The sequence below is a fragment of the Nocardiopsis synnemataformans genome (genome assembly GCF_965343085.1).
GTDB lineage: Bacteria > Actinomycetota > Actinomycetes > Streptosporangiales > Streptosporangiaceae > Nocardiopsis > Nocardiopsis alborubida.
The window spans coordinates 56,642-113,953 of record NZ_CBDRFA010000017.1 but is presented as its reverse complement, the minus strand read 5'-3'; the positions used below and the strand labels follow the sequence as shown (position 1 = coordinate 113,953).

Below are 57,312 nucleotides of genomic sequence, written 5' to 3'. Positions count from 1 at the left end.
CCCGCAGCTGCTCGGCGAGCCCGCCGGGGGTGTCCAGGGCCAGGGCGAGCTGTTCGCCGCGCCGGGTGATGAAGTCCAGGGCGACGAGCTTGTGCAGGGTCTCCTTGCCTCCGGGGAAGTGGTGGTACAGGGACGGCTTGCGCACGCCGACCTCGCGGGCGACGGCCTCCAGGGAGGCGCCGCGGTAGCCGTGCGCGGCGAAGTGCGCGGCGTAGACGTTCATGGCGCGGACTCGGGTGTCGGTGGACACAGGATGCGACCTCTCGTGTGGTGGGGTGGGTGCGGGCGGGGGTCCCGCCCACGCACATCACCCTACCTACCGTTAGGTAGGGAAGCAAACCACGCCTGTCCCCCGCTCAACGGGCACCGGTTCGCCCGGTGCCGAGAGTCCGCGAGGGCCCGCACCGGACCCAGAGGGCTCGCTCGGAGGGCTCACGTCGGCCGGGGCGGGGCCGCGTCCGTCCCCTGCCTCGCTGGATCTCCCCGTCGGCTGCGTCAGCGCACGGGCTGACCGGGCCGGGCGCTCCTCCGCTCTCGGGGATGCCCGCGAAGGGGCGGCCCGGTGGCGGTGCGACCGGCGCTCTCCGCCGGTCACACCGCCGCCGTGGTCAGTTCCTGCCGCGCATGGAGCGGTAGCGCCGCACCAGGGAGGTGGTGGAGGCGTCCAGGCCGGGCACGTCGGCGCCCTCGGTGAGGGCGGGCTCGACCCGCTTGGCCAGCACCTTGCCCAGCTGCACGCCCCACTGGTCGAAGGAGTTGATGTTCCACACCGCGCCCTGGACGAACACCTTGTGCTCGTAGAGGGCGACCAGCTGCCCGAGCACCGACGGGCTGAGCCGGTCGGCGAGGATGGTCGTCGTGGGCCGGTTGCCCTCGAAGGTCCGGTGCGGGACCAGGTCGGCGGCCACGCCCTCGGCGGCGACCTCCTCCGCGCTCCGGCCGAAGGCCAGTGCCTGCCCCTGGGCGAACAGGTTGGCCATGAGCAGGTCGTGCTGGGGTACCAGGTGCTCGGGCAGGTCGGGGGCCGGGTTGGCGAAGCCGACGAGGTCGGCGGGCACGAACCGGGTGCCCTGGTGCAGCAGCTGGAAGTAGGCGTGCTGGCCGTTGGTGCCCGGTGTGCCCCACACCACCGGGCCGGTCTGCCAGTGGACGGGACGCCCGTCACGCTGCACTGACTTGCCGTTGGACTCCATGTCGAGCTGCTGGAGGTAGGCGGTGAACTTGGACATGTGGTGGCTGTAGGGCAGCACCGCGTGGGTCTGGGCGTCGTGGAAGTTGCCGTACCACACGCCGAGCAGGCCCAGCAGGAAGGGCAGGTTGCGCTCGACGGGGGCGGTCGCGAAGTGGGTGTCCATCAGGTGGAACCCGGCGAGCATCTCCCGGAACCGCTCGGGGCCCACCGCCACCATCAGGGACAGGCCGATGGCGGAGTCGTAGGAGTAGCGGCCGCCCACCCAGTCCCAGAAGCCGAACATGTTGCGGGTGTCGATGCCGAACTTCGCCACCTCCTCGCCGTTGGTGGAGACGGCGGCGAAGTGCCTGGCGATGGCACCGTCGTCGCTGTCACTCCTGAGACCCAGCCCGTCCAGCAGCCAGGTGCGGGCCTCGGTGGCGTTGGTGATGGTCTCGATCGTGGTGAAGGTCTTGGAGGCGACCACGAACAGCGTCGTGGCCGGATCGGCGTCCACGAGCGCCTCGTGCAGGTCGGTGCCGTCCACGTTGGAGACGAACCGGAACTCCAGCCCGCGGTCGGTGTAGGGGCGCAGGGCCTCGTAGGCCATGGCGGGTCCCAGGTCGGAGCCGCCGATGCCGATGTTGACGATCCGGCGCACCGGCTGGCCGGTGTGGCCGAGCCACTCCCGGGCGCGGACCCGGTCGGCGAACTCCGCCATCCGGTCCAGGACCTCCTGGACCTCGGGGACGACGTCGCGGCCGTCGGTGCTGACCACCTGCCCGCGCGGCGCGCGCAGGGCGGTGTGCAGGACGGCCCGGTCCTCGGTGAGGTTGACGTGCTCACCGCCCAACATGGCGTCGCGCAGGTCGGCGACCCGGGTGGCCCCGGCCAGGTCGGCGAGCAGGCGCAGGGTCTCGTCGGTGACGAGGTTCCTGGAGTAGTCGACGTGCAGGTCGCCGACGTCGAGCGTGTACCGTTCGGCCCGGCCGGGGTCGTCGGCGAACAGCTCGCGAAGGTCGGTGGAGCCCCACCGCCCGTGGTGCTCGCGCAGTGCGGTCCACTCGTCCCGCTGGTCCAGGGGAACGCCCGGGCGGGCACGTTCTCCGGTGCCCTCAGCGCGCGGGAGAGGTGTACTGGCAGACATCCGGCGGCTCCTCGTCGGTCGGTGCTCCGGCGGCACGGCGCGGGCGCTCGGCCCGCGCGCCGCCCGCGGTGCGCGGCTGTGCTTGCGACCACAAGCCTCCCACGAAAAACCGGCTCCGCGGAGGTTGTCCACAGGCCCTGTCCGGACTTTCGCGCGCGGCGCGGCACCGGTTCCGGCACGCCCCTCAGCGCAGGCCGCTGCCCTCCTCCTCGCGCTCCCGCCGCAGCACGGCCACCTCCGCGCGCAGCGCCCGCAGCTCGGCCAGGATCACGGCCTGTCCCCCGTCGGGGCCCCCGTCGCCGGGGCCCCCGTCCGTCCGGCCCGCGGAGCCGCCCCCGCCACCGCCGCCGCTCTGCTCGTCGTCCTTCTCCAGTGCCTCCACGGCAACGGCGATGAACAGGTTGAGGGCCACCAGCGTGGACACCAGCACGAAGACCACGAAGAACACCCACGCCATCGGCTTGTGCTCCATCACGTCCTTGGCGATGGTGCCCCAGCCGTCCGCGGTGGCGATCTGGAACAGGGTGAACAGCGACGAGGGCAGGTCGCCGAAGTACTGCGGCGAGACTCCGGCGAAGAGCTCGGTGGCCATGACCCCCGACACGTACAGCAGCAGCATCACCAGGAACAGGATGGACATCATGCCGGGCAGGGCCCGGAACAGGCCCGTGACGACGTGGCGCAGGGTCGGTATCACCGACAGCAGGCGCAGGACCCGCAGCACGCGCAGGACCCGCAGCACGGAGAAGGGGCCGGAGGCCGGAAGCAGCGCGATTCCGACGATCACCATGTCGAACCAGCTCCAGGGGTCGCGGAAGAACGCCCGCCGGTGGGCGTACATCCGCATCCCCAGTTCCAGGACGAACAGGGCGAGGATGGTCAGGTCGACGGCGCGGAGGAGGCCGCCGTAGGAGTCCGTCACCCGGGGTGAGGTCTCCGCGCCGAGGATGACGGCGTTGACGAGGATGAGGGTGATGACGCAGGCCTGGAACCAGGGGGCGTCGACGATGGCTCGAACGCGCTCGCGCACGACAGAGGGGGCTCCGTTCACATATCGGACAGCGCGGCAGAAGCCTACCGTGGGTTACCTTGTCCGGTTCCGCACCCGCCGCTCCCCGCCGCTCCCCGTGGTAGCCCCTGGCGCCCTCCGGTCAGAGCGGGCATGATCGAGGTGAGGGACCGAGCGTGAGGGGGACGCCGGTGACAGAGTCAACCGAGGGCTTCGACGAGGTCGAGGCGCGATCCTGGGATCCCGGATACGACGACGACGTGGACGCGGACATGGACGTGGGGGCCGCGGACCAGGACTCCGCGGTGGCCGACTTCCTGCGGTACTTCCCGGAGGGCCACCGGATCGAGGAGATCGAGGACCACGACGTCCTGGGCATCGACGCGGAGCTGGGCCAGGAACTTCCCGAGCAGGCGCCCGAGACCGGCGGGGAGCGCCCGCCGACCGCCCGGCGCGAGGAGCTGGCGCGGCTGCTGCGGGCCGAGGAGTTCGCCGACAGGGTCCGCGACCGCGGCCGGTGACCCGGCGAAGCGGTGACGCGGTGACGCGGTGACGCTCAGTCGGCCAGGTCCGCGCTGAGCCAGCGCTCCACGCGCAGGACGTGCACGGTCGCGGCGGCCCGGGCGGCGTCGGGGTCGCGCGCCACGAGGGCCTCGTGGATGCGCAGGTGGTCCTCGCGCAGCTTGGCGGTGAGCCCGGCCTCCCGGTGCCCCGCCCACACGCGGGCGTGGAAGGTGCGCGAGGACAGGCCGTCGTTGACCGCGGCCAGGGTGGCGTTGCCGGTGCTGGCCACGATGGCCTGGTGGAAGCCCAGGTCGGCGGTGACGGTGTCGGCGCGGAAGGTGTCGTCCCCGCCCTCGATCCTCTCCAGCAGGGTGCCGATGCGGTCGAGGTCCTCGGCGCTGGCGCGCGCGGCGGCCAGGGCGGTGGCGGCGGGTTCGAGCATGCGCCGCACCTGGAGGACCTCCAGGAGGGTGCGCCCCTGGGAGACCTCGGCCAGGACGGAGAAGGTCTCCAGCAGGTCGGCGGGGCGCAGCGCGGTGACGTAGACGCCCGCGCCGTGGCGGGACTCAAGGACGCCGAGCGTGGTCAGGGAGCGGATGGCCTCGCGCATGGAACTGCGGGACACCCCGAGCTGCGCGGACAGGTCGCGTTCGGTGGGCAGGCGCTCCCCTGGCCCGACCTGCCCGTCGGCGATCATCGCCTTGATCCGGTCGGCGGCGCGCCGGGTGACGGTGGTGCGCCCGACGTCGGGGTCGCTCACGGAATTCCTCCAGTCTGCGCGGTGGTCCTCTTGTCCGGCTCGTCTGTCGGCCTGACGGAGCGGGGACGGGGCGCTCACGTGACTCACGCCACCGTCACCCCACCAAGAGATCATACCAATTCACCATCGCCTCACCCCACATCGCCCTTTTTGCTCTCCTTCTTGCCCAGATGCTTCCCGTCGTGCAAAAGTGGTCCGACCACCCCAGGTTCGTGGCGAGCAGTTCCGCCATGGCAGCGCACCGCGTAAGCCGCCCCGGCGGGTCCGCACGCGCGCCGGTCGGCGGGGCACGAAGGAGGCACATGCGGATCGCGCTGTTCATCACCTGCGTCAACGACACACTCTTCCCCGACACCGGGCGGGCGGTCGTGCGCCTCCTGGAACGGCTGGGGCACGAGGTGGTCTTCCCCGAGGGCCAGACCTGCTGCGGGCAGATGCACTACAACACCGGCTACCGGCGCTCGGCGAGCCGTCTGGCCGTGCGCTTCGTGCGCACCTTCGAGGGCGCCGACGCCGTCGTGGTCCCCTCCGCCTCCTGCGCGGCCATGGTCCGCGACAACTACCCGCGGCTGGGTGCCAGCGAAAGCCGCCTGTCACGCAAGGTGGCCGACCTCGCCCCGCGCGTGTACGACCTCACCGAGTTCCTGGTGGACGTGCTCGGCGTGACGGACGTGGGCGCCTACTACCCGCACAAGGTGGCCTACCACCCCACCTGCCACGGGCTGCGCATGCTCGGCCTGGGCGACCGCCCCTACCGGCTGCTGCGCGCCGTGCGCGGCCTGGAGCTGGTGGAGTTGGCCGGGGCCACCGAGTGCTGCGGTTTCGGCGGCACGTTCGCGGTCAAGAACGGCGACGTGTCCTCGGCCATGGGCGCGGACAAGGCCCGCCACGCCGTGGAGACCGGCGCCGAGGTGCTGTGCGCGGTCGACAACTCCTGCCTGATGCACATCGGCGGCACCCTGTCCCGGCAGCGGTCGGGGATGAGGGTGGCGCACCTGGCCGAGATCCTGGCCAGTACCGAGAAGGAGGGCGCTTCCCGATGAGCGCGACGTTCCTGGGCATCCCGCCCTTTCCCGAGGCCGCCGCGGGCGCGGTCAACGACGCCCGGCTGCGGCACAACCTGCGCAGGGCCACCCACACCATCCGTGACAAGCGCGCCGCCGTCGTCGACGAACTGCACGAGGACTGGCAGCGCCTGCGCGCGGAGGGCGCCGCGGTCAAGGAGCACACCCTGCGCCACCTGGACCGCTACCTGGAACAGCTGGAGGAGTCCGTCCAACGGGCGGGCGGACGGGTGCACTGGGCCTCCGACGCCGCCGAGGCCAACGAGATCGTCACCCGGCTGGTCCGGGCCACCGGCGAGACCGACGTGGTCAAGGTCAAGTCGATGGCCACCCAGGAGATCGAGCTCAACGACGCCCTCGCCGCCGCCGGGATCACCGCCTACGAGACCGATCTGGCCGAGCTGATCGTGCAGCTGGGCGAGGACCTGCCCTCGCACATCCTGGTGCCCGCCATCCACCTGGGCCGCGCCCAGATCCGCGAGATCTTCCTGGAGCAGATGGCCGAGTGGGGCGTGCCCGCGCCACGGGGCCTGACCGACGACCCCCGGGCGCTGGCCGAGGCGGCCCGCGTGCACCTGCGCGAACGCTTCCTGCGCACCCGCACGGCGATCTCGGGGGCCAACTTCGCGGTGGCCGACAGCGGCACGCTCGTGGTGCTGGAGTCGGAGGGCAACGGACGCATGTGCCTGACCCTGCCCCAGACGCTGATCTCCGTGGTCGGCATCGAGAAGATCGTGCCGACCTGGTCGGACCTGGAGGTGTTCCTCCAGCTGCTGCCGCGCTCCTCCACCGGCGAGCGGATGAACCCCTACACCTCCACCTGGACCGGGGTGACGCCGGGCGACGGCCCCCAGGAGTTCCACCTGGTGCTGCTGGACAACGGCCGCACCGACGTGCTGGCCGACACCGTGGGCCGCCAGGCGCTGCGCTGCATCCGCTGTTCGGCGTGCCTGAACACCTGCCCGGTCTACGAGCGCACCGGCGGGCACTCCTACGGTTCGGTCTACCCGGGACCGATCGGCGCGATCCTCACCCCGCAGCTGCGCGGGATGTCCTCGCCGGTGGACGAGGCGCTGCCCTACGCGTCGTCGCTGTGCGGGGCCTGCTACGAGGTGTGCCCGGTGGCCATCGACATCCCCGAGGTGCTGGTGCACCTGCGCGAGGAGGTCACGGAGCGCTCCGGGCACGCGGGAGAGAGGGCCCTCATGGCGGGCGCCGAGGCGGTGCTGTCCTCCCCGCGGACGCTGCGCGCGGTCCAGCGCGCGGCGGGGCTGGGACGCCGCGCGGTCCCGCGCCACCTGCCGGGCCTGGCGGGGGCCTGGACCGACACCCGGGACGTGCCCGACGTTCCGGCCGAGTCCTTCCGCCAGTGGTGGGACAGGCGCGGAGGGGAGGGCCGATGAGCAGCCGCGAGCGGATCCTGGCCAGGGTCAGGAGGGCACTGGCCGACGTGCCCGCCGATGAGTCGCCGGTGCGGGAGGCCGGGCGCGGCTACGCCGACAGCCACGGCGTGGGGCCCGCGCTGGAGGTGCTGGAGGACCGGCTGCTGGACTACCGCGCGATGGTGCGCCGGGTGAGCTCAAATCGCGTGGCCGCCGAGGTGGCCGCCGCGCTGGAGCGCCGCGGGGCGCGGCGGGTGGTCGTCCCGGCGGACGCCCCGCCGGAGTGGTTCGCGCACGCCTCCGCCGAGCGGCTGCCCGACTCCCGTGAGGAGCCGCTGGCGGTCGCCGACCTCACCGGTGTGGACGGCGTGGTCACCGGCTGCTCGGTGGCCATCGCCGAGACCGGCACGATCGTCCTGGACGGCGGGCCGGGCCAGGGGCGCCGGGCCGTCACCCTGGTGCCGGACTACCACCTGTGCGTGGTGCGCGCCGACCAGGTGGTGGACGGGGTGCCGCAGGCGGTCCGGCTCCTGGACCCGTCGCGCCCGCTCACCTGGATCAGCGGTCCTTCGGCGACCAGCGACATCGAACTGAACCGGGTGGAGGGGGTGCACGGCCCGCGCACCCTGGAGGTGCTGCTGGTGGAACCGGCGGTTTGAACCCGTTGACGGTGGCCGCCCCGTGGGCGGAGGCGTGGTCCGGCGGAAGCGGTCCCCGAACCCGCTGGTGGAGGCCTTCGGGGTAGGGCTGTCCCCACCCCCTTCCTCCGGGAGACCCCCGGGGAAAGGGGGTGGACGCCCCGATGGCGCCGCACGGGCCGCCCTTCCTAGCGTGGGCGGTGACCACGACGGCACCGAACGACGGGACACCATGCCCCCTTCACCGCACCCATCCCCCGCCCCTTCCGTCCGCGCGCTCCGGACCGGTACCGCCCTCGCCGCGGCCGCCGCGCTGGCGCTGCCGATCTCCCTGGCCGCCGCCGGAACGGCCGCGGCCGACACCGGGCCCTCCGGCACCGCGCCCGCCGACGCCCCCCGAGCCGCCCTGCCCGAGCCCACCGGGGACCATCCGGTGGGCAGGACGACCCTGCACCTGGTGGACGGGGAGCGCGAGGACGTGTGGGTGGGCGGGCCCCGCCAGCTGATGGTCACCCTGTGGTACCCGGCGCGGGTGGACGCGGGCCGACCCGCGCCCTACATGACCGAGGCCGAGTCCGCGGCCATGGTCGCGGAGCTGGGACTGGATCTGCCCGCCGACTTCATGCACAGCGGGGTGCGCACCTCCTCCCGCCTGGACGTGCCGCCCGCGCGCACCCGCGACGGGTTCCCGCTGGTGGTGCTGTCCCCCGGCGCGGGCATGAACCGGACCGAGCTGTCCTCGCTGGCCGAGGAGCTGGCCAGCCACGGCTTCGTGGTGGCCGGGGTGGACCACGCCCACGAGGCCGCGCCCGTGGAGTTCCCCGACGGGTTGATCACCGAGTGCACCGGGTGCCAGAGCGGCGAGTGGGCCCTGGGGGCGGTCAACCGGGCCGAGGACGTCTCCTTCCTCCTGGACCGGCTCACCGGATCCGACCCCGCGTGGCGGTGGTCGCGGGTGATCGACGCCTCCCGGATCGGGATGGCGGGGCACTCCTGGGGCGGCACGGCCACCGCCGAGACGCTGCGCTCCGAGGAGCGGGTGGACGCCGGGATCAACCTGGACGGCCCCTACTATCCGCCCGTGGTGGAGGAGGGGCTGGACAAGCCGCTGGCGCTGATCGAGAACGACCAGGGCAACTCCTGGGACGGTGTCGAGCAGATGTGGCCGCGCCTGGAGGGGTGGCGGCAGTGGATCCGGCTCGACGGTTCGGGGCACTCCAACAGCATCGACCGGGGTGTGCTGATGGAGCAGCTCGGCCTGACCGGCCTCCTCACGCCAGAGCAGTGGCGGGCCCAGTTCGGTGACCTGCCGGTCGAGCGCGGCCTGGAGCTGGTGCGCACCTACAGTCTGGCGTTCTTCGACCACCACCTGCGCGGCGGGGAACAGCCCCTGCTGGAGGACCCCGAGGCCTTCCACCCCGAACTGGTCGTGGTCGACCCCGACGAGGGGTAGCCGCCGCGGGCCCGGCCGCCGGTCCCGTCCGGGTCCGCGCGGTCGGGGATCGGCGCGTCACGGGCTCCGGTGCGCTGGAAACCGGCGTGTCGGAGGACGCGACACCCCAGGTCGGCCGCCGCGTCCCCTGCGACGAGGGGGAACACCGGGTGTCGGCCCCAAGGGCCGGGGTAGTCGCCTCCCATGGCTCTCGTGTCGGTTCTCGGTCTGCTGCTCGCCGTGCTGATCGTCTGCGACGCCGCCGTCACCGTCCTGCACCCGGACTCGGAGGGAGTGCTGGCCGGGTGGATCCGCAAGGCGGTGTGGCGTTCGGCGGTGCTGGCGAGCGCGCGCCTGCCGCGCTCCGGGGGATGGCTGCTCAGCCTGGCCGGGCCGGTGATCCTGCTGGCGACCTTCGCCGCCTGGGTCGTGGCACTCACCCTCGGCCTGGCGCTGGCCGTGTGGCCGATGCTGGAGGAGGAGTTCCGGGTCCGGCCGGGGCTGCACCCCGTCGGCTTCCTCGACGCCCTGTACTTCGCCGGCGGCACCGTCCCGGTCCTGGGCTACGGCGACATCACCCCTCTGTCGACCGGGGCCCAGCTGGTCTCGCTGTTCGGCGCGGCGGTCGGCTTCGCCCTGTTCACGGGTATGGCCACCTACGCCATCCAGGTCACCAGCGGTGTGTCCACACGCAACCGCTTCACGCTGTCGCTCCATGACGACGCACGCGGCCGGGGCGGCGTCACCATGTTCGCCGAGTCCCTGACCCTGGACGGCGTGGACGAGGCCCGTACGCGCTGCCGGAGTTGGACGGAGAGTCTGCGCGAGGTCGCCGAGACGGTGCACCGGTACCCGTTGGTGGCGTTCACCTACCGGTCGCGCCACGACGAGTACGATCCCGAACCCGCTCTGCACCGTGTCGCCGAGGCGACGGTGGCCGCCCTGGTGGCGAGCGGGCGCGAGCCCTCGCTACGCGTGTCGGCCGAGTCGCTGCGCCTGGCGCTGACCCGCCTCCAGCAAACGATCGCCGCCACCTACCTGGACGACGACGTCACCCGGCGGCTGGAGGATCCCAGGCCGACCGAGCACGATCGGCAGGCCGTGCACACGGTCGAGTGCCTCCTGCGGGCCCGTCTCCACGGCCGCGGACCCGGCGCCGAACCCGACCCGGACCCCGGGGAGGGCCGCCGCGCCGTGGCCGAGACGGTCTACCGCTGCCGGGTCTTCCTCGACGGCCTGCACGAGTGGGCGCGCGTCGAGACTCCCCCGCGCGAGTGGGACGCCCGCTGACCGCGGGCCGTGCGGCCGGTCAGTCCCGCGGCCGCCAGTCGGCCAGCAACCGCTCCAGGGCGTCGGGCTCGGGCTCGGCGCGCTCCCGCGCGAACGGCGCCTGGTAGCGGGCCCCGGCGCCGCGCGGAACCCGGCGGGGCCGCGGGGCGGGAGCGGTCACAGGCCGCTCCTCCCGTGCCCGCTCGCCGTCCTCCCCCGCCAGGGGCGCCTGGTAGCGGGCCCCGCGCGGGGCGGGACCGCGCTTCCTGCGCAGACGCCGGAGCACCGGGACCGGGGCGCGCTCGCGCACCGGCTCTTCGGGCCCGACGCGCTCCCCGGTGACGGTGAACCACACCGGCAGCTCCTCCAGGCCGTGCACGGCCAGGGACGCGCGCCAGCGCAGCTCCTCGGGCTCGACGGCCAGGACCATACCGCGCAGCCGGTCCACGGCGGTGTCGATGGCGGTGCGCGCCAGCTCGCGGGTGAGGCCGGTGGCGGGACAGCGGTGGGCGCCCGCGCCCCACGCCAGGTGGGAGCGGTCGCCCGCCAGGGCCATCGCGTCGTCGCCGCGGGAGACCGACGGGTCGGTGTGCGCGGAGGCGAGCCCCAGCAGCAGCGGCTCGCCCCTGCGGACACGGACCCCGGAGAAGCGCAGGTCGGCGACCGGGTAGCGCCCGGAGAGCATCCGGATCGGGGAGTCGGTCCACATCACGTAGTCAACGAAGTCCTCGGGGGTGAGGGTGCCGCCCAGGTAGGCGGTCCACACGCCCGGGTCCTCCAGCAGCCGGAGCAGGGCGTTGCCGATGAGGTGGGTGGTGGGCTCGTGCCCGGACTCCCACAGCAGCGTGAGCGCCCCGACCGCCTCGTCGTCGGTGAGCCCGGAGGGGTGGGCGAGCAGCCAGCTGGCCATGTCCTGCCCCGGGGCGGCGCGCTTGCGCGCGACCAGGCCCGCGAAGTAGGAGCGAACCGCGGTGGCGGCGGGACCGGCCCGGCCGGGCTCTCCGCTCCACAGCCGCGGGGCCAGGTCGGCCAGCAGGCGGCCGTAGGCGTCGGGCAGGCCGAAGAGCTCGTTGAGGACCAGGGCGGGCAGCGGGGCGGCGAACCCGCCGATGAGGTCGGCGGCGCCGTCGGCCGCGACCCGGCCGAGCAGGTGCACTGCGGCGCGTTCGACGACGGGAACCAGCCGGGGTGTGCCCACCCTGGCCAGGGTGTCGACGGCGGCCGCGCGCAGCCGCCGGTGCTCCTCGCCGTCGCGGGCCAGGGCGGCGCTGCGGGCGGGCGCGGCGCCCTCGGCGCCCCATGGGCGCGGGTCGGCGGAGAAGAGGGTCTGGTCGCGCAGCGCCTGGAGGTTCTCCCGGTAGCCGAGCAGGAGCCATCCGGGCACGCCCGGGCCCACCTCGACCGGGACCAGGCCGCCGTGGCGGTCGCGCAGCGCCTCCCAGGACGTGTCGGCGCCCGTGCTCCCGTGCAGGGGGAGGGCGACCGGGCAGCGGGCACCGCCGGCCCCGGTTGACGGGGGGTCGTCGCGGCCGTCGGTCCCGGTTCCCTGGCGCATGGAGACTCCTCAGTGGCTGCGGATGCGAGGCGACGGTACGCGCCCCGTGTTTCCGCCGTGCTTCGGACAGGAAAGCTCCGCCTTTCCGGACAGGGCACCCGGTGCCACGGAGGGCCAAGACGGGATTACCCGTCACGGAGCCCAGAGGAGCCGGTGTCGCCGCACCGGTGACGTTCGTGCTCCTTCCTCCCTCCGGCCGGGGGTGTCCCCCGCCACCGCCCTCCGGGACTCACGCCCGCCCGCCGCGGACCCGCCGGTCGGTAGGATGGCCTGCTGGTCTCGCACCACCACCGAACGGAGGACCACGTGGGGAAGAAGGGTCGCGGCCGACAGCGCGGCGGCGGTCGCCAGGCGGCTGGCCGGGGCGCCGAGCCCTGGGCCGGTCCCGCGCCCGGGGACTCCCCCGAACGGGTGGTCTCGGAGGCGGTCGACGCGCTGGTGCTCGGCCGGGAGGGCGGCGGCGTGGACCTGGCCGCCGCGCGGCTGGCCGACTCCGAGGACCCGGCGTGGGCCGGGGCGGCGGATCGCGCCGTCCGCGACGCCCTGCTGGCGGGGGTGGCCTCGGCGTGGGCGCGCGGGTGGCAGCCCGCCGAGACGGTCCGCCAGGCGGGCCGCGCGCTGGACCCGGTGGCGGCGGCGGTGTGCGCCGACGCGGTGGCGGCCGACCTGGACCGCCACTCCCCCGCCGCGGTGGACCCGCGCTGGACCGCGCAGGTGCGCGAGCTGGGGGCTTCCCCGTCCTGGGACGGAGCCGGGGCCTACCTGGCGCACGTGGGCGCCGAGCACGGACTGCTGCGCTTCGAGGCGGTGGAGACGGCGCTGCGGCTGCTGGCCGCGCTGCGCGTGCTGCCGCCGGTGCACCGGCTGTGCCCGCCGCCGGGGACGTTCCGTCCGCGGCCGGAGGGGGCCGCGCGGACCGCGGAGGCGGTGGACCAGGGCAAGCTCGCCCGCGTGCGCGCGCTGCTGGCCAAGGCCGAGTCCACGGAGTTCCCCAGCGAGGCGGAGGCGCTGAGCGCCCGCGCGCAGGAGCTGATGGCCCGGCACAGCATCGATCGCGCCCTGCTGGCCGAGGAGCCCGGGCAGGCGTCGGAGGCGGCCTCGGGGCGGCGGCTCCCGGTGGACGCCCCCTACGACGAGCACAAGGCGGTGCTGCTGCACGAGGTCGCCGAGGCCAACCACTGCCGGGCCGTGTGGGACCGGGAGCTGGGGCTGTGCACGGTGATGGGCTTCCCCGGGGACGTGGAGGCGGTGGACCTGATGTTCACGTCGCTGCTGGTGCAGGCCGAGACGGCGATGCGGGCCAGCGGTTCGGTGCGCGACCGGTCCGGCAGGGCGGCGGGCAAGGCCTTTCGCGCCTCGTTCATGTCCGCGTTCGCGGTGCGGGTGGGCGAGCGGCTGGTGGAGTCGGCGCGCGCCGCCGAGGAGGCCGCCGCGGCCGAGACGGGGACGGACCTGGTTCCGGTGTTCGCCGCGCGCGAGCGCGAGGTGGAGGCGGCCGTGGCCGAGGCCTTCGGCGAACTGACCTACTCGCGGGTGCGCGGACCCGCCAGTGAGGACGGCTGGTACGAGGGTCTGGCGGCGGCCGACGCCGCGTCGCTGGGCGCGCACCGCCGCGTCGCGGACCGGTCAGCTTCTCGGCCCTGAAGGACCGAGCGTGCGGTTGAACCACCCCGCTGGGTGCGAGGGAGCCCACCGCGTCTGACCCGACAACCTAGGGGTGGTCGGGTGGGACGTGTGACTTCCGCCCCGCATTCCACACCACACGACCGCGAGCGGCGATGTTGGCGGAAGCATTGCGGTCCGCGTGCGCAACGACACCGCAGCTCCGACAGATGAAGGTGGCCTGTGCGACCCGGTTCCTGTGGTCCATGTGGCCACACCCAGCGCACGTCTGCGACGTGTACGCCGGGTCCACGAACACCACCGGCACCCCCTTCAGGCGGGCCTTGTAGGCGATGAAGGCGCCCAGTTGGTGGAAGGACCAGGAGTGCAGCGTGACCCGTTGGGGCCTGCGTTGCCGTACCCGGGTGCGGATTCCCTTGAGGTCTTCCAGGGAGATACCGCGCCCGGTGCGTTCGGCCTCGGCCACGATGCGTTTGGAGATGCGGTGGTTGGTGTCCTTGGCATGCCGCGCTTCTTTACGGCGGCGCTTGTTGAGCAGGCGCTTGGCGGAGCGGGTGCCCTTGGCCTGCAACTTCTGGCGCAGCCTGAGCTGGCGGCGGCGGTACCGGTTGATCTGGCGCCCGGCCATGACTTGACCGTCGGAGGTGGTGGCGATGTTGACGATGCCCAGATCCACCCCGAGAAAGGAGTCGGGCTCGATCTCGGGAGTGTCGGGCACCTCGACGGTCACCGCGAGGAACCAGGCACCGTCGCGGCAGAGCAGGTCGGCCTCACCGCGCTTGTGCTCGGCCAGCGTCTTGATCTGGTCGGGGGAGCCGGTGAACGGTATGTCCTTCAACCGGCCCTGGAAGGTCCACAGCGAGATCGTGCGGGTGTCCAGGGCGAAGGACAGGTTGCGTGCGTCGTAGGGGTGCGCCGAGTCGGTGCGGAAGGTGAGGGGTGTGGACTCGATCCGCTTCCGGCGGGCCGATCCCTTCGGTCCGTAGTTGCCGTTGTTCAGGTTGGACCGGCGGGTGCGGTAGGCATCGCACACCTTCTTGATGGTGTGCTGGGCCGTCTGCGATCCCACCCCGGCCTCGCGCAACTGCTGGTAGGTGTGTTTGCGCAGTTCGTAGTTGCGCGTCACCCCGCGTTCGTGGGCTATCTTCGCCACCCAGGTGGCGTGGTCGTTGAGCGCGCACAGGGTCGCTTCCAACACCGCCGCCTGCTCGGGAGACGGCGTGAGCTTGAGCTGCACGACGATCTTCGACACGCTCACCATCGTGCACCCGTTCAGTGACGCAGCGCAGCCAAAGCGGTCCGTTGTGACCCCCATCACCAGTGGGTTGGTGGGGGCTGCGCGGCGATTTCTCCCGGGGCTGGAGCTCCGGGGTTCCTCGCCAAAGCAAAGCTGAGCCCTGCCCCTTGGGGGGCTGACGGAAGGCCGGTGCCGTCGGAGCAGACCGAGCGGCCGAGGCGGCTGAGGCGACTGGTGCGACCGACACGGGAAGACCGGCCCCTCAGGGCGGCCGAGGCGGCGAAAACCGGTGGCCGCGCGACCGGACGAACCGGTACAACCGTGGCCATGCGCAAGTACCCGCGGACCCGGCACATCCGGGGCTCCCGCCTCCAGACGGGCGACCACGACCTGACGGCCGTGCCCTTCTCCGCGCTGGCCGGGCGGCACCTGGTGGTGGAGGAGAAGCTGGACGGCGCCAACGCCGGGATCAGCTTCGGCCCCGGCGGCGAGCCGCGCCTCCAGAGCCGGGGCCACTACCTCACCGGCGGGCCCCGCGAGCGGCACTTCGCCCCGTTCAAGGCCTGGGCGGCGACCGTGGCACCGCTGCTGCGGCCGCGCCTGGGCGAGCGGTACGTGCTGTACGGGGAGTGGCTGTACGCCAAGCACACCGTGTTCTACGACGCGCTGCCGCACCTGTTCTGCGAGTTCGACGTCCTCGACACCCGCGAGGACGCGTTCCTGTCCACGCCGCGCCGCCGGGAGCTGCTGGAGGGCGCCCCTGTGGTGTCGGTGCCCGTGCTCCACACCGGCCCTCTGGAGCGGTTGGCGGACCTGACCCGCCTGGTGGGCCCCTCCACCTGCCGCACCCCCGGCTGGCGCGGGGCCCTGGCCGAGGCGGCGGGAGCGGCGGGCGCCGACCCCGGCCGCGCCCTGGCCGAGAGCGACGGCTCCAACCTCATGGAGGGGCTCTACGTCAAGGTCGAGGAGGGCGACCGGACGGTGGACCGGTACAAGTGGGTGCGCCCGGGGTTCACCTCCGCCGTCCTGGACTCGGGCACGCACTGGCTGGACCGGCCGCTGATCGCGAACGGGCTGGCCGATCCGGAGGTGCTCTATGCGGGTGTTCGCTGAGCTGTGCCCGGCGCCGCCGCGCTGGGAGCTGGACTGGGCGCGGGTGCGGGAGGCCCTCCCGTGGGTGCGCGACCTGGCCGGGGTGGAGCAGGACCCGGTGCACCACGCCGAGGGGGACGTGGAGACGCACACCCGGATGGCGTGCGAGGCACTGGCCGGGCTGCCCGCGTGGCGGTCCCGCTCCGCCGCGGACCGCACGCGGCTGTTCGCCGCCGTGCTGCTGCACGACGTCGCCAAACCGCTGTGCACCCGCCGTGAGGAGGACGGCCGGGTCACCGCGCACGGCCACTCGCGGCGCGGGGACCTCCTGGCGCGGCGGCTGCTGTGGGAGGCCGCGGCCGAGCCCGGGGCCGCCGCCTCGCCGCTGGAGGCGGTGCGGTGGCGCGAGCACGTGGCGGCCCTGGTGCGCCACCACCAGGTGCCGTTCTGGGCGCTGGAGCGCCCGGACCTGCGCCGTATCGCGTTCCGGGTGAGCCTGGTGGCGCGCAACGACGACCTGGTGCTCCTGGCCACCGCCGACATCCTGGGCCGCCGCTGCGGCGACACCGCGGAGGTCCTGGAGAACGTCGGGCTGTACGGCGAGTACTGCCAGGAGCAGCGGTGCCTGGACCGGCCGAGGGAGTTCCCCTCCGACCACGCCCGGTTCTGGTTCTTCCGCAGGCCCGACCGCGACCCGGACTACGCCGCCCACGACGACACCCGGATGACGGTGACCGTCATGTCGGGGCTGCCGGGTGCGGGCAAGGACACCTGGATCGCGCGCGAGCGGCCGGGCGTGCCGGTGGTGAGCCTGGACGCGCTGCGCGCCGAGCTGGGCGTGCGCCCGACCGCCGACCAGCGCCCGGTGGCGGCGGCCGCGTACGCGCGCGCACGCGAGCACCTGCGCGCGGGGCGGTCGTTCGTGTGGAACGCCACCAACGTCTCGCGGTCGCTGCGCGACCAGTGCGTGGATCTGGCGGCCGCCTACCGGGCGCGCGTGGAGATCGTCTCCGTCGAGGCCCCGCCCCGGGTGCTGCGGGACCGTCTGGACCGCAGGCGGGCGCCGGTCCCGGCCGCCGCCGTGGAGCGCCTGGTGCGGCGCTGGGAGTGCCCTGACCCGACCGAGGCGCACCGGCTCGTCCGGTGGACCAACGCCTGAGCACCCGGCTACGCCTCCGCCGGGCCGGATGTCGGGGCCCCGCGGGTCCGAGAGGCCTCGGGCCCGTGCTTCGGCACGCGGAGGCGGTCTCCTCCCCCGCTTCGGGCGGTCTCCACCTGGGATGGGAGCGATTTCGGCGTTTTCCCTCGCGGGCCCGCACGCCGCGGCTAGCCTGATGCCGTTTCAGCGACTCGCGGCACTTTGGGTGGTATGGCAATGACCGAGCGCGTCTACTCCGCCGTGCACGCGTGTCTGGACTGGGCCGGGACGGTCGAACCACGTCCCGTCCTGGACACCGACAGCCTGCTCTTCCTGCTGACCGCCCACCTGGACGCCGGCGCGCCCGACCCCGGGGACTGGTCCACCGCCGACGTCCACGACATCGCCCGTACCGTCCGCGACTGGGACCGGGTGCCCAACAGTCTCAGGGACACCTGGCTGACCTGGTGCGACTTCCTGGTCGACCAGGGTCGGCTGCTGTCCGCGGAGAGCCCGCGCCGCCTGCGCGCCGCCATCGCCACGGTCGACCTCGCCCCCGGCGGTCCGCCGCCGCCCGAGGACCGGACCGAGGGGGCCGTCCTGCCGCTCCTGGACCGGCTCGGCGTCGGCGCGGACGGCGGACCCGAGGCGCTGCCGACGGTCGTCCCGGCGGACCCGGCCGACCTGGACGCGGCGGCGCGCCGGTGCCGCCCCCTGTCCGACGCCGCGCGGCTGGCGGCGTGGGCGGGCGGGGGCAGGCCCCTGCGCGCCGAGGGGGGCGACGCCCTCACCCCGGACGACGCCGCCGGGGCGTCCGCCGACCTGGGGATCGCGCCCGGGAGGGTACCCGCGCTGTTCGCCGTGGCCAGGGACGCGGGACTGCTGCGCACCACCTACACCCGGGTGCTGCCGGGCCGGGCGGCGCGGAACTGGTGGGACGGTGTGCCGGGGACGGCCGCCGACGCCTGGGCCGACGCCCTGCTGACCATGACCGACCTGCGCGGGGTCACGGCGTTCCTGCTGCTGACCGATCTGTTCGTGCACGGGGACGCGCGCACGCCCGCGCAGCTGGTGGCCGTGTACGGGCCCGGGATCGCCCTGCGCGGGGAGGACCCCGTGGAACACGTGCGCCAGGTCCTGGAGGCCCTGGACGGCCTCGGCGCGGTCCGCGGGGTCGGCGGCGGCCGGTTCCGCGTCACCGGTCTCGGCGACCACTTCATGGTGCGCCAGCTGCGCCAGTCGGGGGCCGACGTCGCGGTGGCCCCGCCCGTGTCCGGGATGGACGCCGAGCGGGTGCTCGCCCTGGTGGAGCGGGGCCGCCCGGTGGACGCCGAGGGCCTGCTGGAGCGGTGGGTGGCCGCCCGCGACACCGAGAGCGCGGTGTGCGGTCTGTTGGAGGCCTGCGACGCCCCCGGTTCCTGGCGCCTGCGGGAGCGGGTGGCCCGGGTGCTCGCCGGGCTGGACGAGGACCTGGGTCCGGTGCTGGGGCTGTACGTGCACCACCCCGTCCTGGGCGGGTGGGCACGGCGGCTGCGCGGCGGGGCCGCCGGGACGCCCACATCGCACCAGGAGGTCTGGGCGGTGCTGGACGACTACGCGATCCTGCTGGAGGGCGGCGGGCCCCTTCCCCGCCGGGACCGGGACAGGTACGCCGGATGCGCGGAGGGGTTCGTCCGTGCCGTGTGGCTGACGGGCCACCCGGCCTCGGACACCGTGCTGGACCTGCTGGCGGAGGGGGCGCTGGGCGCGCCCCTGGCCGAGGCCGCGCGGCGGGTGCGCCCCGCCCCGGTCACCCCCTGAGCGGTGTTCCCCGCCCCGCCCCCGCCCGGGGCGGGAGAACGGGCGAGCGCGGACTCAGGCCTTGACGACCAGTTGGTAGGCGAGCATCTCGACGCCGGGCACCGGAACCCAGTCGCGCTCGGGCACCCGCTCGAAACCGCGGGCGCGGTAGACGTACTGGGCCGCGACCATCTCGGGCAGCGTGGACAGCAGCAGCCGGGACACCCCCTCCTCGCGGGCTCGGTCGACGAGCGCGTTGACCAGGTCGCGCCCCACGCCACGCCCCCGCGCCTCGGGAGCGACGGCGAAGGCACGGATCTCGGCCTCGTCGGCGTTGCGGGCGATCTCGCTCTCCGGCGACCAGGGCTCGAACATGGCCGTCCCCAGGAGCCGGTCCTCGTCGGCGGCGACCAGGATCTCGCCGCGGCCGTCCGTCCCCAGGAGCCGGAGCGTCTCGACGTAGGCCGGGTTCACGTCCAGGAGGCCATCGGCCGTGTAGGCCGTCACGCGCAGCTCACTGACGGCGTTCATCTCATCGGGAAGTACTCGACGCACGATCATGGACGTCATTCAACATGATGGGAGGGCTCCCCACCGTTGATCGCCGCACCACCCGGAGCGTCGAAAACATCACCGTGAGTGACTCTTTACGGAGGTTTATCCCCCGCTCGGGACACGCCGAACGTCCTGGACGGAGTTGTCCACAGGCCTCCGGCGGCGCGGCCCCGATCGTGCCACCCTTCTGGTGAGGGGAGGCACTCATGCCCGACCACACCACCGGGGACCCCGTTCCGATACCGACCGTCCGCGTCTTCAGCGGCTCCGCGGCGCTGGCCGCGGGAGGATGTCCGGCGCACCGCCGGATCAGCGCCGACCTGTCCCTCGGCGCGGACCCCCCGTCGCACGACACACCCGGGGCGCTTCTGGACGCCGTCCTGGACCTGGTCGAGCACGCGGGCATGGCGCTGGAGGAGGCCTGCGCGCACCTGCCCGCGCCGGGAGGGCCGGGCCGTGTCCTCCCCGGCGGGCGACTCGCGCCGCCGCACGCGGGGCTGCTGGTCTGGGTCCGGCACGCCGCGCGGTGCTACCTGGAGGCCCTGGCCGGGGACGGCGGGCGCGGCGGCCTCCACCGCGCGCCGGTGTTCGACTTCTGGGTCCGCCAGTACCTGCCCGTGCCCGGGTCCCCGAACTCCCGGCCCTACGAGGTATGCGCCCGGGGTCGCAGGTACACCTATGCGCGGGGACCGGACCGGGTGCGGGAGCTGCGCATCCCCGTCACGGGCGCGGCCGGGGAGGGGACCCGCTCCCGGGCGGAGGTGGCGGTGGCCGCGTACGTGCTCGCCACCGGGACGCCGGTGGACCGCGACGCCTGCGCGGCTCGCCCCGGGCGGTACCGGGGCGGTACCCCCTATCCGATGCGCGGGCACCGCGGCGGCGCCGACGCCGGGCCGCCGGACCGGGTACGCGTGGTGGAGGCCTCCTGTCTGGACTCCTCCACCGCCGTCCTCTACGACGGTTCCGCCGCCGAAGCCGGGGAGGCCTTCGCCTCGGCGGGCCGTGAGGGGCTGCGCTCGGCCCTGGTGGGCGGGGCCCGCTCCCCCGGCGGGGACTGCCTGGCCTGTGCGGGGCGCTGCGGCTGCGGTCGGCTGCCGCGCGCGCCGGGGCTGCTCGGCCCGCGCGGCGGGCCGTGGCCCCGGCGGTCCTGGTCGGTCTCCCTGGGGTTGCGCCACCGGGGCTGTCCCGCCCGGGCGCACTTCCACGCCCTGGGCCTGCCCGCGGATCCCGACACCGAACCGGCGCCGCTGCGGCGCGACCGCGCCGTGCGTGCCTGGCTGGAGCTGCTGCACCGGCGCCTGCCCCGACGGCCCTGCGCGGCCGGGGACCTGCCCGGGGACCACTCGTCCTGGTCCGCCGGGGGACGACGGCTGGAGGGTGGGCAGGCCCGTCGGGGAGCCGCGATGATCGCCGCGCACGTCGGGGTCTGCCCGCTGCGCGGGCTGGCCTCGGGCAGCCACGTGCGGGTGGGCCACACGCTGGCCGCCGACGACACGCGGGCCGACGTCCTGGTCCTGGCCAGGGCCGAGGTGCTCCACCACCGGGGCCGGTCCTGGGTCTACCGCGCCGTCACCACGACCGACGGCGCGCCAGCCCCGCCAGGGGACGGATCCCCTCCGGTGGAGGCCCCGCCCTCCCCGGGCGAAGGTCCGCCGCCCCGGGACGACGGCACACCTAAACCGCGCGGGAGTGCGGCGCCCTCCCGAGGCGGGAACGCGCTCTCCGGGGACGAGGAGGCGCTGCTGGCCGCGGAGCCCCGGCTGGCCCTGGCGGTGGGGCTCTTCGCCTGCGGCGCCCTGCCCGCAGGCCCGGACTCGGCCGTGGAACTGGAGGTCCTCAGTCCCCGGGGCGCGTCCGTACGGTCGCTGGACCCCGGATCGGCACGGGTCCGGGCCGTGGCCAGACAGGTGGTGCACGAGCTCGCCGGGCCCTGGTACGACGACATCTCCCACCCGCCCGCCCCGGGCGAGGCCTGCCGGGACTGCCCCTACCGGCGCTGGTGCCCGGCGACCGGCGTCCCCGGCGCGTTCCGCTCCCCGGGTACAGGGGTCCGGGTGTAGGGGCCCGGGACCGGCAAAGCGGTGCCGGTCCCGGACCCGTGCGCGCCCCTCCCCCGGATCAGGCCGCCGGTGCGCCCGGCGTGGGCGTGCGGGGAGGAGGCGGCGTGCTCGGCGCGCGCGTCCAGGGTTGTCTGCGGTTGCTGAGCATCCGTCCGAGTCGGACGACACCGCCACCTCCAGGCACGTTGGTCACGATCCTGGTCTACAGGCGCATCGGCTCGCGACGCCGATCGACGCGATGAGTGTCCGTCACCGAGTGGGCCATGGAATGCACAGTCGTCGGACGCGCAGCACACTGGTCAGCAGCGGGAGGGTGAACTCGCCGTGGGCGGTCTCCGGCCTGCTGGCGAGGAACGCGCGGATACGGTCCAGCGTGGCCGCCCGTTCCTGTTCCGGCATGACCAGCATCCCCGCGCGCGTCGCGAGGGTCGCGAGGGTCGCGACCAGGGAGTCGGCGGTGCGGCGCTGACCGTGCGGGAACCCGGCCTGCTCCGGTGAACCGAACCGGGCTGCCTCGCCAGTCTCCGGAAGGTGCATGTCGGTGCACGGGCTACCCGGCCGGTCGGGCCTCGACCTCGTCGAGCCAGGCCCGCACCGCGTCGTTGTGCTCGCCCAGGGCTGGCGGCGGCAGGTGGCCCGCCCCCGGGGACTGCGGCGCCCCGTCGGCCACGGGGTCGAAGCGCAGCGCGGATCCCGGCAGCTCGATCGGACCGAGCACGGGGTGCTCCACCTCCAACAGCAACCCCTGGGAGCGCGTCTGCTCCCACTCGTAGACCTGGTCGATGGTGCGCACCGCCCCGCAGGGCACCCCCACCTCACCGATCCGGCGCAGCCACTCGTCGCGCGTGCCCTGGCCCAACACCGCCTCCACCTCGGCGATCAGCTCCTCGCGGTGCTCCACCCGGGAGGCGTTGTCGCCGAACCTGGGGTCGCGGGGGTCCAGGCCGAGCAGGCCGGCGAAGCGCTCCCACTGCGCCTCGCCGCCCACCGCCACCTGGAGCATGCCGTCCATGCAGGCGAAGGCCCCGTAGGGGGCGATGGAGGGGTGCTGGTTGCCCAGGGCGGTGGGCACCTCGCGCCCGACCGTCCACCGGGTCCCCTGGAAGGCGTGCACGCCCACGATCGAGGACAGCAGCGAGGTGCGCACCACCCGGCCGCGCCCGGTGCGCTCCCGCTCCAGGAGCGCGGCGAGCACGCCCTGGGCGCCGTTCATCCCCGCCAGCAGGTCGCCGATGGCCACGCCCGTCTTGGTCGGTTCCTTGGGCGAGGGACCGGTCAGGCTCATCAGACCGGCCTCGCCCTGGGCGATCTGGTCGTAGCCCGCCCGTCCGCCCTCGGGGCCGTCGTGGCCGAACCCGCTGATGGAGCAGACCACCAGGCGGGGGTTGAGCTCCTCCAGGCGGCTGGCGGGGAACCCGAGCCGGTCCAGGACTCCGGGGCGGAAGTTCTCCACCAGGACGTCGGCGGCGCGCACGAGCCGGGTCAGCTGCTCCGCGCCGTCGTCGGACTTCAGGTCCAGTTCGATGGACTCCTTGTTGCGGTTGCAGGACAGGAAGTAGGTGCTGATGCGCTCCTCCTCCGGTCCGACGAACGGCGGGCCCCACCCGCGCGTCTCGTCTCCCCTGCCGGGCTGCTCGACCTTGATCACCCGCGCGCCGAGGTCTCCCAGCAGCATGGCCGCGTGCGGTCCGGCCAGCGCCCGTGACAGATCGATGACCACGATCCCCTTGAGCGGCCCTTGCGAGCGGTCCACGTTCCCTACCTCCTGGTGCTTGGTACTGATCTGGTGTTGGTGATCCGGGTGGTGCGCGTTCAGCCCGCGGCGCACAGGCGGCGGTAGCGCGCGGCGCGTCCGGCGGGCGGTTCGGCGGCCCCGCGTGGCTGCACCGCGGCGAGTTCGCGGGCGATCGCCTCGCCCATGCGCGCGCAGAACGCGTCGTCCTCGTCGGCCGCGTCGCCGAGCTCGGGGACCACACGGTCCACGAGCCCGCGGGCGCGCAGGTCGGCGGAGCCGATGCCCTGGGCCTCGGCCAGTTCCCCGGCGCGGTCGGGGGTGCGGTGGACGATCGCGCTGGCCCCCTCGGGCGGCAGCGGGGCGAGCCAGGCGTGCTGGGCGCACAGGACGCGGTCGGCGGGCAGGAGGGCGATCGCGCCTCCGCCGGTGCCCTCCCCCAGCAGGACCGAGACCGTGGGGGCGGCCAGCGAGGTCATCTCGGCCAGGCAGCGGGCGATCTGACCGGCCGTCCCCCGCTCCTCGGCCTCCGCGGAGAGCGCGGCACCGGGGGTGTCGATGACGGTGACCAGGGGCAGCCGCAGTTCGGCGGCCAGGCGCATGCCCCGACGGGCCTCGCGCAGCGCGTCCGGTCCCATGGGCTGTTCGGCGCTCTGGCGGGAGCGGTCCTGGCCGACCAGGACGCAGGGCCTGCCGCCGAACCGGGCCAGCGCGGTGACCAGAGCGGGAGAGGCCTCGCCCTCGCCGCTGCCGCGGAGGCGCACCACGTGGCTGGCCGCGTGGCGGAGCAGTTCGCGCACGCCCGGGCGCTCCTTGCGGCGGGAGCGGGTGACCGAGTCCCAGACGGGGGTGCGGGAGTCGGGTTCGGCGGACGGCGGCGGGGGCGTGGCGGCGGCCGGGCGGTCGAGCAGGACGTCGAGGGTGAGCCCTGCGGCATCCCTGACCTGCGCGGGGTCCAGGACGGCGTCGACGAGGCCGTGCCGCTGGAGGTTCTCCGCGCGCTGGACGCCCTCGGGGAACGGTGTGCCGTGCAGCGCCTCGTAGACACGGGGGCCCAGGAAGCCGACGAGCGCTCCGGGTTCGGCGGCGGTGAGGTGGCCGAGCGATCCCCACGAGGCCAGGACTCCCCCGGTGGTGGGGTGGCGCAGGTAGACGAGGTAGGGCAGTCCGGCGGCCTTGTGCGCGGTGACGGCGGCGGTGATCGCCGCCATGGCCACGAAGGCGGGGGTGCCCTCCTGCATGCGGGTGCCGCCCGAGGCCGGTGCGGCGAGCAGGGGGAGCCGCTCGGCGGTGGCGCGTTCGACGGCGGCGACGATGCGCCCGGCGGCGGCGAGCCCCACGGACCCGGCGAGGAAGCCGAACTCGCTGGCCACGACGGCGACGCGGTGGCCGTGCAGCCGCCCCTCCCCCGTCAGGACCGCCTCGTCGCACCCGGTGGCGGCCCGCGCCCGGGCGAGCGCGTCGGCGTAGGCGGGGTCGGGGTCCACGTCCAGGGGCGCCTCGTCCCAGGAGACATGGGATCCCGCGTCGAGCGTGCGGTCCAAAAGCTCCCGGGCGGTGTCGCGGGTCTCCACAGCAACCTCCAAATGGTTCAGTGGCTAGGCCACTAGGCCTCACGTCAGAGTGGCACGAAACCACACGTTTTGTGAAGTCCCCGGCGCGCCCGATCCGGGAGGGCGTCCACCACGCCGGTCCCGAGAGCCCGTCGGCCGGATGCTCTAGCCTGGAAGTCCCTCACCGCAGTCAGATCCGAGGATCAGGAGCCAGCGAGCGTGCCTACCAAGCCCCGACCCCGGCCCCCGGCGCGCCCGCGCCTGTACGAGCAGCTCGTGGAGCGTCTCGTGGAACACATGCGGGACGCCGGTCTGGGCGTGGGCGACCGGCTCCCACCCGAGCGCGAGCTGGCCGTCGCACTGGAGGTGAGCCGGGCCTCGGTGAGCCAGGCGCTGGTGGCGCTGGAGGTCCAGGGGGTCATCGAGGTGCGGCACGGCGACGGCGCGATCATCCGCCAGACCGTCTCCGAGCAGGGAGTCCTCGCCCTTCTGCGCGACCGGGCCAACCGGCGCGCGGAGATCATCGAGGCCCGGCAGGCGCTGGAGGTCAAGCTGACGGAGCTGGCCGCCGCGCGCCGCACACCCGAGGACCTGGTCGCGATCGACGCCGCCCTGGACCTGATGCGCCAGGAGGTGGCCAACGGCGACCGCGGGGTCACCGGCGACGAGCGCTTCCACGCGGCGATCACCACCGCCGCGCGCTCGCGCCTGCTGGCGCGGATGATGAACGAGATCGCCCCGATGATCCGGGAGACCCGCCTGGAGTCGCTGTCGCAGCCGGACCGCCCCCGGGCCTCGCTCGACGGGCACGAGCGCATCGCCTCCGCCATCCGCTCGGGCGACCCCAAGGCGGCGGCCGACGCGATGCGCGACCACCTCGTGCTGGTCTCCGCCGTCAACGGGGACGCTCCGGCCGTCCCCTGAAGTGGCTTAGCGGCTCACAGGTCAGGCCTTCGGACCAGCTGGTCGCCCTACCCCGGCCCTCAGTCCGGGGCAGGGCGACGGGAACGAATGTCGGTACGCGCGGAGGGGTCCGGAAGGCCGGACCCCTCACGCCCCCGGGTCACGGGCGGCCCCCAGCGGCCCCCGGCTGTCCCCCGAAAGGCACTGTCGTCACGAAGGCACTGTCGTCACAAAGGCACTGACGTCACAGCAGCCCCGGCACCACCAGCACACCCCAGGCGACCAGCGGTCCCACGACCACCACGATGCCGCTGTAGACGAGCATCTGGCGGTAGAAGCGGGTCGGGTCCACCCCGGTCGCGTTGGCCAGCACCAGGGCGCCGTTGGTGGAGAACGGGCTGACGTCGACGATGGTGGAGGAGATCGCGAGGGCCACGATCACGCCGGTCGCGCTGATGTCGCCCATGAGCAGGAACGGGATGGCCAGCGGGATGGTCGCGCCCAGGATCGCGGTCGAGGAGGCGAAGGCCGAGACGACGGCGCCGATGTAGCACAGCAGCAGCGCCACCAGGAGCGGGGCGCCCAGACTGGCCGCCCCGTCGCCGACGTACTCGATGGTTCCGGCGCTCTCCATGACGCCGACGAAGGTGAGCATGCCGGTGATCAGCAGGACCGTGGACCAGCTGATCTGGGAGAGCACGTCCTTCTGCGACTGCGGCGCGATCAGCGCCAGCGCCACACTGACGGTCAGGGCGACGAAGCCGACGTCGAGACCCACGCCCAGGGCCAGGACGCCCAGCGCGACGATGCCCACGAGGGTGGCGATCTGCTCGAACCGGACCGGCGTGCGCCCGGAGGCGGCCTCGCCGCTTCCGCCCGTCCCGCTCCCAGCCGCCCCGCTCGCGGCGGAGGCGTCGGCGGGACCGCCCGTGGCCAGCGCGACCGATCCGGTCCCCGACCCGCCGGAGGTGCGGGCGGCCTCGGTGACGGACTCGGCCTCGTGCGCGCGCACGCCGAAGAGCCGGTTGCCGCCGAGCGAGACGAACAGGACCAACGCGATGCACAGGTTGAAGACCAGGCTGCCGAGGAACAGCGTGAGGGGGGACACCGAGAGCCCGCTGTCGGCGACGATCCCGTTCACCGTCACGCCGTAGACGCTGACCGGCGAGAACCCGCCGCCCTGGGCTCCGTGGACCACCATCATGCCCATCAGCAGCGGGTTGATCCGGTACCGGGCGGCGAAGCTCAGCGCGATCGGCGCGACGATCGCCACGGCCGCCGGGCCGAGCGCGCCCACGCCCGTCAGCACGGCGGAGATGCCGAACATGATCCACGGGATGGCGGCCACCCGTCCGCCGACCATGCGGGTGGCGCCGCGGACGAGCAGGTCGATCGTCCCGTTGTTCTTCGCGATGGCGAAGAGGTAGGTGACACCCACCAGGGTGAGGAACAGGTCGGCGGGGAACCCGCCGAGAACCGCGTCGGCGTCCATCCCGAGGACCAGGAGTCCGACCATGAAGGCCGCGACGAAGGCCAGCGCGCCGATGTTGATCGGCAGGACGGTGGCGATGACGAACATCGCCAAGAGGACGAGGATGGTGAGAAACTGAGGGGTCATGACATACCGATCAGAGGGACAGTTGGGGCTGTGATCTGGGCCATAAGGCTAGTGGCCTAGCCAATAGGCCTTTAGGCCTTCTGTCAAGTCCTCCGGTCGCACGATCCCCGGTCCCGGTGCTGCGGCGGCCGGGGCGTGTTCGGTGGATGCTGCCCGTCAGGTCGGCACGTTCCACGCGGTGAGCACGGGACGGTCGTGCTCGCGGCCCAGCGTGCTCACCGTGGCCGTCTCCAGCCGGAACAGCGCACCCGCGGCGGGCGGCAGGCCCAGCCAGCGCGCGGTGAGCACCCGCAGGACGTGGCTGTGCGCCACCAGCACCACGTCGGCCCCTCCCCCGTCGTCGAGCAGGGGCGCCAGCCTCTCCAGGACCCGGTCAACGCGCTCCCCGACCTCCTCCACGCTCTCCCCGGGATGCCCGGGACCGCCCGGCACGATCCCGTCGTGCCACAGGTACCAGCCGGGACGCCCGACCTGGATGTCGGCGGTGGTGATCCCCTCGTAGCCGCCGTAGTCCCACTCGGTCAGGTCGGGGTCGGTCTCGCTCACGCGCAGCCCGGCCAGTTCGGCGGTGCGCGCGGCCCGTCGCAGCGGGCTGGTCACCACCCGTCCGACGTCGCGCGTGGCCAGCAGCGGACGCAGCGCCTGCGCCTGCCGTTCCCCCTCCTCGGTCAGGGGGATGTCGGTGAGTCCGGTGTGGCGCCGCGTACGGCTCCACTCGGTCTGCCCGTGCCTGATCAGCACCATGTCGCCCATGGCCCTGTTCCTGCCCCGGGAGGTGGCGGGAAACTCCTCCACCCGGGCCGGGGCCGACCCGCGCGCGGCCTCCCGACCAGGCAGAGCACGGGGAGCACGGTGGGTGACCACCTTTGACAGCCCCACCCGTTTCCAGCACGATGTGCGGATGAGGAAGCCCTCCAGGGCGGTCGCCGCCGTCAGCGCCGCCGTGGGCGCGGTGCTCGCCGTCCCGGGCGGCTACCTGGTGTACGACGCCCACCAGCGCGCGGACCCGGCCGAGGCGCTGCTGCGGGCGGCGGCCGCGGTCGACGCGAGCCCCGGCCTGGTCGTGCGGGTCACGCGGACCCCCGCCGACGACCGCGGCGAGGCCGCCGGTGGCACCGCGGACACCGCCCACCAGGTGTGGCCCGAGGGCGAGACCCGCTTCACCATGCGCTACGCGGCGGGCAGCGGGGCCCTGAGCGTCGAGCCGGAGGACGCGGACCTGGGGTACGGCCTCATCGTCAACGGCGACGGCCCCTTCCTCCACGTCGAGCCGGGCGGCTCCGCGGCCGCCGAGGGGCTTCTCGCCGACGCCACACCCCTGGAGCGGGCCGCACTGTTCCCCGCCGAGGACTACGGACCCGCGCTGTTCTCCGGGCTGCTGACCTCCCTGGCCGCGGACCCGGACCTGGCGCGGACCAGCTCCGGGAGCGCTCCCAAAGCGGACGGGGACGCCGGTCCGGTGCTGGAGGGCGACCTGGCTGCCTGGGACCTGGACCTGGGCCGCGTCCTGCCCCGGGAGGGCACCGGCCGCGTGGAGCTGACCGGGGACGGCCTGCCCGCACGCGTGGAGCTCACCGTGCCCGGGGCCCGCATGGAGCTGGAGCTGACCCTGCTGGACCGGCCCGCCGACCTATCCGTTCCCCGAGTCGCCGCCGCTTCCGGACAGGAACCGGGCAGCACGGACCTGTGGTGGCCGGGCCGCACCGAACAGCTGGTCACGCCCGTCTGCGGCCGGGTGGGCGGGGACGGGGCCGAGTGGTGGGTGGTCCCCGTGTCCTGGACCATGGCGTGCGCGCGGGCCGTGCCCATGGCCTCGACACTGCTGACGGCGCGTCCCCGGCTCACCCCCGGGAGCGAGGAGTTCTTCTCCGCGCCGGTCGGGATCGGCGGCATGGCGTGCCGGTGGGCGACCGTCGGCGGCACCTCCTGGCGTCCGCACGGCTGCACCGGGCCGGGGTCGGCCGCCTTCGAACTACGTTCCTGGTGAGTCAGGGGCGTGAATCCGGTGGATGCCGGACACGGGGGAGCTTTCGTCGCTACGCTCCTGACCATGACGCAGCACACCGCCACCAGTGACGTGCGGGATCCCCTGCCCGAGGAGATCCCCCAGCCCCGTTTCCACCGGCCCAACGAGGACCTGGCCGCGGCCATGGAGTGCGCGCGCTGTAGGGAGCAGGGCATCAGCGTGCCGCCGGGCGGCGCTCCCGCGCGGCTGTCCAACGCCGAGGCCAAGAAGGCCAAGAAGGCCAGGAAGCGCGCCCTGGAGGAGGCCAGGAGCAGGCCCCAGGAGAAGATCCCGGCCGACCGCAGGCGCGTGCCGCGGATGGGCCCCCACCACGCGGACTTCTTCCGCGAGCTGTGGGAGCGCGTGGCCTCGGAGGGCGCGGGCTCGACCCCCGACAGCCGCCTGCTCGCCCTCACCTTCACCCTGCGGGGCGCGCTGAAGGGCTGGGCGAACTTCACCGGCCAGGACCTGCGCATCCTGCGCCTGGAGGACGCCCACGCCGCCCTGAGCGACCTGACCTCCTCTGGGTGGCTGGGCACGACACCGGAGACGGTGATCGAGTCCGACGCCGCGAACCCGGCCCGGTGCGGCCTGCCGAGTCTGGACGGCAGCACCTGGAAGCTCGGCAACGGCGTGCGGTCCCGGGCCTCGGGCTGGTTCTCGCGCACCCTCGCCCACAAGAAGATGCGCAAGAAGCCCAACCGGCTCCGCCTCGTGGCGGCCTACCTCGCCCTGTGGGCCGAGCCCGACGGCCGGATCCGCGTCCCGGCCGCGAACGTCGTGACGGCCTGCGCCCTGTCCGGCACCGACGAACTGGCGGAGCTGCTCGCGTGGCTGACGGAGATCTCCTGGGTCGAGGACCTGGGCGTCGATGGCGGCGCCGTGGTGGCCTCCCTCACCGAGGTCACCCTGCCGCTGGCCTACGTGCCCCTCCCGGAGCCGACTCCGCCGGGCACCGCACCGGCGACCACGCCGCTGGACGTGCCCGTGGCCGACCGCGCCCGTGAGCTGGTCTCGGGCCGCGGGGAGCGGGTGGCCCGCTGGGTGGACGGCTACCGGGACGAGCACGGGCACGGCCCCAGCTGGTCGGCGGTGGCCGAGGCCTTCGGGTGGCCGCCGCGCCAGGCACCCGACCACGACGTCACCCACGAGGCGTTCCGCCTGCTGGCCGAGGACGGCTGGCTGACCGGTTTCGGCGTGCCCTTCGGGCTGCGCTCGGGGCCGGGCGGCCCGGCAGCGGGCTGATCCGGCGCGCGGGCGGGGCGCCGCACGGGGTCCCGCCCCGCCCTGCCGCTAACCAGCGGCGTCGGGCAGGAGGTCGGGGCAGTTCCCGCCCGGCTCGGTGAGCAGTTCGAAGTGCCACATCTCGTTGGCGTAGACCTGGCACAGCCCGTAGGCCGAGCCGCGGCGGATGAGCCAGTCGGCGGCGTCGGTCGGTCCGATGTCGATCGCCTCCCCGGTCACGTGCCTGGACTCCTCCGGGGTGCTGACCAGTCTCCTGGCCTCCTCGCGTGACCCGTGGTCGAGGACGGCCTCGTCGAGCAGGTGCCGCTGGTACGCCTCGCTGCGCCAGCCCGACGTGACGTGGAGCACGATTCCCTCCCCACGGGCGTCCCGGGCCGCCTCCTGCACGGCCTCCAGCAGTGCGCCGTCCAGGCGGGCGATCGAGGGGTGGTGCGTGTCGAAGGGGGTGACCGACAGGTCGTCCGGAAGGGCGCCGTCCTCAGCGGTGGTGGCCGCCTCCCCCCGATCTGACACCAGCACGTTCATCGACCAGGCCGCCAGCACGACGACCACCGTGGCGCACAGGGCCGCGGCCAGCCGGTACCGGGGCCGCCACCCGCGGCCGAGCGGGCCGCGGGGACGCCCGTCCGAACCCTCGGCGGGGAGGCCCTCCACCGTCTCCCGCTTCGTCACTTCACTCATCCTTCACCTCTCGGGCATCGCGTGCGCGATGTGTGGGGTCCTTGTCGCCCCCGAGTGAAGTACGAGCGGTGTTGCACGGACGTGTCGTTTCTCGGCACGGCCGCGATACGCCTCCAGGAGAAGGTCACCGGGGCCGCGCCGGGACCGCTCAGGCGTCGGCGTCCTCCAGCAGGGTTCCGGCCGAGGACAGCGGGGCGAACCGGCTGGGGGTGACGCCCAGCAGCCGGGCGGCCAACTCCTCGTTGCCGGAGAACCCGGCGTCGGCGTCGATCGTCTGGGCGCCGTCCCAGAGCATGAGCATCGCCGAGACGGTGTGCGCGCCCTTGTCGTGGTGCATGTCGTAGTGGGCGGCCATGGGCACGGTGTCGTAGTGCACCCACAGGTCGTGCCCGGTCATGAACATGTCCAGGTCGAAGGTGACCGTCAGCCCCATGAGTTCGGGCTTGTAGCGGTCGTCGATCCCGGCGAAGGCCTCGTCCAGGGCCACCATCCGGGGGCAGGTGGGCGCGGCGGAGGTGTACAGGGCGTTGGCGGCGGCGAACAGCGGCAGGTGGATCGCGGCGGACTTCTCGCCGCCCGACATCTGCTCGTGCTTGTTCCTGGTGAGCTTGACCTCCTCCTGGCCCGGCACGGCCAGGCGCAGCTCGAACCGGTACCAGGTGCGGTAGTCCAGCACCGCCGACAGGACCTGCTTGTAGGTGGCGCGCGGGTGGGCGGCGTGGTGCTCGCGGATCATCTCCCGCAGGACCTCGCGCAACCGGGTCAGTCCCGAGGCGCCCAGTCCGTCGGTGTCGCGCCGGACCAGGCGGGCGGCGGTGGCCTGGTGCTCGGTGACGCGGTCCGAGCGGCTCCAGCGGATGCCGATCCGGGTGCCCGAGGACATGGGCCGCGAACGGGTGTCGCCGTCCATGCCGACGACCAGGTCACGGGCCACCCGCACCCGCTCGTGGATCTGCTGGGCGATCCCGGTGAGCAGTTCGTCCTCCAGCACCCCGCGCTCCTCCTCGCGCAGCAGCGCGCCCTGTTCCTCGACGCGTTCGGCGATGACGCGGGCGAAGACGGAGACGGGGTTGCGGCCGGTCTCGTCGTTGACGAACACCGTGATGACGCCGCTGACGCCGAGGTCGTGGTCGACCCGGTAGCCCTCGGCGTCGCCGCCCAGGGTGTCCTGGAAGACGCGCAGGGCGTTGGAGATCCGCGTGGAGACGGACTTGAGGTCGCCGTCGGTGACCGCGGCCCCGGAGCCGACGGCGGCGGTGAACGCGTCGAGCAGCTCCGCCGCGTGACCGGGCAGGACGGCGCGCACGGCGGCCTCCGGGTCGCCCGAGACCGAGGCCAGGACCTGCTCGGCGGCCTCGTCGGGGGCGGGCCAGGAACGCCGGTCCGGCCAGGCGTGCGCGGTGTCCACGCCCAGGGTGGCGCGCAGGTCGGGATGGGTGAGGGCGGCGAAGGCGTCGGCCTGCTCGAACAGGGCGGTGAGGGAGTCGGCGAGGGCCCGCTGCCCGCCCTCCAGCTTCTCGTCGGCCCGGATCATGGCCTCGTGGGCGGCCGCGGCCTCCTTCTGGGCGCTCTGGTGCTCCTCGCGAGCCCGGTGCAGCCCCTCCTTGACCTGTTCGAGCTCGGCCATGAGCTCGCGGACCGGGGCGTCGATGCCCTCCTGCTTGGCGGTCAGCTCGGCCACGGCGCGCTCGTGCTCGCGGGTGCGCTCCTCGTGGCGCTCGCGGTCCTCTTCCAGCCGTCCGCGCAGACGGGCGAGGGTTTCCTCACGGCCCTCCAGGTCGGCGGTGTGCCGGTCGACCTCGGTGCGGGCGGTGTGCAGCTGGCGCGCGGTCTCCAGGAAGTCGTCCACGGCACGGGCGACGGCATCCACCGTATCGGGCTGGGCGGGCATGGCGCGTTCGGCGGCCACCGCGCGCACCTGGTGGCGGTGCGCGTCGGCCTCGGCGACCGCGGCGTCCAGGTCGCGGCGGCGCTCCTCGTTCTCGGCCCGCGCCGAGGCCAGGAGGGTGGACTGCTGGTCGACCCGGCGCACGGCCCGGTCGATCGTGGTGGTCTCGGGCAGGGCGGCTCGGGCCCGGGTGAAGGCCTTGAGCAGTTCGCCCGCCCGGTCGAGCTGCTCGGCGACCCCCGCGCGCCGCTCGTCGAGCTCGGCGATGCGCGCGTCGCACTCGGCCAGGCGCTCCCGGCGGCGGTGTGCGCGGTTGGTGGCACCGATGAACTCGGGGGCGGCCTTGGGGCTGGCGCCCACCAGCATTCCCTGGGCGAACCGTGCGCCGGTGCTGACGGCGTGCGCCGCCGTTCCCCCGGCACCCGCGCCGCCCGTGGTGTCGGCCGACCCCTCGGAACCGACCGGACCGGGGGGCTGGACGGCGTCCGTGAGGTCGCCCGGACTCCCCCCGCTGTCGTCGGTCAGGCGCACCGACGCCAGGACACGGGCGATGACGTGCTCGGGAACCCGGTCCTGCTGCTCGGGCACCAGCACGTCGGCCAGGGTGGGCCCCTCTCCGACGGCTGCGCCCCCGGCGGGCAGCAGGTAGGCGTCGGCCGCACCCGCGGTGAGCGCGGCGCGGGTGGCGTCGGCGTCGGGGGGCAGTACCCAGGCGGTGAGCAGGCCCGCGCCGTGCAGGGCGCCCTCGATCGCGGCGGCCTCGTCGTCGCCGACCGCGTCGGCGAAGCGGACCAGCTGCCACAGAGGGGCGCCGGGGCGCCCCTCGCGGGAGGCGGTGCGCAGCGCGTCGGCGGGCGGGGCGTCGTCGCGTTCGGCGGCGATGTCCTCGCGCTCGCGGGTGAGGCGGTCGATCTCGGCGGCGAGCTGGTCCCGGTCGGTCTCCAGGGTGCGCGTGTGCGCGGCGGCGTCCAGGCGCTGCTGGTCGGTGTGCTCGCCGTAGACCTCCGCCACCGTGGGGGTGCCGGGTCGGCCGACGCCCTCCAGGGCCTCGGCCAGGGCCGCGACGCAGGCGGTGTCGGTGACCGGGGCGGGGCCCTCGGCCCAGTGCCCGGCCCAGGCGGTGAGGGCGTCGGCGGCGGTGGCGCGGGCCGCGGCCAGGTCCTCGGCCGCGCGGGCGCACTCCGCCTCGCTGCGCCCGAGCCGGTCCTCGGCCTGGGTGCTGGCCCGTTCGGCGGCGCCGCGCGCGGTCTCGGCCCGGGCGAGTTCGGCGAGGCGCTCGCGGACCGCGGCCACGTCGGCGCGGCGGGCGGTCGCGCGCGCCTGGGCGGTGGCGGTCAGGTCCTCGCCACTGTCGGCGGGCCCCTCCCCGTCGTGGTCGAGCCCGGCCTGACCGGCGCTCTCGGCCAGCTCCGCGGCCAGTTCAGCGGTGCGCGCCCGCCCGTGTTCGAGGTCGGCGGCGACCCGGTCGGCCTCCCACTGGAGGGCGGCGACCTCCCCGGCCTGGTCGTCCAGTCTGGTCTGCTGCTCGGCCAGGGCGCGGGCGTTCTCGGCGCTGTGCGCGCGTTCGATCTCCAGGGCGGCGTGGCTGCGGAAGGCCTCGTGCGCCTCCAGCCCGCCCTTACGTGCGGCGAGCCGACGGATCCGGGCGTCGTGCTCCTCGGCCCGGTCGGTGGCGGCCGCGTGCGTGAGCGTGGCCCGCTCGCGGGTGTCGCGAGCCTCGGCGATGGCGCGGGCCTGCTCGACGGTCTGTCCGGTGGCGGTGTGCACGCGGGCGAGACGGTGGCGGGAGTGGGCGGTGAGGTAGGCGGCGTACTCTCCGACGAAGGCCGTGGTCGCGGCGTGCGCCGTGCTGGCCTGGTCGAAGCGGCGCTGGACGGCGGACAGGTTGGTGAAGTCGCGGGCGGCCTGGTCGACGAGTTCCTCGTCCAGGGGGCTCAAACCGCTGGTGAGGGTCTCGGAGACCTTTTCGGGGTCCAGGTCCTTGGCCAGCAGCGGGCGGCGCAGCGCCAGCAGCAGGTCGAGCAGCTGGACGTAGCGCTCGCCCAGGCCGAACAGGCGGGCGTCCACGGCGCGGCGGTAGTCGGCGGCGGTGGAGCGGAAGGCGTCCTCGCCGAGCACCCCCTTGAGCTGCCTCTCGGTGAGCGGACGGCCGTCGGAGGCGAGCAGGCCGAAGTCCACGCCCAGACGCTGGTCGGTGACGAAGAAGGAGGGGGTCACGCCGTCGCGGTGGCGGTGCGCGCGCAGGCCGATGACCAGGGTGACCGTCTCTGTCCCCTCCCGCTCCTGCGATCCGGTGCGGGCGAACTCCATCCACACGTACCCGTACTCGGAGTCCTGGCCGCGGTAGAGCAGGTTGGACTTCATGGTGCGGTTCTGGCCGCTGAAGGGGTCCAGGCGGCGGGCGTCGGTGTACCCGTCCAGGATGAACGGGAAGAGCACCTCCAGCGCCTTGGTCTTGCCCGAGCCGTTGTGTCCGCGCAGGACGAGGCGCCCGTCGGCGAACACGAACTCCTCGTCGACGTAGTCCCAGACGTTGATCACACCGGCGCGGCTGGGCCGGAATCGGTCGCTCCTGGGGGACATCAATTTCCTTCCGCGGAGGTGGAGGCGGCTACGGGGGTCGTGTCGGGAGAGGCGTCGTCCGCGAGGGCGGAGGTGTCCGCAGTGCCCTCGGCGTCGGCTGCCCCTGGGTCGTGGTCCCCGGGGACGGGATCCTCTGGGTCGGGGCCCTCGGGATCGGGATTCCCGGTGTCAGGTCCTGCGGGTACTGCGGGCGCGGCGGGTTCTCCGCCGCCGGTCGGTCCCCGCTCCTCCGGCGGGGGGTCGGTCAGCCCCAGGGGCAGCTGTCCCTCACCGGCGCGCTCGGGCAGCGCACCCTGGATGTTGCGGTAGCGGGAGGCGGCGGGGAGCACCAGGGCGCCGCCGGGGACCGGCCGGATGAGGGAGAGCTCGGCGAGCAGGGTCAGGGCGGCGTCCAGCAGGCCGTAGGGGTCCTGCTGCCAGGCCCCGCCGAAGGAGGAGGCGCCGAACTCCGCGTAGAGCTCGTGGATCATGGTCTCCCAGCGACCGCGCTCGACCAGGGGGACCTCCAGCAGCGCCGCGGCCTCCTCCCGCTCCCCGGCGGGCTCCACGGTCCAGGCCAGGTCGGCCACGACGCCGTCGCGGGGCAGACCGGCGTCCACGAGCCGGACGAGTTCGGCTTGGTCGTCGGCGTGCGGGGGCACCTGGAGCCGGACCAGCGCGGCCAGGGAGGTCTCCAGCAGGTCGGCCACCTTGGCCAGCAGCAGTCCGGCGGTGCGGTTGACCGCCCCGCCCCGGCCGGGGAAGGGCCGGTCGGTGAAGGTGCCCGCCGGGTCGGCCAGCAGGACACCCTCGGCGCGGCGCTCGACGTTGAGCCCGGTGGCGCGGGCCAGGTCCTCGGCCACACCCCGGCCGCGCAGGACCGCGGCCACCGCCGGCTCGACGTCGGCGTAGTACACGACCGGCCGCTCCACCAGGAGCCGCCGCGCCCGCCGGGCCGCCTGCTCGCGCGGCGAGGCCTCGGTGAGCGGGTCGGCGAGCAGCCCGGCGACGCTGCCCAGGTGCTGGACCGGGCGTGCCGGACGGAACAGCAGTTCGCACACCTCGTGGTCGATGTCGAACAGGGCGTCGCCCTGCTCACCGCCCGCCGCCCACGCCTCCAGGGACCCGTCGGACAGGTGGAGCGCCCCGCGGTCCACCAGCCAGTGGGCGACGTCGACCAGCGCGGCCTTGTGGGCGCCGTCGGTGGGGTCGTAGCCCAGCCCGCCGACGGCGTTGGCCGCGGGGGTGAACCGGCCGACCAGGTCGGCGAGGCTGATCTCGATCTGGGAGCGCTGGAAGGCGGCCAGCACCAGGCACAGGTAGGCGAGTCTGCGCCGGTCGAAGGGCCTGCCCCGGCGCGAGAAGGTCTGGCGCTGGGTGGGGTCCAGGGCGTCGAGTTCGCGGACCAGGCGCACGTGGTCGGTGGTGGCGACCAGGGTGTAGCCGAAGAGCCGCTCCAGGTCGGAGGCGAGTTCGTCGGCCCAGCGCAGCACCTGGTCCAGCACACCGGGGCGCGGACGCGCGGCGGTGATGAGGTCGCAGGTGAGGACGCGGCGCATGGCCTGCTGGTAGGAGCCCAGGTCGGCGGGGGCGACCGTGCGGGCGAAGAGTCGGGGCATCAGGTGTTCTTCGTTCGGGGCCGGTGGCCGGTGGCCTCCAGGCGCAGACCCGGCAGGTGGAGTCGACCCTGGCTGGTGTGGACGGTGCTGCCCGCCGGGTCGGGGACCAGGCGGACCATGGTGCCGTCGCCCTCGCCGCTGGCCGAGGACAGGCGTCCGGCGACGACGCTGCGCGACTCCAGGGCACGGGTGACCAGGCGCAGCAGGACGCGGGTGTCGGTCTCGTCCAGGACCCGGCCGTGGGCGCCCAGGTCGACGAGGCGGGCCGCGGCCTCGCGTTCGGCGGCCCGGCCGGCGGCCTGCTGTCCGCGCAGGCGCGCCTGGGCGCCGGGGTTGCGCCGTACCGGCTTGGGCACGCCCGCGTTGGGGGCGGTGCCGCTGCGGAACAGGGTGACCGACACCTCCACGCCGGGGGCGTCCCACCAGGTCGTGTTGGGTGGGATCTGTTCCTCGTCGTCGTGGGCCGCGCCCAGGTGGCGGGCGGAGCGGACGTTGAAGGCGGCGCCCATCAGGGCGTGCGCGGCGCCGTCGTCGGGGGTGTGGAACACCCACTCGGCGAGGTGGCGCAGCTGGGTGGAGCGGTTGACCCCGCCGCGCTGGGCCTCGGTGATCTGGCGCAGCAGGGCGATGACGCCCGAGACGGCCGACCGGGTGGCCGAGTGGAGTTCGGCGGCCCGCGCGGGGATGGCGTCGTCGGAGGCGAACCAGGCGCGCAGGGCCCGCCAGCGGCGCCGCCAGTCGGCCAGGCGCTCGTCGCGCTCCATGAACAGGCGCTCGTCGGAGTCGGCGGCGCGGGAGAGCAGTGTGGCCAGCCCGGTCTCCTCCACCTCGCGCACGGCGCGGTCCAGGCGGGGCAGGTAGCGGTCGAGTTCGGCCATGAAGTCGCTCATGTGCACCAGCAGGGCGTTCTTGTGGCGCAGGAAGATGTCCGGGGAGGTGTCGGTGGAGCGCAGGATCTCACCGAGGGTGACGTGGAACTGGGCGGAGCGGCGCCCCATGTCCTCCATGACCGCGTCCAGGCGCGAGAGCCTGCGGTAGACCTGTTCGGCCCGGCCGGTGCGGTTGGCCTCGGCCAGGGCGCGCAGGTCCTCCAGGACCTCGGAGAAGACCAGCCGGGACAGGTTGACGTCCTCGATGCGGGCGCCCAGCAGGTTCTCGACCGACTGGTAGGCACGGTAGCCGAGCTCGCTGAACTGGTAGACCGACTGGCGGTTGCGGTAGCGCGCCAGGTTGCCGGCGCGCGAGGCGTCGTCGAAGCGGTGCACGACGCGGTCGGCGTGCAGCTCGTCCAGGCGGTCGCGCAGGCTCCGGTCGGGCACGGGCACCCCGTCGTGGGATCGGGCCAGCTCGCGCAGGGCCTCGGCGACGTCGTCGGGGGCCACCTGGACCTGGTGGACCTCGCGCAGGCGGTCCATGGCCCGCAGGATCCACAGGTAGGTGACGTGGTCGTCGCGCCGGGTGAAGTTGAACAGACGGAACCGGTCGCTGACCGCGAGCGAGTCCATGTCGAGGGCTCTGCGTTCGACCACGGGCCGCCCCTTCGGTTGGTGTGCGCTGCCGGGGCGGACCTCGGGCCGGTCCCGCCTCCACGACTAACGCTAGGTGACCGAAGGGACGCTACACCCGTTTTCCACAGGCCCGGTTCCGGGAGGGCGCTCGGCGCCCCGGCGCGGGACCGGCCCGGGGCCGCGCCCGCGCCGCGTCACCGGAGCACCGGACGGGTCCTGACCGCTGGGCCCCGCGCCCCGCTCCGCCGGGGCCGGGCCGGCGACACCCCCGGGTCAGGACACCGTCTCGGCCTCCTCGGCCTCCCGTTCGGGCACGGCGGCACCGCGCGACCGGCGCCGGAGCACGAACAGGCCCGTGACCAGGCTGGCCGCCAGGACCACGGCCATGATCGCCAGGAAGCCCACCGCCCCCACCTGCGGGCTGATGATCAGCGGGATGGCGGCCGCGGTGACCAGGCCGCCCCCGAAGAACGGCTCGAAGATCAGCTGCTTGTAGCCGAACGCCGGATAGGCGGGCGACTTCATCTCCGGGTCGACGACGCGCATCAGCACCAGGCCCGTGGCGGTCACGCCGAGCGACTGGCCGAACTCGCCGATGCCCCGTTCGAACCAGTGGCTGGGCATCATCCGCGGCGCCAGGAACAGGAAGCCGCACAGCGACCACAGGATGCCCGCCACGGCGAGGATCACGAAGGCGGCGAGGTTGTCGGCGATGGCCTGGAGCGACAGGGTGGCCATCGCGGCGATGATGAGCACGTCCAGCGACAGGCCCTGGATCCGCTCGACGGTCCCGTGGTCCACCACGTCGTTGCGGTCGAACCGGTCGACGAACACCTGGAGGACGATGCCGCCGATCATGGCCAGCGGGAACAGCGGCACGTAGGCCATGATCTCGATGGTGTCGGCCCACAGCGTCCGCTCCAGCCACTGCAACCCCATGAGGATGAGCTGACCGATCAGCACGGCGAGGGCGACCAGCCCGAAGTGGAGCGTCAGCGGGTCCATGGACGAGGGGTGGACGGTCATGGTCGAGCCCGCCGAGCGCTTGCCGGGCTCGACCAGCCCGGCCTGCTCGGTGTCGCTGCCGCGGGTGTCGGCGCTGATCACGTTGGACTTGCCGCGGCGCACGCCCCAGTTGATGAGGACGATGCCGACGATGATCCCGGACAGCAGTCCGACGGTGGCCATGCCCAGGGCGAGGTCCTGCCCCTCGGCCCAGCCCGCCTGGTCGAAGGTGTCGCCCAGGCCCGCCGCGGTCCCGTGCCCGCCGAGGAAGCCGATCTCGATCAGGGCCCCGGAGATGACCGGCACGCCGAACAGGGGGGCGAGCACCAGCAGGGCGAGCACCAGGCCGATCACGTACTGGCCGCTGGCCATGGTGACGCCGAAGGCGAGGTTGGGACCCGCCAGGGACGCGGCCTCGCGGAAGCGGGGCAGGGGCTTGCCGAGGAAGAGGCTGGCGAAGACCACCGAGATCAGCAGGCCGGGCAGGGCGGACCAGACCGCCATCACGTCGGCGCCGAAGAGTCCGCCCTCGGCCGCGCGCTCGGCGAAGCCCCCGCCGACGCCCCGGTCGGCCAACCAGCCCATGAGGCGCCCGAACACGTCGGGGCCCAGGAGCAGCGCGGCACCGCCGCCGATGATCGATCCGGGCAGGTAGAGCCTCTGTGTCAGCTTCCACCTGACCCGTACCAGCTTCGCTACCAGCAGCAGCACTCCCAGCAGCAGGAGCGCGAGGCCGACGGTCTCAGGGCTCATCCTCTACCTCTCGTGTGTCGGTTCGGCGAGCGCGTGCGCACCCGGACACGGAGCGGGTCGGGGGCGGCACGCCTCGGCTCGGCGCCGTGGCGGGGAGGTAGGGGGAAGGCACCACGGCTCGGGTGACCGTGTCGTCACGATCACCCGCGGCATCTTACACACGCCGTAGTGGTGTCGAACACGGACTCAGCGTGACCGAAGCGGACGCGGAGCACGGACCCGGTCACACTGCACGGCCCGCGACGACCGCGACCGCCAACGCTCCCACCTGCGCCAAGGCACGAACGCGGCTCCACGAACGGCTTCGCGGCGACCGACGGAACGGGACTCCTGCGCTGAGGGACCGTGGGCCCTACCCGAGCCGCTCCACCCGGCCGCCCGTCCCCGGGATGGGAAGTGTCACCCGAAGCGCACGGGCACCCCGCCCCACTCCGGACTCCTCCTCCGAAACCCACCTCCCAATCTTTCCATTGACAGGTTCAGTCGGCGGAAGGGATATTTCCAGTGGAAAGATCACAGAGCGGGAACACGAACCGGGAGCAAGCACCATGGAACCCCTCATCGCCCTCGTCGGCGTCACCGCGCTGCTGCTCGTCCTCGGCGCCGCGGGCGTGCGCCCGCTGCGCTCCTGGCCGCTGGCCCTGCGGGGCGGGATCGCGGCCGTGTTCACCCTGACCGGGGTGTCGCACTTCGTGGGCATGCGCGAGGAGCTGATCGCGATGGTCCCGCCCGCGCTGCCCGCTCCCGCCCTGCTGGTCACCGCCACGGGCGTCCTCGAACTGGCCGGGGCCGCGGGGATCCTGTGGGCGCGCACCTCGCCCTGGGCGCTCGCGGTGCTGGTCCACCACCTGCGCGCCCGGCACCCCGGGGCGCACGCGAGGGCCTTCACCCGTGCCTGTGTAGGGTGGCCGCGGACCGGAGCCGACACGGGGAGACGGTGAGATGGGCCTGTTCGCCATCAGCGACCTGCACGTACGGCACGGTGGCAACCGCGCCTTCACCGAAGGGCTACGACCGGAGTCCGACGACGACTGGCTCCTGGTGGCCGGGGACGTCGCCGAGACCAGCGACGACGTCCTCTGGGCGATGGAACTGCTGGCGAACCGGTTCGCCACCGTGGTCTGGGTGCCCGGCAACCACGACCTGTGGACCACGCCCACGGACCCCGTCCAGCTACGCGGGGAGGCGCGCTACCGGCACCTGGTCGAGGGCCTGCGCGGCCTGGGCGTGCACACCCCCGAGGACCCCTATCCGGTGTGGCCGGGGCCCGAGGGCCCGGTCGCGGTGGCTCCCCTGTTCGTCCTGTACGACCACACCTTCCGGCCCGAGGGGACGCGTACCAAGGAGGAGGCGCTGGCGGTCGCCCACGAGGCGGGCGTGGTGTGCACCGACGAGTACCTGCTGCACCCCGACCCCCACCCCGGGCGTGACGCCTGGTGCCGTGCCCGCCTGGAGTACACGCGCGAGCGGCTGGACGCGCTGGACGCGGACCTGCCCACCGTGCTGGTCAACCACTTCCCGCTCGTGCGCGAACCCACCCGGATCCTGCGCTACCCCGAGTTCGCCCAGTGGTGCGGGACGGAGGCCACCGCGGACTGGCACGTGCGCTACCGGGCGCGCGCGGTGGTCTACGGGCACCTGCACATCCCGCGCACGATCGTGGTCGACGGCGTGCCCCACGTGGAGGTCTCGCTGGGCTACCCCCGTGAGTGGGGCGCCCGTCCGCACCCGCCCGAAGGACCGCGCCGCATCCTGTAGACCGTGGGCGCGACGGGGATCCGGGCCGGGGGCTACCAGCCCGCGCCGGGGACCAGCTCGCGCACCGCGGGCAGCGCGGCGTCGAACACGGTCGTGAACCAGGCCGAGAGCGGATGCTCCCCGCGCAGCCGCGCGAGCCCGGCCGGGTCGACGAGCGCGGTCTCGGCGATCTCCTCGGGGTCGGGACGCGGCCCGTCGCGCACCAGGCCCACGAAGAGGTGGTTGTACTCCTGCTCCACCAGCCCGGAGACCGGGTCGGGGTGGTTGTAGCGCACGGTTCCGGCCTCCCGCATCAGCGCGGGCGCCACGCCCAGCTCCTCACCGGTGCGCCGGGCCGCGGCCACGAAGGGCGGCTCACCGGGGTAGGGGTGGCCGCAGCAGGTGTTGGACCACACGCCGGGAGAGTGGTACTTGCCCAGGGCGCGGCGCTGGAGCAGTAGGCGGCCCCGCTCGTCCAGCAGGAAGACCGAGAAGGCCCGGTGCAGTCGTCCGGGGGGCAGGTGGGCGGAGAGCTTCTCCGCGGTGCCGACCGTCACCCCGTCCTCGTCGACCAGTTCGAGCATGACCGGCCGCGCGGCGCGGTCGTCCGGGGCGGCGGCGGAGCGGTGGTCGGTGTCCGTTCTGGTGGTCATCGGTGTCCTTCGTGTTCGACGGCGGGGTGCGGGTGCTCGACGGGGTGCGGGTGTTCCGGGGGGCGGCGCGGCCGGGGTCCGCGCCGCCCCCGGGAGGTTCAGACGCGGTCGGCCGCGATGAGCAGGTAGTGGAAGCTGTTCTCCTTGTAGGCGGTGAGGAAGGGGTCCTCGATGCCGGTGGCCACGGAGGACTGCGCGCGCAGCTCCCAGTACGGGATCGTGGCCTCGGTGAGGTCGACGACCTCGATCGGGACGAGTCCGTTGGCGGCCATCGCCCGGAAGTACTCGCTCCGGGGGTGGATGTTGCAGGTGTAGTGCTCGTCGATGCGGCTGACCGCCTTGGAGCGGCCGCCGGTGACGTCGTTGTAGCAGCCGGTGATGGTGACGTAGCGGCCACCGTACTCCAGCAGGCGGGCGTGCTCGCGGAAGAGCTCGAACAGGTCCACGTACATGGTGGACTCGTTGTTCCAGCTGGCGCGCAGCGAACCCGTCTCGAAGCCGGTGTCGAGCATGTTGCGGAAGTGGAAGCGCACGCGGTCGGCCACGCCCCGCTCCTCGGCCTGGCCGTTGGAGAAGACGACCTGCTGCTCGGAGATGCTGATCCCGTCCACGTGGCAGCCGAAGCGCTGGTTGGCCATGAAGCTGCTGCCGCCGCGCCCGGAGCCGGTGTCCATGATCCGGTCGTCGGGCCCGACCGCGCCCAGGTGGTCCAGCAGCAGGTGGGCCTGCGCGGTCTCCAGGCGGTGCATCTCCTGGATGATGCGCTCGTCGCGGGTCTGCTCCGGGCCCTCCAGCACGGACGGGTCGTAGTCGCCGATCCCGTAGTGGTGGTGGTAGAGGCCGTCGACCTCGCCGAGGCGGATGTTGACGGGGTCCTTCTCGGCGTTCCAGTACGCCGCCACGGACTCCTGGTAGGCGGTGCGCAGGACGTTCGCCGATCGGCTGATGGTCTCGGTCATCGCGAGAGAACTCCTTGTCGTGGTGTGTGTCGGTCGGGACCGGCCCGGGTTCGGGGCCGGGCCGGTCCGCGGAGGAGGAACGGGCCGCGCCGGGCGCGGCCCGTTCAGTCGGTGCCCGCCCCGTGGTAGCGGGGGCTGCGGGCGTGCCATTCACGGCTGCCGCCGAGCCAGGCCCACAGGCCCCGCAGGAAGCGGCGCAGCTCCGGCGAGCCGCTGAGCGCCAGGGCGGCGGCCTCGGCCTCGAAGGCGTGCATCAGCTCGTCGTGGATGTCGACGGTGCGCCGGACGGCCTCACCCAGCGAGCACCCGTCCTCGGTGGCGATCAGCCGGGGCAGGCTGAGGTCGGTGACGTCCTCCTTGCCCATGGAGTACAGGTCGTTGACGATCACGCTCGCGCTGCCCGCCAGGGTGAACACGCGGCGCACGCTCGGCTCGGAGAACTCCTGGTGCGGCAGCTCGTACCCGGCGACCGCGTCGATGAGCGCCATGCACGGCACGAAGCTGTTCTCGTGCCGGTGCATGAGGAACTCCCAGACCGGCGGCCGGTGTCCGGTCGCCAGCCAGACGCCCTCCTGGTTGTAGGCCACGAACATGATCGCCAGCTCGTGGCGGAGCCTGCGCACCTGCGAAGCCGTGGCGTAGGCGCCGAGGTTGCCCAGGCTGGAGCGCAGGGCCCGCATCACGGGGTCCGCGCCCACGACCTCCTCCAGCTGGGGCGCGTAGCGCAGCGGCAGGTGCGCCTGGTCGATGACCGAGTGGGCGATCGCCAGGCGCTGGCCGAGCAGCTCCGGGTGCGCCTCCTCGGCCTCGCCGTCGACGTAGTGGTCGTCCACGGACCACTCGGCCAGGGCGCACTTGGCCGCCGCCAGCAGGCGGTCGGGGTCGTCGGTCTCGGGGTGGGCGAGCATGATGAGGCGTCCGAACCCGGCCGCGCGGACGCGGTCGAGCTGGCCGGGGTAGACCCCCACCTCCTCGGCCCACACCACCAGCCGGTCGTCGACCTCGTCGCCCAGGGCGGGGTCGTCGCGGACGGCGGGCGGGCAGTACAGCGCCGGGATCCGCTCCCCGTCGACCTCGGGCCCCTCGGGTTCGGGGACGGGGGCCGGCCCCCCAGGCCGGGAGGCGCCGGTCCCCGGGCGCTCCCGCGCCGGGGCGGGGACGCCCGCGGCGCCCGGCCCCAGCCCGCCGGGGTGGCCGGGGACGCGGAGTCCGGTGCGCGCGGCGAGGGCGCCGGGGCTCTGGTCGGCGACATGGGAGTCGGGCAGGCGGAGCCGCAGCGCCGACGTGCCGACCTCGCGGGACCCCACGGGCAGCCGGGGCGCGGGAGGCGTCCGCGGGGCGGCCGCGGACACCAGCAGGTCCGGTCTCCCGGGGCGCCGCGGGTCGCGGAGCAGGTCGTCCACCAGGGCCGCCGCCTCCGGAGAGGCGGCGGAGGCGGACATCCTGGGCAGCGATGGCACCGTCTAGACCTCCTTCCCTGACGGTGTCGGGTACTCAGCCACGCGGGTGGACCTCGGCGTTCTCCAGGACCCCGATGGCGTCGGGGACGAGCACCGCGGCGGAGTAGTAGGTGCTGACGAGGTAGGAGATGACGGCCTTGTCGTCGATGCCCATGAAGCGCGCGTTGAGGCCGGGCTCGACCTCGTCGGGCAGGCCGGTCTGGTAGAGGCCGATGACGCCCTCGTTGTCCTCGCCGGTGCGGACCGCGATGATCGACGAGGTCTGGCGCTCGGTGACCGGGATCTTGCCGCAGGGCAGGAGCGGCACGCCGCGCCAGGCGGGCAGCTGGTGGCCGTTGACCTCGACCGTGCCGATGTTGAGCCCCCGGCTGTTGCACTCCTTGCCGAAGGCGGCGATGGCGCGGGGGTGGGCGAACATGTACTGGGTGTTGCGGCGCATGCTCAGCAGGTCGTCCAGGTCGTCGGGGGTGGGCGGCCCCGAGTGGGTCTGGATGCGCTGCTTGAACTCGGCGTTGTGGAGCAGGCCGAACTCGCGGTTGTTGACCAGCTCGTGCTCCTGGCGCTCGCGCAGGGCCTGGATGGTCAGCCGCAGCTGCTGCTCGGTCTGGTTCATCGGCTTGTTGTAGAGGTCGGCGACCCGGCTGTGGACCCGCAGTACGGTCTGGGCCACGCTCAGCTCGTACTCGCGCGGCCTGAGCTCGTAGTCGACGAAGGTGCTGGGCAGCTCGGCCTCGCCGATGTGGCCCGAGGACAGGGCGATCTCGGCCTCGCCGTGCTTGTTCTGCCGCTCACCGGGCAGGGACAGGTACTGCTGGACGTGGGCCTGGAGGGCGGGCGAGTCGTCCAGGATCGCGATGAACTCGCGCCGGGGCAGCTCCAGCAGCGTGCCCGACGTCGCGGCCTTGACGGTGAACTCCCACACCGGTTCGGTGCCGAGCAGGTGCTGGTCGCCGAACCGGTCGCCGTCGGCCAGCACGCCCAGCCGGACCACCTCGCCGTAAGGACCGGTACCGGTCCTGTGCAGGCGTCCGTGCGCCAGCAGGTACAGGCTGTCGACCGCTGAGCCCTCCTCCACCAGGACCTGGCCGGACTCGAAGTCGCGCTGGACGAAGCGGTTGGCCAGGGCCGCCAGCACCTCCTCGTCGTCGAAGCCGCGCAGCAGGGCGAGCTCGCCGAGTTCGTGGGGGATGACCCGGACCTGGGCGCCGGTCTGCTCGAACTCGATCCGCCCGTCGCCGACGGTGTAGGTCAGCCGCCGGTTGACCCGGTAGGCGCCGCCGTCGGTGTGCACCCACGGGAGCATCCGGGTCAGCCACCGGGAGCTGATCCCCTGCATCTGCGGCGTGGACTTGGTGGTGGTCGCCAGGTTCCGCGCGGCCGCGGTCCCCAGGCTCTGCTGCTTGCTGCTCCGTACCTCAGGAGCCGAGTCGATCGACATCCGCCGTGTCTCTCCTCATGGTGGTAGCGCGCCCGTCCCGCCGGGCCGGGGGAGGTGGCCCCGCGGGACGGGTGCGGGTAGGGAAAGGGTTGCGCGTACTCGGATACGTGGCGTGACCTGGGCGGTTGACGCACGGGCCAGTCTTTCTCCGTAAACCGCTGATCACCCTAGGAGCGACCATTCGGGCTTCGCAAGGAAATCAGAATTTTTCTCGGCGACACCGGAGGGATCCCTGTCCCATATCCGCTCTGCTTCCGCTGACCCGGGAGCGAACACCCCACCGAAAGGCACTTCACGGCCACACCACAAGCCCACGAACAAGGCATATGATCACAAAATCCTGCACAGCCCTCACACGCGAGTGCGAATCGAACTACGAACAGAAACCACGAATTCGGGACATTTCATGATGCGAATTCCCCATGAGGAAAGACCGGGTACGCCGTTTCCCGGTCACCAACGAGAGGAATTACGGCCAGCCGATGCCACGCCCGCGCCGCGACTCCGGAGCGACCCCGCGAGAGACCCCCGGTTCGCACGTGGCACGGATCACACCGGCCCGGTCGCGCGACCCCGCGAGAGGCCCCCGCACCGCCTCCGCGGCGCCCCCGCAGCACCCCCGCACCCCGGGCCCGCCGAAGCCCCGATGTGAATTCGTGTGCCCGGATCTGACATCATCCCAACTTGTACGTACACTCTGTACGGACAACATGTGTACCGGCCTCCGACCTCCACGGGCCGCCCGCCGGGCCACCCCTGCGAACGGATACTTATGCGCGACGACCACGGGTCCCTGGTGCCCCTCTACCACTGGATGAACAAGATCCCCGGCGGGGCGATGCTGATCCCCCTGGTCCTGGGTTCGGTCATCGGAACCTTCGCCCCCGGGGCGCTGGACATCGGCAGCTTCACCACCGCGCTGTTCAAGGACAGCGCGATGCCCCTGATCGCCCTGCTGATCTTCGCCACCGGAACCCAGGTCACGCTCCGCACGAGCGGACCCGTCCTGGCCACCACCGGTGTCGTGCTCCTGGGCAAGAGCGTCATCCCCGGCCTGCTGATCATCGCGCTCGCCGTGGCCACCGGCCCCGAAGGCGTCCTGGGCGTGTCGATCCTGGCGATGATCGCCGCCGCCACCAACGCCAACGGCGGGCTGTGGCTGGCCATCACCGGCCAGTACGGACGCGCCCGCGACCGCGGCGCCTACATCGCCGGAGCGGTCAACGACGGTCCCTTCTTCGCCCTGCTGTTCATCGGGGCCTCGGGGCTGGGCCAGATCCCGCTGACGACCCTGCTCGCCGCGATCATCCCGTTCGTGCTCGGCGTGGTCGTGGGCAACGTGGACGCGCAGTGGCGCGAGGTGCTCAGGCCCGTGCCCGCCATCGTCATCCCGTTCTTCGCCTTCGCCCTCGGCACGGGGATCAACCTGGCCGACGTGGCCCGGGGCGGACTGACCGGCGTCCTGATGGGCGTGGTCATCACCCTGGTCACCGGCGGGTTCGTCTACCTCGGCTACAGGTTCCTGCTGCGGCGCGGCAAGGAGTCCGGCGTCGGCTTCGCCGCCGGTACCACCTCCGGCAACGCCGTGGCCACCCCGGCCATCGTCGCCGCGGCCGACCCGTCGTTCGCCGCCTACGTGGGCACCGCGACATCCCAGGTCGCCGCGAGCGTCCTGGTCACCGCCCTGCTGGCCCCGCTGGTGACCACCTGGGTCCTGCGCCGGGCCGGGGCCTCTCCCGCCGAGGCGGAGAAGGAGGAGCAGGCCCGCGCCACCGCGTCGGCCGCGTCCGTCGAGGCCAAGGAGGAGAACCCGTGAGCACACCCGCGGAGCCACGCGTGGCCGTGGTCGCCGACGACCTGACCGGCGCGGGCGACACCGCGGTGCAGTTCCTGCGCGCGGGGTGGAGCACCGAGCTCCAGCTCTCCCCCGCCCCCTCCACCGCCGAGGTGGTGGCGGTCAGCACCGACTCGCGGGCGCTGCCCGCCGAGCAGGCGGCCCGGGCCGCCGCCGAGGCCGTCCGGCGCCTGCGCGAAGCGGGTGCGGCCCGCCTGTACAAGAAGGTCGACTCCACCCTGCGCGGTCCCATCCGCGCGGAGATCGACGCGACGCTCCCGGCCTGGTCGCCCGGCGCGGTCGCCGTGGTCTGCCCGGCCTTCCCGGCCACGGGGCGCACGGTCCGCGACGGGGTGCTCCTGGTCGACGGGGTCGAGGTGCACCGCACCGCGGTCGGCCGCGACCCGGTGACCCCGGTGACCGAGAGCCGGATCGCGGTCCTGCTGGGCGCCGAGCACGTCCGGCTCACCGGCCGGGACGCCCGCGCCGACGCCGAGCTGCTGCGCGCCAGCGGCCCGGTCGCGGTCGTGGACGCCGAAACCGAGGAGGACCTGGACCGCCTGGCGGCGGCCGTCACCGCCCTGGGCCCGGACGCCGTGCCCGTCGGCTCGGCCGGACTCGCCTCCCGACTGGCCCGCTCCTGGGCCGCGCGGGAGGCCCCGGCGCCCGCGCTCGTGGTCGTCACCTCGCTGCACCAGACCGCGCGCGGCCAGGTGGAGGAGCTGGTGGCCGACCCGCGCACCCGTATCGAGCAGCCCGCGCCGGGCGACCTCGCCGACGACGAGGCGTGGCGCTCCTGGACCCGCGAGGCACTGGAGCGCTTCGACCCCTCGACGGCACACACGGCGCTGGTGGCGCCCGAGGACCGCGACGGGGAGCTCGACCCCGCCGCCGTGGCCCGCCGCATGGGCGAGTTCGCCGCCGCCCTGGCCGGGCGGCACGAGCTGTCCGGGTTCGTCGTCACCGGCGGCGACGGGGCCCGCGCCCTGACCCGGGCGCTGGAGGCCCGCGCCATCGCCCTGACCGGCGAGGTCGCGCCCGGCATCCCGATCGGCACGCTGTCCGGCGGGCCCCGGCACGGCCGCGCCATCGTCACCAAGGCCGGGGGATTCGGATCCCCCAGCGCACTACTGGAGGCCGCCGAGGCGGTCCGCCACCCGAAAGGCAGGAACGAATGAGCCGTCCCACACTGGCAGTCACCCTCGGCGACGTGGCGGGGATCGGCCCCGAGATCACGGCCAAGGCGCTGCTGCACCACCCCGAGGTCCGCGAGTACGCCAGGCCCGTCGTGGTCGGTGACGCCGACGCGCTGCGGGGCGCCGTCACCGCGGTCGGCGGGGACCCGGAGGCGGTCAACACCGTCGCCTCCCCGGCCGAGGCCGCCGACGAGCCCGGCGTGATCGACATCGTGCAGACCGGCCCCTCGCTGGGCCACGTCCCCCCGGGCGAGCTGAGCGCGGAGGCGGGCGACGGGTCGGCACGGTTCGTCATCGCCGCCGTGGACCTGGCCAAGCGCGGCCTGGTGGAGGGCATCGTCACCCCGCCGCTGAACAAGGCCGCGATGCACCTGGGCGGCCACGCCTGGCCCGGGCACACCGAGCTGCTCGCGCACGAGTTCGGAGTGAAGGACTACAGCCTGGTGCTGTCGGCGGACGAGCTGTCCTTCTTCCACCTGACGACGCACGTGTCGCTGCGCCAGGCCATCGAGGGCGTCACCCAGGAGCGGACCCTCCAGGTGCTGCGCCTGATGAGCGCCTTCGCCCGCGCCCAGGGCAGCCCGGACGAGCCCATCGGGGTGGCGGGCCTGAACCCGCACGCGGGTGAGAACCGCCTGTTCGGCGACGAGGACGCCGACGTCCTGGCCCCCGCGATCGCCCGCGCCCGCGAGGAGGGCATCAACGCCCACGGCCCGCTCCCGGCCGACGCCCTGATCCCGGCGGCGGTCAAGGGCAAGTGGAAGCTGGTCGCGGTCTGCTACCACGACCAGGGACACGCGCCCTTCAAGGCGGTCTACGGCGACGACGGGGTCAACATCACCGCGGGCCTGCCGGTGGTGCGCGTCTCGGTCGACCACGGCACGGCCTTCGACATCGCGGGCCGGGGCATCGCCCGCGAGGCCAGCCTCGTCCTGGCGATCCGCCGCGCGGCCGAGCTGGCCCCCGGCTGGGGCCACGTCTGGCAGGCCACCCGCACCGAGGGGTAGCCGGACGGGGTGTGCGCGCCCGTGCGCGCACCCCCGATCCCCGTGGTGGCGGGGACGCCCGCGCACCACGGGGGCTTCGAGACCGACCGGCCTCCCGCGGGGAACAGGGGCCACGTCCCTCGCACCACCGCGTTCCCCCGACCGGCCCGCCTGTCGCGGGCGCCCCGCCCGTCCTGCGGGGCGCCCACCAGAGGCGGGCCCGTCGCACGGCACTTCCCGCCCCGGTCAGCGCGTCCGCCTCGCGGTCCGGCGGCCGGACGAGGACCCGTCACACGAGGCTCCCCCGCCCCAGGGCGGCCGACCCGGGAGCAGGGACGACCCTAGAATGTTGCGCATGCCCGTGGACCGCACCGACCCCCGACCGCTGCACGCGCAGATCGCCGGAGTGCTGCGCGCGGAGATCCGCGACCGCTCGATCGCCCCCGGCGACACCCTGCCCAGCGAGGCGTCCCTGCGCGAGCGGTTCGGGGTCTCCCGAAGCGTCGTGCGCCAGGCGCTGGCCACGCTGGAGGACGAGGGAGCGGTCCGCCGCACGCGGGGGCGCGCGGCGGTCGCGGCCGTGCCCACCGAGCACCACCGGTTCGTGCAGCGCGTGACCGGGCTGTTCGACCAGTTCTCCGCCGACGGCCTGCGCCTGTCTACCGCCGTGCTGTCCCTGGAGGCCACCCGTTCGGGCGTGCCCTCCGCGACGCGCCACCTGGGCACGCGCGAGCTGCTGCGCCTGGAGCGGATGCGCTCCCTGGAGGGCGACCCCCTGTCCTACGTGCGCACCTGGCTGCCCGCCGAGCGCTTCGCCGCCCTGGACGCCGCGATGCTGCGCGACGCCTCCCTGCACCGGTTGATGGAGGAGCGCTTCGCGGCGGTGCCCACGAGCGGGCGCAGGCAGATCCGCGCCGTGCCCGCCGACCCGCGCATCGCCCGGGAGCTGGGCGTGGCCGCCGACGCGCCGCTGCTGCTGCTGGAGGGCGGCACCTTCGACCAGCGGGGGGCGCCCCTGGAGTGGTTCGAGAGCTGGCACCGCTCCGACCGGGTGGTCTTCGACATCGAGGCCGAGGGCGCCGCCGACCAGGTACGCATCGCCCCGGGCCCGTCGCTGACCGCCTCCCGGCCCGAGGCCCCGGTCGGCGAGGCCCCGGTCGACGCGGCCCGCGAACCGCGGCTGGACCGCGCCGTGCGGCTGGCCGAGGAGCTGCGCGCCGAGCTGGCCCGCCTGCGCGACGCGGACTGAGCGCCCGAGGAACCCCCGCACCTACCCGAACGGGTGAGGCCGTACAAGAGCCGTCCGTCGTGCGCACGCCGCCTTTCGGACATGCGGGCGGCCTGGGCACGGAACCAGCAGGTGGCGGGGGCGGGCCTGTCCGCAACCGGTCAGCGGGCTTTCAGCCGTACCAGAGCGGGGTATCTCCCCCTCCTGTGCTCCGGGCGGCGGGAGGAACCGGGGACGACGGGGTCCCCCACCCCGGCGGCCGCGGCCCCTCCCCCGCCACCTCCGGGGCACCGCCCGCGACCTGACGCGCGGGCACGACAGTTGCCCCTGCCCCCACGAGACGACACCCCCCACAGCGAATCGCGAAGGCCCTCCCCGAGAACTCCAGCGGAGGCCAGGAGAGGAAAACACCATGCCCCACACCCTCAAGCGGGCGGCGGCGACCCTGGCGATAGCCGCCGGGCTCACCGCCGGAACCGCGGGCGTCGCCGCGGCCGCCGTCAGCTACGTCGGCGGCGGGACGTGGTACCACGGACTCACCTCCTCGGTCGTGTACTCCGACTACTTCCACGGGTCGCGCTGCCACGGCTCCACGGCGGTGGGCAGGTACACCGTCACGTCCGCGGCGTACCTGCCGGGGTACACCTCCCGGGCGTCGGCTCCCCGCGCCCTGTACAACAACGAGAGCTACTGGAGGCACTGCGGGTAGCCGACCGCGACAGACCCGCTGACGTGCCCCCGTCGGCGGGTCGCCCCCGTGTCCGCGACCGCGCCAGGAGACCATGCCCAACCGGACCATCGCCTTCGCCCACACCGCGTTCCTGCTGCTCGCCGCGCTCATCGCCGCGCTGCTGCTGGCCACGTGGGAGCTGACGATCCCCACGGCGCAGCACTCGGCGGTGGTGTGGATCGTCGAGGACGACGGCACCTCCGACAGCGGGCGGGTCGCGCAGACCGTCGAACGCGTCGCCGTCGAGCAGGGCGTCGCCATCGGCTTCACCGCCCCGGACGTGCGCACCCCCGAGTCGCTGTCGCACCTGTACCTGGCCGTCGGCGACCCCGACTCCCGGTACGCCGACTGGCTCACCGAGGGATACCCGTCCTTCAACCCCGCCACGGAACTGCGCGTCCACCCCGTCGACGCGCTCGCCGAACGCAGCCCGCGCGGCTACTACCTGGTCTTCGGGCCGCCCGAGAACGCGCGGGTGCTCACCGACGCGCTCGCCGAGCACGGCCTGAGCTCGGACGTGGGCGGCAGCCAGGCCCGGCTGTGGCAGTCCTTCCTCGGCGGCCCGCTGTTCAACGTCCTGGCCCTGGCGCTGCTGGTGGGTGTCACCGCGATCAGCGCGGGGGTACTGCTCGGTTCCCGGGACTACGCCGTCCAGCGGCTGCTGGGGCGCTCCTACGGGCGGATCCTGCTGCGCGACCTGGGCCAGGTCGCCCGGCTGTGGGGCGCGGCCCTGCCCGCCGTCGCCCTGGTCACCCTGGTCTGCCTCGGCCTCTACAACGGCTGGAACCAGCTCGGCTTCTTCGCCCTGATCGCCCTGGTGTTCGCGGGGATCCTCGCCGCCGTGGCCCTGGCCGTGCACGCCGCGGTGCTCGGGCTGGTGCACACCACCGCGATCCTGCCCGCGCTCAAGGGCCGCATCCCCGTCCGCACCACCCAGGCGGGCGCCTACCTGGTGCGCGTGCCCGTCCTGCTCCTGGTGCTCACCGTCCTGGGGTCGGTCGTCCACCTGGCGCAGACCACGCGGGAGCAGCGGGCCTCGCTGGAGACCTTCGCCCAGACCGGCCAGACCTCGCACATCACCCTCAACGGCAGCGTCGGCATGGAGGACCCCGAGACCGCCAACTCCCTCCTCGGCCCCTGGCTGCGCCGGGCCGACCGGGAGGGCCAGGTCGTCATCGCCGACCAGCACGCGCCCGAGTCCGTCGTGCCGGTCGGGTCCGGGCGTCCCGACTTCGACGTGCTCGTGGTCAACGACACCTACCTCACGGAGCAGGAGGTCGTGTCCCCCTCGGGCGAGCGCTACGGCCCCGCCGCCTCCGAGGAGCAGGTCCGGGTCCTGCTCCCGCAGGCGCACGCCTCCCACCGCGAGGACGTCGAACGGGCGATGCCGGACTGGCTGCGCCTCCAGAACGGCGGCGAGGAGTCCGGGGCCAGCGTCGAGGTCCTGCCCGCGGCCGACGGCCAGACGGTGTTCACCTACGGGTCGAGCGCCCCCTTCGCCCAGCGGGAACTCCCCTTCCTGCGCGACCCGGTGGTCATCGCCCTGCCCAACGGCGCCGTGCTCTCCGACAGCGCCTACGTCACCTACATGACCCACGAGGCCGTGCTGTTCCCCGATCCGGGCGTGGTGGAGCGGGCACGGGAGGCCGACCCGCGGATGGCCGAGTACGTCAACGCGGTCCAGCCGATCCTGAACAAGGCGGCCGGGGCCTACGCCGCCGACCTGGCCCTGCTGCGGATCGAGGTGTTCAACCTGGTCGCCGGTACCGCCCTGCTGCTGCTGACCGGTATCGCCTCGTGCGTCATCCACGCGCGCACCCGGGCCCAGACCGTCTTCGCCCGGCACATCAGCGGGTGGGGCTTCCTCGCCACGCACCGGCGGTTCCTGGCCTTCGAGGCGGGGATCTCGCTGGGCTTCGCGGGCTGGGCCGCGTGGGACTCGCTCACCACGTTGCGGGCGCTGCGCGACCCCGGCAGGACGCTGCCGCCCGAACTGGTGCCGACCACCGGCCTCGAACCCCTCTACGCCGTGGCCATCGCGGCGACCGGACTCGCCCTGACCCTGGGCGCGCTCGCCTTCTTCCACCGCCGTATCGTCCGCGAAGGCTCCTCGCGGGCCTGAACACCCGGGAAACACCATGATCACCGTCGAGAAGCTCACCAAGTCCTTCGGGCCGCGCGTGCTGTGGCAGGACCTGGACCTGACCGTGGAGGCCGGGCGGATGCTGGCCCTGGTCGGCGCCAGCGGGTCGGGCAAGACCACCCTGCTCAACTGCATGGGGCTGCTGGAGAGGCCCAGCGCGGGACGGATCCTCTTCGAGGGCACCGACGTCACCCGCCTGGGCCCGGGCGGGCAGCGGCGCTTCCGCGGCGACAAGCTCGGCTACCTGTTCCAGAACTACGCCCTGGTCGAGAGCGCCACCGTCCAGGCCAACCTCGACATCGTCAAGCGGTACGGCACCAGGTCGCGCCACGCCGCGGCGCTGGAGCGGGTCGGCCTGGCGGGACGCGAGCGGGAGAAGGTGCACCGGTTATCCGGCGGCGAGCAGCAGCGCGTGGCCCTGGCCCGCCTGCTGGTCAAGCAGCCCTCCCTGGTGCTGGCCGACGAGCCCACCGGCGCGCTGGACCACGACAACGGCGCGATGGTCGTGGAGGTGCTGCGCCAGATGAGCCGGGAGGGCTGCGCGGTGGTGGTCGCCACGCACAACGACGCCGTCCGGGACGCGTGCGACGACGCCTTCGACGTGGGCGCGCGGCGGACACGACCGGCGGCCGGTAGCGGCGAAGGTCCGGGGACGGGGCCGTCATCCGCCCACCGGACCGGGAGCCCGAGCGGCGGGGGTTCCGGCGACCGGTAACGGCGGATCCGGAGGCGGTGGGAGTTCCAGCGACCGGTAACGGCGGGGAGTCCGGTGCTCCGCCGGAAGCGGTTCCATCCCAGGGAACCGGGCTGTCCGCGACCGCTGGAATACTGCTGCGCATGCCCCTCTCCCTCCCATCGGACCCCTCCGCCTCGACGCTCCTGCTGGACCGGGCCCAGGCCCAGGACCCCGGCCGCCGACAGCAGGCCCTCGAACTGCTCGACGCGGTCGGGGCACGGCTGGCCCTCCGCCACCGCGCCCGAGGACGGCTCATGTCCGACCTGGCGGACCTCTTCGCCTCCTCCGCGCTCCCCGAGACGTACCTGCCCTGGTTCTGGGACACGGTCGGCCACCGCCTGGCCGGGCCCGACAAGAAGCGCGCGGGGTCGGCCTACACCCGGGCGCGCGAGGCGGAGACCACGCACGCGCTCCCCGTCGATCTCCGCCACACGGTGGAGAACGCCCTGCTCTTCGCCCGGTACGGCGCCCTCCCCGCCAAGGAGTTCGGCCCCCACCGTGCCAGGCTCGCCGAACTCCTGCCCCCGCGGGAGGCGCACCGGGAGTTCCTGCGCTTCCTGGACTCCTGGACGGCCGGTCCCACGCCGATCCCCGCCGGGCTGCCCTCCCGGTTGCGCGCCTCGGCCAGCGCCGCGGGACTGGGGACGGCCGAGGAGGCGCGTGCCCTGGGCCGGGTGCTGGCGGCCGCCGGGGGGCGCGACGTCCCGGTGAGCGTGCTGGAGGCGGCGGACCGGCTCTTCGCCAAGGCACCGCCGTCCGAGGAGGACCGGTCTGGCCTGGCCGTCCTCTTCCCCGCCTCGGTCACCGACGGCTCCCCGTGGCTGCGTCTGCTGGAGACCACCGGCGTCACCGAGGACATGGCCCGGGGGCGCCTGCGCCCCGAGGGCGGCTACGGCGCCTGGCTGTCGCGCTACTTCTTCATGTACGGCTACCGGTGGGTGGGCCAGGGCGTGACCAAGCAGCGGATGCCCGCGGAGCTGTACGCGCTGCTGTCGCGCATCGCCCCGCGCGTCCGCGAGGAGAAGGCTCCCGTGCGCCTCTACGAGGGCCGTTACCGGCACGGCCGCGTGGACGGTGAACTCGTGGAGGCCTGTGAGTCCCACGGCATCGAGGTGGACCTGCCCGCGGGGGTCAGGCGTCCCGCCCGGGAGCCCCGGCGCTCCGAAACCGGGGCAAGGCCGCACCCGCGGTTCCTGGAGCAGATGAACGCCGAGGTCGAACGGGTGCGGGGCGGCCTGCTGGAGGAGGCGGGCAGGGGACTCACCGAACTCGACGCCTGCCTCTCCCACGCGGTCATGCGGAACCTGGACGAGGTCGAGGAGATCCTGGACGGACTCGACCTGGCCGCACCGCTCGCCCGCACGCTCCGGTTCGGGGTGCCCGGCGAGTACGGGTGGCGGGCCTTCGAGGAGGCCGTGGCCGAGATCGGCGCCCGCGACGGCGGCGTCAGGGGCATGACCTCCACGTGGCCGGCGCTGACCGTCTACGGCAGGGACGCGGCGGTGGCCGTGGACCACCGGGGCCGACGCGGGTCCTGCTCCTTCACCCTGCCCGAGGACGCCGACGAGCACACCGTGCACTTCGTGGGCGGGGACTTCCAGGTCGCCTGGACCCACGGGGAGAGGAACGACGGCCACCAGCCGCAGCGGGCGTTCTGGTGTTCGGCGCCCGAGGACGTGTTCGACACCGGCTCCTCCCCGGCCCTCTTCAGCTACGGCACCGCGC

At 74.0% G+C, this 57,312-nt stretch carries 45 protein-coding genes (2 of these 45 only partly in view); 24 read left to right on the top strand and 21 right to left on the bottom strand.

Annotated elements, in window-relative coordinates:
- From ACSIH6_RS12550 to ACSIH6_RS12540, 3 genes are all read right to left on the bottom strand, one after another.
- On the bottom strand, positions 1–250 hold the start of the coding sequence (locus tag ACSIH6_RS12550) for a TetR/AcrR family transcriptional regulator (RefSeq protein ID WP_435108431.1). 317 nt of this gene lie to the left of the window's left edge; 250 of the gene's 567 nt are visible here — the first part of the coding sequence; it begins with the start codon at positions 248–250; the stop codon falls past the left edge of the window.
- Between the two features lie 358 nt (positions 251–608).
- Positions 609–2,318 (bottom strand): glucose-6-phosphate isomerase, encoded by a 1,710-nt coding sequence (gene pgi / locus ACSIH6_RS12545; protein WP_435108430.1) that lies wholly within the window; start codon positions 2,316–2,318, stop codon positions 609–611.
- 184 nt (positions 2,319–2,502) lie between these two features.
- Positions 2,503–3,348: an ion transporter gene (locus ACSIH6_RS12540; RefSeq protein WP_435108429.1), complete on the bottom strand. Its 846-nt coding sequence runs from the start codon at positions 3,346–3,348 to the stop codon at positions 2,503–2,505.
- A 170-nt stretch (positions 3,349–3,518) separates the two neighbouring features.
- Here ACSIH6_RS12540 and ACSIH6_RS12535 point away from each other — a divergent pair, with 170 nt between their 5' ends.
- A complete protein-coding gene (locus tag ACSIH6_RS12535; protein WP_435108428.1) occupies positions 3,519–3,848 on the top strand; it encodes a hypothetical protein in 330 nt (109 codons plus the stop codon).
- A gap of 35 nt (positions 3,849–3,883) precedes the next feature.
- Here the strand turns inward: ACSIH6_RS12535 and ACSIH6_RS12530 are convergent, their stop codons facing one another.
- Positions 3,884–4,591 carry a FadR/GntR family transcriptional regulator gene (locus tag ACSIH6_RS12530; RefSeq protein WP_435108427.1) on the bottom strand — a complete coding sequence of 236 codons (708 nt, stop codon included), beginning with the start codon at positions 4,589–4,591 and terminating at the stop codon, positions 3,884–3,886.
- Between the two features lie 302 nt (positions 4,592–4,893).
- On the opposite strand from ACSIH6_RS12530, the gene ACSIH6_RS12525 reads away from it, so the two are divergent.
- The 5 genes from ACSIH6_RS12525 (at position 4,894) to ACSIH6_RS12505 (ending at position 10,397) form a co-directional block, all read left to right on the top strand.
- Entirely contained in the window at positions 4,894–5,634 is a 741-nt protein-coding gene (locus ACSIH6_RS12525; protein ID WP_435108426.1) for a (Fe-S)-binding protein, read from the top strand.
- Entirely contained in the window at positions 5,631–7,058 is a 1,428-nt protein-coding gene (locus tag ACSIH6_RS12520) for a lactate utilization protein B (RefSeq protein WP_435108425.1), read from the top strand. The genes ACSIH6_RS12525 and ACSIH6_RS12520 overlap by 4 nt, the downstream gene beginning before the upstream one ends.
- The gene (locus tag ACSIH6_RS12515; protein ID WP_435108424.1) at positions 7,055–7,696 is read left to right on the top strand and encodes a LutC/YkgG family protein; all 642 of its coding nucleotides are present in this window, start codon (positions 7,055–7,057) and stop codon (positions 7,694–7,696) included. Before ACSIH6_RS12520 ends, ACSIH6_RS12515 begins: the two co-directional genes overlap by 4 nt.
- Before the next feature lie 211 nt (positions 7,697–7,907).
- Positions 7,908–9,128, top strand: coding sequence for an alpha/beta hydrolase family protein (locus ACSIH6_RS12510; RefSeq protein WP_435108423.1), 1,221 nt, complete (start codon positions 7,908–7,910; stop codon positions 9,126–9,128).
- A gap of 183 nt (positions 9,129–9,311) precedes the next feature.
- Positions 9,312–10,397, top strand: a complete 1,086-nt coding sequence (locus tag ACSIH6_RS12505) for a potassium channel family protein (RefSeq protein ID WP_435108422.1) — start codon at positions 9,312–9,314, stop codon at positions 10,395–10,397.
- A 19-nt stretch (positions 10,398–10,416) separates the two neighbouring features.
- Here the strand turns inward: ACSIH6_RS12505 and ACSIH6_RS12500 are convergent, their stop codons facing one another.
- A complete protein-coding gene (locus ACSIH6_RS12500; protein ID WP_435108421.1) occupies positions 10,417–11,931 on the bottom strand; it encodes a cytochrome P450 family protein in 1,515 nt (504 codons plus the stop codon).
- 306 nt (positions 11,932–12,237) lie between these two features.
- Here ACSIH6_RS12500 and ACSIH6_RS12495 point away from each other — a divergent pair, with 306 nt between their 5' ends.
- Positions 12,238–13,575 (top strand): DUF2786 domain-containing protein, encoded by a 1,338-nt coding sequence (locus ACSIH6_RS12495; protein ID WP_435108420.1) that lies wholly within the window; start codon positions 12,238–12,240, stop codon positions 13,573–13,575.
- 67 nt (positions 13,576–13,642) lie between these two features.
- Here ACSIH6_RS12495 and ACSIH6_RS12490 read toward each other — a convergent pair whose 3' ends face one another.
- Positions 13,643–14,815 carry an RNA-guided endonuclease InsQ/TnpB family protein gene (locus tag ACSIH6_RS12490; RefSeq protein ID WP_435108419.1) on the bottom strand — a complete coding sequence of 391 codons (1,173 nt, stop codon included), beginning with the start codon at positions 14,813–14,815 and terminating at the stop codon, positions 13,643–13,645.
- A gap of 303 nt (positions 14,816–15,118) precedes the next feature.
- Between ACSIH6_RS12490 and ACSIH6_RS12485 the strand changes: the two genes are divergently transcribed.
- The 3 genes from ACSIH6_RS12485 (at position 15,119) to ACSIH6_RS12475 (ending at position 18,821) form a co-directional block, all read left to right on the top strand.
- Positions 15,119–15,904, top strand: a complete 786-nt coding sequence (locus ACSIH6_RS12485) for an RNA ligase family protein (protein WP_435108418.1) — start codon at positions 15,119–15,121, stop codon at positions 15,902–15,904.
- Positions 15,888–17,042 (top strand): AAA family ATPase, encoded by a 1,155-nt coding sequence (locus tag ACSIH6_RS12480; protein ID WP_435108417.1) that lies wholly within the window; start codon positions 15,888–15,890, stop codon positions 17,040–17,042. Before ACSIH6_RS12485 ends, ACSIH6_RS12480 begins: the two co-directional genes overlap by 17 nt.
- 210 nt (positions 17,043–17,252) lie before the next feature.
- Entirely contained in the window at positions 17,253–18,821 is a 1,569-nt protein-coding gene (locus ACSIH6_RS12475; protein WP_435108416.1) for a hypothetical protein, read from the top strand.
- Between the two features lie 54 nt (positions 18,822–18,875).
- On the opposite strand, the gene ACSIH6_RS12470 is transcribed toward ACSIH6_RS12475, so the two are convergent.
- Positions 18,876–19,331, bottom strand: a complete 456-nt coding sequence (locus ACSIH6_RS12470) for a GNAT family N-acetyltransferase (RefSeq protein ID WP_061081644.1) — start codon at positions 19,329–19,331, stop codon at positions 18,876–18,878.
- A 230-nt stretch (positions 19,332–19,561) separates the two neighbouring features.
- Here ACSIH6_RS12470 and ACSIH6_RS12465 point away from each other — a divergent pair, with 230 nt between their 5' ends.
- Positions 19,562–21,415, top strand: coding sequence for a PD-(D/E)XK nuclease family protein (locus ACSIH6_RS12465; protein WP_435108415.1), 1,854 nt, complete (start codon positions 19,562–19,564; stop codon positions 21,413–21,415).
- A gap of 249 nt (positions 21,416–21,664) precedes the next feature.
- Here the strand turns inward: ACSIH6_RS12465 and ACSIH6_RS12460 are convergent, their stop codons facing one another.
- Genes ACSIH6_RS12460 through ACSIH6_RS12450 form a run of 3 tightly spaced genes read right to left on the bottom strand, consistent with a single transcriptional unit; the run spans position 21,665 to position 24,721 of the window.
- Complete coding sequence (locus ACSIH6_RS12460; protein ID WP_435108414.1) at positions 21,665–21,952, bottom strand: hypothetical protein; 288 nt, start codon at positions 21,950–21,952, stop codon at positions 21,665–21,667.
- 13 nt (positions 21,953–21,965) lie between these two features.
- Positions 21,966–23,168 (bottom strand): CaiB/BaiF CoA transferase family protein, encoded by a 1,203-nt coding sequence (locus ACSIH6_RS12455; protein ID WP_435108413.1) that lies wholly within the window; start codon positions 23,166–23,168, stop codon positions 21,966–21,968.
- 59 nt (positions 23,169–23,227) lie between these two features.
- A complete protein-coding gene (locus ACSIH6_RS12450; protein ID WP_435108412.1) occupies positions 23,228–24,721 on the bottom strand; it encodes a carboxyl transferase domain-containing protein in 1,494 nt (497 codons plus the stop codon).
- Between the two features lie 198 nt (positions 24,722–24,919).
- Between ACSIH6_RS12450 and ACSIH6_RS12445 the strand changes: the two genes are divergently transcribed.
- Positions 24,920–25,624: a FadR/GntR family transcriptional regulator gene (locus ACSIH6_RS12445; protein WP_435108411.1), complete on the top strand. Its 705-nt coding sequence runs from the start codon at positions 24,920–24,922 to the stop codon at positions 25,622–25,624.
- 223 nt (positions 25,625–25,847) lie between these two features.
- Here the strand turns inward: ACSIH6_RS12445 and ACSIH6_RS12440 are convergent, their stop codons facing one another.
- Entirely contained in the window at positions 25,848–27,221 is a 1,374-nt protein-coding gene (locus ACSIH6_RS12440) for an SLC13 family permease (protein WP_435108410.1), read from the bottom strand.
- 156 nt (positions 27,222–27,377) lie between these two features.
- A complete protein-coding gene (locus tag ACSIH6_RS12435) occupies positions 27,378–27,974 on the bottom strand; it encodes a histidine phosphatase family protein (protein WP_435108409.1) in 597 nt (198 codons plus the stop codon).
- Positions 27,975–28,122: 148 nt separating this feature from the next.
- Here ACSIH6_RS12435 and ACSIH6_RS12430 point away from each other — a divergent pair, with 148 nt between their 5' ends.
- Together ACSIH6_RS12430 and ACSIH6_RS12425 are read left to right on the top strand one after the other, a co-directional pair.
- Positions 28,123–29,208: a hypothetical protein gene (locus ACSIH6_RS12430; protein WP_435108408.1), complete on the top strand. Its 1,086-nt coding sequence runs from the start codon at positions 28,123–28,125 to the stop codon at positions 29,206–29,208.
- Positions 29,209–29,271: 63 nt separating this feature from the next.
- Positions 29,272–30,471 (top strand): hypothetical protein, encoded by a 1,200-nt coding sequence (locus ACSIH6_RS12425; protein WP_435108407.1) that lies wholly within the window; start codon positions 29,272–29,274, stop codon positions 30,469–30,471.
- A 48-nt stretch (positions 30,472–30,519) separates the two neighbouring features.
- On the opposite strand, the gene ACSIH6_RS12420 is transcribed toward ACSIH6_RS12425, so the two are convergent.
- The 5 genes from ACSIH6_RS12420 to ACSIH6_RS12400 form a co-directional block, all read right to left on the bottom strand.
- Entirely contained in the window at positions 30,520–31,152 is a 633-nt protein-coding gene (locus tag ACSIH6_RS12420; protein ID WP_435108406.1) for a M15 family metallopeptidase, read from the bottom strand.
- Between the two features lie 148 nt (positions 31,153–31,300).
- Complete coding sequence (locus ACSIH6_RS12415) at positions 31,301–35,623, bottom strand: SbcC/MukB-like Walker B domain-containing protein (RefSeq protein ID WP_435108405.1); 4,323 nt, start codon at positions 35,621–35,623, stop codon at positions 31,301–31,303.
- A complete protein-coding gene (locus tag ACSIH6_RS12410) occupies positions 35,623–37,221 on the bottom strand; it encodes a DUF2398 family protein (RefSeq protein ID WP_435108404.1) in 1,599 nt (532 codons plus the stop codon). Before ACSIH6_RS12410 ends, ACSIH6_RS12415 begins: the two co-directional genes overlap by 1 nt.
- A complete protein-coding gene (locus ACSIH6_RS12405) occupies positions 37,221–38,750 on the bottom strand; it encodes a TIGR02677 family protein (protein WP_435108403.1) in 1,530 nt (509 codons plus the stop codon). Before ACSIH6_RS12405 ends, ACSIH6_RS12410 begins: the two co-directional genes overlap by 1 nt.
- A 252-nt stretch (positions 38,751–39,002) precedes the next feature.
- A complete protein-coding gene (locus tag ACSIH6_RS12400) occupies positions 39,003–40,487 on the bottom strand; it encodes a sodium/glutamate symporter (protein WP_435108402.1) in 1,485 nt (494 codons plus the stop codon).
- Between the two features lie 548 nt (positions 40,488–41,035).
- Here ACSIH6_RS12400 and ACSIH6_RS12395 point away from each other — a divergent pair.
- Together ACSIH6_RS12395 and ACSIH6_RS12390 are read left to right on the top strand one after the other, a co-directional pair.
- The gene (locus ACSIH6_RS12395; RefSeq protein ID WP_435108401.1) at positions 41,036–41,428 is read left to right on the top strand and encodes a DoxX-related protein; all 393 of its coding nucleotides are present in this window, start codon (positions 41,036–41,038) and stop codon (positions 41,426–41,428) included.
- A 1-nt stretch (position 41,429) separates the two neighbouring features.
- Positions 41,430–42,245 (top strand): metallophosphoesterase family protein, encoded by an 816-nt coding sequence (locus tag ACSIH6_RS12390; RefSeq protein ID WP_435108400.1) that lies wholly within the window; start codon positions 41,430–41,432, stop codon positions 42,243–42,245.
- A 32-nt stretch (positions 42,246–42,277) separates the two neighbouring features.
- Here the strand turns inward: ACSIH6_RS12390 and idi are convergent, their stop codons facing one another.
- From idi to ACSIH6_RS12370, 4 genes are all read right to left on the bottom strand, one after another.
- Positions 42,278–42,877, bottom strand: coding sequence for an isopentenyl-diphosphate Delta-isomerase (gene idi / locus ACSIH6_RS12385; RefSeq protein WP_435108399.1), 600 nt, complete (start codon positions 42,875–42,877; stop codon positions 42,278–42,280).
- Between the two features lie 98 nt (positions 42,878–42,975).
- On the bottom strand, positions 42,976–43,836 hold the full coding sequence (locus ACSIH6_RS12380; RefSeq protein WP_435108398.1) for a geranyl diphosphate 2-C-methyltransferase: 861 nt from the start codon (positions 43,834–43,836) through the stop codon (positions 42,976–42,978).
- 104 nt (positions 43,837–43,940) lie between these two features.
- Positions 43,941–45,278: a family 2 encapsulin nanocompartment cargo protein terpene cyclase gene (locus ACSIH6_RS12375; RefSeq protein WP_435108444.1), complete on the bottom strand. Its 1,338-nt coding sequence runs from the start codon at positions 45,276–45,278 to the stop codon at positions 43,941–43,943.
- Positions 45,279–45,330: 52 nt separating this feature from the next.
- On the bottom strand, positions 45,331–46,734 hold the full coding sequence (locus ACSIH6_RS12370) for a family 2B encapsulin nanocompartment shell protein (protein ID WP_435108397.1): 1,404 nt from the start codon (positions 46,732–46,734) through the stop codon (positions 45,331–45,333).
- A 772-nt stretch (positions 46,735–47,506) separates the two neighbouring features.
- Between ACSIH6_RS12370 and ACSIH6_RS12365 the strand changes: the two genes are divergently transcribed.
- From ACSIH6_RS12365 to ACSIH6_RS12330, 8 genes are all read left to right on the top strand, one after another.
- Positions 47,507–48,550, top strand: a complete 1,044-nt coding sequence (locus tag ACSIH6_RS12365; RefSeq protein ID WP_435108396.1) for a 2-keto-3-deoxygluconate permease — start codon at positions 47,507–47,509, stop codon at positions 48,548–48,550.
- Positions 48,547–49,746 (top strand): four-carbon acid sugar kinase family protein, encoded by a 1,200-nt coding sequence (locus ACSIH6_RS12360; RefSeq protein WP_435108395.1) that lies wholly within the window; start codon positions 48,547–48,549, stop codon positions 49,744–49,746. Before ACSIH6_RS12365 ends, ACSIH6_RS12360 begins: the two co-directional genes overlap by 4 nt.
- Positions 49,743–50,771, top strand: coding sequence for a 4-hydroxythreonine-4-phosphate dehydrogenase PdxA (gene pdxA / locus ACSIH6_RS12355; protein WP_435108394.1), 1,029 nt, complete (start codon positions 49,743–49,745; stop codon positions 50,769–50,771). Before ACSIH6_RS12360 ends, pdxA begins: the two co-directional genes overlap by 4 nt.
- A 325-nt stretch (positions 50,772–51,096) precedes the next feature.
- A complete protein-coding gene (locus ACSIH6_RS12350) occupies positions 51,097–51,999 on the top strand; it encodes a GntR family transcriptional regulator (RefSeq protein WP_435108393.1) in 903 nt (300 codons plus the stop codon).
- Between the two features lie 391 nt (positions 52,000–52,390).
- A complete protein-coding gene (locus ACSIH6_RS12345) occupies positions 52,391–52,687 on the top strand; it encodes a lactococcin 972 family bacteriocin (RefSeq protein WP_017564627.1) in 297 nt (98 codons plus the stop codon).
- Positions 52,688–52,760: 73 nt separating this feature from the next.
- Positions 52,761–54,830, top strand: coding sequence for a hypothetical protein (locus ACSIH6_RS12340; protein WP_435108392.1), 2,070 nt, complete (start codon positions 52,761–52,763; stop codon positions 54,828–54,830).
- Positions 54,831–54,846: 16 nt separating this feature from the next.
- Positions 54,847–55,566 (top strand): ABC transporter ATP-binding protein, encoded by a 720-nt coding sequence (locus ACSIH6_RS12335; protein ID WP_435108391.1) that lies wholly within the window; start codon positions 54,847–54,849, stop codon positions 55,564–55,566.
- A gap of 122 nt (positions 55,567–55,688) precedes the next feature.
- Positions 55,689–57,312, top strand: the start of a protein-coding gene (locus ACSIH6_RS12330; protein ID WP_435108390.1) for a serine/threonine-protein kinase. 3,023 nt of this gene lie beyond the right edge of the window; only the first 1,624 of its 4,647 coding nucleotides appear in the window; its start codon is at positions 55,689–55,691; its stop codon lies off the right edge, out of view.

Bases quoted from the DNA above. Each gene is read 5' to 3' on its own strand.
- pgi (WP_435108430.1), bottom strand. From the start codon at position 2,318: ATGTCTGCCAGTACACCTCTCCCGCGCGCTGAGGGCACCGGAGAACGT.
- ACSIH6_RS12525 (WP_435108426.1), top strand. From the start codon at position 4,894: ATGCGGATCGCGCTGTTCATCACCTGCGTCAACGACACACTCTTCCCC.
- ACSIH6_RS12520 (WP_435108425.1), top strand. From the start codon at position 5,631: ATGAGCGCGACGTTCCTGGGCATCCCGCCCTTTCCCGAGGCCGCCGCG.
- ACSIH6_RS12515 (WP_435108424.1), top strand. From the start codon at position 7,055: ATGAGCAGCCGCGAGCGGATCCTGGCCAGGGTCAGGAGGGCACTGGCC.
- ACSIH6_RS12510 (WP_435108423.1), top strand. From the start codon at position 7,908: ATGCCCCCTTCACCGCACCCATCCCCCGCCCCTTCCGTCCGCGCGCTC.
- ACSIH6_RS12505 (WP_435108422.1), top strand. From the start codon at position 9,312: ATGGCTCTCGTGTCGGTTCTCGGTCTGCTGCTCGCCGTGCTGATCGTC.
- ACSIH6_RS12500 (WP_435108421.1), bottom strand. From the start codon at position 11,931: ATGCGCCAGGGAACCGGGACCGACGGCCGCGACGACCCCCCGTCAACC.
- ACSIH6_RS12490 (WP_435108419.1), bottom strand. From the start codon at position 14,815: ATGGTGAGCGTGTCGAAGATCGTCGTGCAGCTCAAGCTCACGCCGTCT.
- ACSIH6_RS12485 (WP_435108418.1), top strand. From the start codon at position 15,119: ATGCGCAAGTACCCGCGGACCCGGCACATCCGGGGCTCCCGCCTCCAG.
- ACSIH6_RS12480 (WP_435108417.1), top strand. From the start codon at position 15,888: ATGCGGGTGTTCGCTGAGCTGTGCCCGGCGCCGCCGCGCTGGGAGCTG.
- ACSIH6_RS12475 (WP_435108416.1), top strand. From the start codon at position 17,253: ATGGCAATGACCGAGCGCGTCTACTCCGCCGTGCACGCGTGTCTGGAC.
- ACSIH6_RS12470 (WP_061081644.1), bottom strand. From the start codon at position 19,331: ATGAACGCCGTCAGTGAGCTGCGCGTGACGGCCTACACGGCCGATGGC.
- ACSIH6_RS12465 (WP_435108415.1), top strand. From the start codon at position 19,562: ATGCCCGACCACACCACCGGGGACCCCGTTCCGATACCGACCGTCCGC.
- ACSIH6_RS12460 (WP_435108414.1), bottom strand. From the start codon at position 21,952: ATGCACCTTCCGGAGACTGGCGAGGCAGCCCGGTTCGGTTCACCGGAG.
- ACSIH6_RS12440 (WP_435108410.1), bottom strand. From the start codon at position 27,221: ATGACCCCTCAGTTTCTCACCATCCTCGTCCTCTTGGCGATGTTCGTC.
- ACSIH6_RS12435 (WP_435108409.1), bottom strand. From the start codon at position 27,974: ATGGGCGACATGGTGCTGATCAGGCACGGGCAGACCGAGTGGAGCCGT.
- ACSIH6_RS12430 (WP_435108408.1), top strand. From the start codon at position 28,123: ATGAGGAAGCCCTCCAGGGCGGTCGCCGCCGTCAGCGCCGCCGTGGGC.
- ACSIH6_RS12425 (WP_435108407.1), top strand. From the start codon at position 29,272: ATGACGCAGCACACCGCCACCAGTGACGTGCGGGATCCCCTGCCCGAG.
- ACSIH6_RS12420 (WP_435108406.1), bottom strand. From the start codon at position 31,152: ATGAGTGAAGTGACGAAGCGGGAGACGGTGGAGGGCCTCCCCGCCGAG.
- ACSIH6_RS12415 (WP_435108405.1), bottom strand. From the start codon at position 35,623: ATGTCCCCCAGGAGCGACCGATTCCGGCCCAGCCGCGCCGGTGTGATC.
- ACSIH6_RS12410 (WP_435108404.1), bottom strand. From the start codon at position 37,221: ATGCCCCGACTCTTCGCCCGCACGGTCGCCCCCGCCGACCTGGGCTCC.
- ACSIH6_RS12400 (WP_435108402.1), bottom strand. From the start codon at position 40,487: ATGAGCCCTGAGACCGTCGGCCTCGCGCTCCTGCTGCTGGGAGTGCTG.
- ACSIH6_RS12395 (WP_435108401.1), top strand. From the start codon at position 41,036: ATGGAACCCCTCATCGCCCTCGTCGGCGTCACCGCGCTGCTGCTCGTC.
- ACSIH6_RS12390 (WP_435108400.1), top strand. From the start codon at position 41,430: ATGGGCCTGTTCGCCATCAGCGACCTGCACGTACGGCACGGTGGCAAC.
- idi (WP_435108399.1), bottom strand. From the start codon at position 42,877: ATGACCACCAGAACGGACACCGACCACCGCTCCGCCGCCGCCCCGGAC.
- ACSIH6_RS12380 (WP_435108398.1), bottom strand. From the start codon at position 43,836: ATGACCGAGACCATCAGCCGATCGGCGAACGTCCTGCGCACCGCCTAC.
- ACSIH6_RS12375 (WP_435108444.1), bottom strand. From the start codon at position 45,278: ATGTCCGCCTCCGCCGCCTCTCCGGAGGCGGCGGCCCTGGTGGACGAC.
- ACSIH6_RS12370 (WP_435108397.1), bottom strand. From the start codon at position 46,734: ATGTCGATCGACTCGGCTCCTGAGGTACGGAGCAGCAAGCAGCAGAGC.
- ACSIH6_RS12365 (WP_435108396.1), top strand. From the start codon at position 47,507: ATGCGCGACGACCACGGGTCCCTGGTGCCCCTCTACCACTGGATGAAC.
- pdxA (WP_435108394.1), top strand. From the start codon at position 49,743: ATGAGCCGTCCCACACTGGCAGTCACCCTCGGCGACGTGGCGGGGATC.
- ACSIH6_RS12350 (WP_435108393.1), top strand. From the start codon at position 51,097: ATGTTGCGCATGCCCGTGGACCGCACCGACCCCCGACCGCTGCACGCG.
- ACSIH6_RS12345 (WP_017564627.1), top strand. From the start codon at position 52,391: ATGCCCCACACCCTCAAGCGGGCGGCGGCGACCCTGGCGATAGCCGCC.
- ACSIH6_RS12340 (WP_435108392.1), top strand. From the start codon at position 52,761: ATGCCCAACCGGACCATCGCCTTCGCCCACACCGCGTTCCTGCTGCTC.
- ACSIH6_RS12335 (WP_435108391.1), top strand. From the start codon at position 54,847: ATGATCACCGTCGAGAAGCTCACCAAGTCCTTCGGGCCGCGCGTGCTG.